At 53.3% G+C, this 55,786-nt stretch carries 59 protein-coding genes and 1 tRNA gene (2 of these 60 cut by a window edge); 29 read left to right on the forward strand and 31 right to left on the reverse strand.

From position 1 onward, the window contains the following. On the reverse strand, positions 1–236 hold the 5' portion of the coding sequence (locus ACTJI9_RS04920; protein WP_307284270.1) for a hypothetical protein. It extends 310 nt beyond the left edge of the window; only the first 236 of its 546 coding nucleotides appear in the window; its start codon is at positions 234–236; the stop codon falls past the left edge of the window. Positions 237–319: 83 nt separating this feature from the next. On the opposite strand from ACTJI9_RS04920, the gene ACTJI9_RS04925 reads away from it, so the two are divergent. Then, on the forward strand, positions 320–748 hold the full coding sequence (locus tag ACTJI9_RS04925) for a PaaI family thioesterase (RefSeq protein ID WP_115051691.1): 429 nt from the start codon (positions 320–322) through the stop codon (positions 746–748). 176 nt (positions 749–924) lie between these two features. Here the strand turns inward: ACTJI9_RS04925 and mbfA are convergent, their stop codons facing one another. After that, positions 925–1,908 (reverse strand): iron exporter MbfA, encoded by a 984-nt coding sequence (mbfA, locus tag ACTJI9_RS04930; RefSeq protein ID WP_440806407.1) that lies wholly within the window; start codon positions 1,906–1,908, stop codon positions 925–927. A gap of 211 nt (positions 1,909–2,119) precedes the next feature. Between mbfA and ACTJI9_RS04935 the strand changes: the two genes are divergently transcribed. After that, the gene (locus ACTJI9_RS04935; protein ID WP_115052179.1) at positions 2,120–2,740 is read left to right on the forward strand and encodes a LysE family translocator; all 621 of its coding nucleotides are present in this window, start codon (positions 2,120–2,122) and stop codon (positions 2,738–2,740) included. A gap of 140 nt (positions 2,741–2,880) precedes the next feature. After that, positions 2,881–3,858 carry a cysteine synthase A gene (gene cysK, locus ACTJI9_RS04940; protein ID WP_440806409.1) on the forward strand — a complete coding sequence of 326 codons (978 nt, stop codon included), beginning with the start codon at positions 2,881–2,883 and terminating at the stop codon, positions 3,856–3,858. 58 nt (positions 3,859–3,916) lie between these two features. On the opposite strand, the gene ACTJI9_RS04945 is transcribed toward cysK, so the two are convergent. Continuing rightward, a complete protein-coding gene (locus ACTJI9_RS04945) occupies positions 3,917–4,204 on the reverse strand; it encodes a HigA family addiction module antitoxin (RefSeq protein WP_115051694.1) in 288 nt (95 codons plus the stop codon). Between the two features lie 11 nt (positions 4,205–4,215). Continuing rightward, positions 4,216–4,362 (reverse strand): type II toxin-antitoxin system RelE/ParE family toxin, encoded by a 147-nt coding sequence (locus ACTJI9_RS04950; RefSeq protein WP_440806927.1) that lies wholly within the window; start codon positions 4,360–4,362, stop codon positions 4,216–4,218. Between the two features lie 426 nt (positions 4,363–4,788). On the opposite strand from ACTJI9_RS04950, the gene rplM reads away from it, so the two are divergent. The 5 genes from rplM to ACTJI9_RS04975 all read left to right on the forward strand — a co-directional run bounded on the left by rplM (position 4,789) and on the right by ACTJI9_RS04975 (position 8,913). Next, positions 4,789–5,253 carry a 50S ribosomal protein L13 gene (rplM, locus tag ACTJI9_RS04955; protein WP_115051695.1) on the forward strand — a complete coding sequence of 155 codons (465 nt, stop codon included), beginning with the start codon at positions 4,789–4,791 and terminating at the stop codon, positions 5,251–5,253. A gap of 2 nt (positions 5,254–5,255) precedes the next feature. Beyond that, the gene (gene rpsI, locus ACTJI9_RS04960) at positions 5,256–5,732 is read left to right on the forward strand and encodes a 30S ribosomal protein S9 (protein ID WP_122084539.1); all 477 of its coding nucleotides are present in this window, start codon (positions 5,256–5,258) and stop codon (positions 5,730–5,732) included. Between the two features lie 254 nt (positions 5,733–5,986). Next, positions 5,987–6,949, forward strand: coding sequence for an agmatinase (gene speB, locus ACTJI9_RS04965; protein ID WP_440806414.1), 963 nt, complete (start codon positions 5,987–5,989; stop codon positions 6,947–6,949). Between the two features lie 181 nt (positions 6,950–7,130). Continuing rightward, positions 7,131–8,066, forward strand: coding sequence for an N-acetyl-gamma-glutamyl-phosphate reductase (argC, locus tag ACTJI9_RS04970; protein ID WP_440806415.1), 936 nt, complete (start codon positions 7,131–7,133; stop codon positions 8,064–8,066). Further along, a complete protein-coding gene (locus ACTJI9_RS04975) occupies positions 8,059–8,913 on the forward strand; it encodes an aminoglycoside phosphotransferase family protein (RefSeq protein ID WP_440806417.1) in 855 nt (284 codons plus the stop codon). Before argC ends, ACTJI9_RS04975 begins: the two co-directional genes overlap by 8 nt. On the opposite strand, the gene arsK is transcribed toward ACTJI9_RS04975, so the two are convergent. Together arsK and ACTJI9_RS04985 are read right to left on the reverse strand one after the other, a co-directional pair. Further along, a complete protein-coding gene (arsK, locus tag ACTJI9_RS04980) occupies positions 8,902–10,125 on the reverse strand; it encodes an arsenite efflux MFS transporter ArsK (RefSeq protein ID WP_440806420.1) in 1,224 nt (407 codons plus the stop codon). The genes ACTJI9_RS04975 and arsK overlap by 12 nt on opposite strands. A gap of 79 nt (positions 10,126–10,204) precedes the next feature. Beyond that, positions 10,205–11,302: a COX15/CtaA family protein gene (locus tag ACTJI9_RS04985; protein WP_440806422.1), complete on the reverse strand. Its 1,098-nt coding sequence runs from the start codon at positions 11,300–11,302 to the stop codon at positions 10,205–10,207. 160 nt (positions 11,303–11,462) lie between these two features. Here ACTJI9_RS04985 and ACTJI9_RS04990 point away from each other — a divergent pair, with 160 nt between their 5' ends. Then, complete coding sequence (locus tag ACTJI9_RS04990) at positions 11,463–11,678, forward strand: DUF2842 domain-containing protein (protein ID WP_440806425.1); 216 nt, start codon at positions 11,463–11,465, stop codon at positions 11,676–11,678. Positions 11,679–11,682: 4 nt separating this feature from the next. Here ACTJI9_RS04990 and ACTJI9_RS04995 read toward each other — a convergent pair whose 3' ends face one another. Beyond that, positions 11,683–12,735, reverse strand: coding sequence for a polysaccharide deacetylase family protein (locus ACTJI9_RS04995; RefSeq protein WP_440806427.1), 1,053 nt, complete (start codon positions 12,733–12,735; stop codon positions 11,683–11,685). 122 nt (positions 12,736–12,857) lie between these two features. Between ACTJI9_RS04995 and ACTJI9_RS05000 the strand changes: the two genes are divergently transcribed. Beyond that, on the forward strand, positions 12,858–13,994 hold the full coding sequence (locus ACTJI9_RS05000; RefSeq protein WP_440806429.1) for a GNAT family N-acetyltransferase: 1,137 nt from the start codon (positions 12,858–12,860) through the stop codon (positions 13,992–13,994). Here the strand turns inward: ACTJI9_RS05000 and ACTJI9_RS05005 are convergent. Then, positions 13,991–16,156, reverse strand: coding sequence for a GumC family protein (locus ACTJI9_RS05005; RefSeq protein ID WP_440806432.1), 2,166 nt, complete (start codon positions 16,154–16,156; stop codon positions 13,991–13,993). The genes ACTJI9_RS05000 and ACTJI9_RS05005 overlap by 4 nt on opposite strands. Positions 16,157–16,376: 220 nt before the next feature. Between ACTJI9_RS05005 and ACTJI9_RS05010 the strand changes: the two genes are divergently transcribed. From ACTJI9_RS05010 to ACTJI9_RS05030, 5 genes are all read left to right on the forward strand, one after another. Further along, positions 16,377–16,898 (forward strand): polysaccharide biosynthesis/export family protein, encoded by a 522-nt coding sequence (locus tag ACTJI9_RS05010; protein ID WP_336441926.1) that lies wholly within the window; start codon positions 16,377–16,379, stop codon positions 16,896–16,898. Positions 16,899–16,907: 9 nt separating this feature from the next. Then, the gene (locus tag ACTJI9_RS05015; RefSeq protein ID WP_440806435.1) at positions 16,908–18,044 is read left to right on the forward strand and encodes a glycosyltransferase; all 1,137 of its coding nucleotides are present in this window, start codon (positions 16,908–16,910) and stop codon (positions 18,042–18,044) included. Positions 18,045–18,089: 45 nt separating this feature from the next. Further along, positions 18,090–19,628, forward strand: a complete 1,539-nt coding sequence (locus tag ACTJI9_RS05020; RefSeq protein ID WP_336441882.1) for an undecaprenyl-phosphate glucose phosphotransferase — start codon at positions 18,090–18,092, stop codon at positions 19,626–19,628. Further along, positions 19,625–20,866 (forward strand): O-antigen ligase family protein, encoded by a 1,242-nt coding sequence (locus ACTJI9_RS05025; RefSeq protein ID WP_440806440.1) that lies wholly within the window; start codon positions 19,625–19,627, stop codon positions 20,864–20,866. Before ACTJI9_RS05020 ends, ACTJI9_RS05025 begins: the two co-directional genes overlap by 4 nt. Positions 20,867–21,079: 213 nt before the next feature. Next, complete coding sequence (locus ACTJI9_RS05030; RefSeq protein WP_307284217.1) at positions 21,080–21,262, forward strand: hypothetical protein; 183 nt, start codon at positions 21,080–21,082, stop codon at positions 21,260–21,262. 11 nt (positions 21,263–21,273) lie between these two features. On the opposite strand, the gene ACTJI9_RS05035 is transcribed toward ACTJI9_RS05030, so the two are convergent. From ACTJI9_RS05035 to ACTJI9_RS05045, 3 genes are all read right to left on the reverse strand, one after another. Beyond that, positions 21,274–21,996 carry a pentapeptide repeat-containing protein gene (locus ACTJI9_RS05035; RefSeq protein WP_307284213.1) on the reverse strand — a complete coding sequence of 241 codons (723 nt, stop codon included), beginning with the start codon at positions 21,994–21,996 and terminating at the stop codon, positions 21,274–21,276. Between the two features lie 156 nt (positions 21,997–22,152). Continuing rightward, positions 22,153–22,229, reverse strand: a tRNA-Pro gene (locus ACTJI9_RS05040). Between the two features lie 180 nt (positions 22,230–22,409). Then, the gene (locus ACTJI9_RS05045) at positions 22,410–22,688 is read right to left on the reverse strand and encodes a DUF982 domain-containing protein (RefSeq protein ID WP_115051712.1); all 279 of its coding nucleotides are present in this window, start codon (positions 22,686–22,688) and stop codon (positions 22,410–22,412) included. A gap of 368 nt (positions 22,689–23,056) precedes the next feature. Here ACTJI9_RS05045 and ACTJI9_RS05050 point away from each other — a divergent pair, with 368 nt between their 5' ends. From ACTJI9_RS05050 to ACTJI9_RS05060, 3 genes are all read left to right on the forward strand, one after another. Further along, a complete protein-coding gene (locus ACTJI9_RS05050) occupies positions 23,057–23,761 on the forward strand; it encodes a DUF899 family protein (RefSeq protein WP_307284208.1) in 705 nt (234 codons plus the stop codon). A 151-nt stretch (positions 23,762–23,912) separates the two neighbouring features. After that, complete coding sequence (locus ACTJI9_RS05055) at positions 23,913–24,164, forward strand: hypothetical protein (RefSeq protein WP_336441887.1); 252 nt, start codon at positions 23,913–23,915, stop codon at positions 24,162–24,164. Positions 24,165–24,181: 17 nt separating this feature from the next. Beyond that, positions 24,182–24,511 carry a hypothetical protein gene (locus tag ACTJI9_RS05060; RefSeq protein ID WP_440806443.1) on the forward strand — a complete coding sequence of 110 codons (330 nt, stop codon included), beginning with the start codon at positions 24,182–24,184 and terminating at the stop codon, positions 24,509–24,511. A gap of 26 nt (positions 24,512–24,537) precedes the next feature. Here the strand turns inward: ACTJI9_RS05060 and ACTJI9_RS05065 are convergent, their stop codons facing one another. The 6 genes from ACTJI9_RS05065 to ACTJI9_RS05090 form a co-directional block, all read right to left on the reverse strand. Then, positions 24,538–25,095: a MerR family transcriptional regulator gene (locus ACTJI9_RS05065; RefSeq protein ID WP_115052180.1), complete on the reverse strand. Its 558-nt coding sequence runs from the start codon at positions 25,093–25,095 to the stop codon at positions 24,538–24,540. Positions 25,096–25,356: 261 nt separating this feature from the next. Next, positions 25,357–25,677: an integration host factor subunit alpha gene (locus ACTJI9_RS05070; protein WP_008128366.1), complete on the reverse strand. Its 321-nt coding sequence runs from the start codon at positions 25,675–25,677 to the stop codon at positions 25,357–25,359. A gap of 123 nt (positions 25,678–25,800) precedes the next feature. Further along, positions 25,801–26,772: a beta-ketoacyl-ACP synthase III gene (locus tag ACTJI9_RS05075; protein WP_115051716.1), complete on the reverse strand. Its 972-nt coding sequence runs from the start codon at positions 26,770–26,772 to the stop codon at positions 25,801–25,803. Then, positions 26,769–27,857: a phosphate acyltransferase PlsX gene (plsX, locus tag ACTJI9_RS05080; RefSeq protein WP_115051717.1), complete on the reverse strand. Its 1,089-nt coding sequence runs from the start codon at positions 27,855–27,857 to the stop codon at positions 26,769–26,771. The genes ACTJI9_RS05075 and plsX overlap by 4 nt, the downstream gene beginning before the upstream one ends. Positions 27,858–28,046: 189 nt before the next feature. After that, on the reverse strand, positions 28,047–28,613 hold the full coding sequence (locus ACTJI9_RS05085) for a YceD family protein (protein ID WP_337353836.1): 567 nt from the start codon (positions 28,611–28,613) through the stop codon (positions 28,047–28,049). A gap of 10 nt (positions 28,614–28,623) precedes the next feature. Next, a complete protein-coding gene (locus ACTJI9_RS05090) occupies positions 28,624–29,187 on the reverse strand; it encodes a ubiquinol-cytochrome C chaperone family protein (RefSeq protein WP_336441891.1) in 564 nt (187 codons plus the stop codon). Positions 29,188–29,311: 124 nt separating this feature from the next. Here ACTJI9_RS05090 and ACTJI9_RS05095 point away from each other — a divergent pair, with 124 nt between their 5' ends. Continuing rightward, a complete protein-coding gene (locus ACTJI9_RS05095) occupies positions 29,312–29,818 on the forward strand; it encodes an outer membrane protein assembly factor BamE (RefSeq protein WP_370878817.1) in 507 nt (168 codons plus the stop codon). Between the two features lie 82 nt (positions 29,819–29,900). Here the strand turns inward: ACTJI9_RS05095 and ACTJI9_RS05100 are convergent, their stop codons facing one another. Beyond that, on the reverse strand, positions 29,901–32,057 hold the full coding sequence (locus ACTJI9_RS05100) for a sodium-translocating pyrophosphatase (protein WP_115051721.1): 2,157 nt from the start codon (positions 32,055–32,057) through the stop codon (positions 29,901–29,903). A gap of 234 nt (positions 32,058–32,291) precedes the next feature. Between ACTJI9_RS05100 and ACTJI9_RS05105 the strand changes: the two genes are divergently transcribed. Next, positions 32,292–32,624 carry a hypothetical protein gene (locus ACTJI9_RS05105; RefSeq protein WP_115051722.1) on the forward strand — a complete coding sequence of 111 codons (333 nt, stop codon included), beginning with the start codon at positions 32,292–32,294 and terminating at the stop codon, positions 32,622–32,624. Here the strand turns inward: ACTJI9_RS05105 and nusB are convergent, their stop codons facing one another. From nusB to ACTJI9_RS05155, 10 genes are all read right to left on the reverse strand, one after another. Beyond that, positions 32,625–33,131 carry a transcription antitermination factor NusB gene (gene nusB, locus ACTJI9_RS05110; RefSeq protein ID WP_307284173.1) on the reverse strand — a complete coding sequence of 169 codons (507 nt, stop codon included), beginning with the start codon at positions 33,129–33,131 and terminating at the stop codon, positions 32,625–32,627. Between the two features lie 3 nt (positions 33,132–33,134). After that, positions 33,135–33,596: a 6,7-dimethyl-8-ribityllumazine synthase gene (gene ribH, locus ACTJI9_RS05115; RefSeq protein WP_115051724.1), complete on the reverse strand. Its 462-nt coding sequence runs from the start codon at positions 33,594–33,596 to the stop codon at positions 33,135–33,137. A 145-nt stretch (positions 33,597–33,741) separates the two neighbouring features. Beyond that, positions 33,742–34,356 (reverse strand): riboflavin synthase, encoded by a 615-nt coding sequence (locus tag ACTJI9_RS05120; protein ID WP_115051725.1) that lies wholly within the window; start codon positions 34,354–34,356, stop codon positions 33,742–33,744. A 10-nt stretch (positions 34,357–34,366) separates the two neighbouring features. After that, on the reverse strand, positions 34,367–35,461 hold the full coding sequence (gene ribD, locus ACTJI9_RS05125) for a bifunctional diaminohydroxyphosphoribosylaminopyrimidine deaminase/5-amino-6-(5-phosphoribosylamino)uracil reductase RibD (protein ID WP_440806450.1): 1,095 nt from the start codon (positions 35,459–35,461) through the stop codon (positions 34,367–34,369). Positions 35,462–35,466: 5 nt separating this feature from the next. Further along, a complete protein-coding gene (nrdR, locus tag ACTJI9_RS05130; RefSeq protein ID WP_115051727.1) occupies positions 35,467–35,949 on the reverse strand; it encodes a transcriptional regulator NrdR in 483 nt (160 codons plus the stop codon). Positions 35,950–36,070: 121 nt separating this feature from the next. After that, positions 36,071–37,390, reverse strand: coding sequence for a serine hydroxymethyltransferase (glyA, locus tag ACTJI9_RS05135; protein WP_307284166.1), 1,320 nt, complete (start codon positions 37,388–37,390; stop codon positions 36,071–36,073). A gap of 144 nt (positions 37,391–37,534) precedes the next feature. Continuing rightward, positions 37,535–38,827: a L,D-transpeptidase family protein gene (locus tag ACTJI9_RS05140; RefSeq protein WP_370878863.1), complete on the reverse strand. Its 1,293-nt coding sequence runs from the start codon at positions 38,825–38,827 to the stop codon at positions 37,535–37,537. Positions 38,828–39,199: 372 nt separating this feature from the next. Next, entirely contained in the window at positions 39,200–39,715 is a 516-nt protein-coding gene (gene ldtR, locus ACTJI9_RS05145; protein ID WP_115051729.1) for a transcriptional regulator LdtR, read from the reverse strand. Positions 39,716–39,876: 161 nt separating this feature from the next. After that, the gene (locus tag ACTJI9_RS05150; protein ID WP_115051730.1) at positions 39,877–40,305 is read right to left on the reverse strand and encodes a DUF6163 family protein; all 429 of its coding nucleotides are present in this window, start codon (positions 40,303–40,305) and stop codon (positions 39,877–39,879) included. Further along, on the reverse strand, positions 40,302–41,357 hold the full coding sequence (locus ACTJI9_RS05155) for an enoyl-CoA hydratase/isomerase family protein (RefSeq protein ID WP_115051731.1): 1,056 nt from the start codon (positions 41,355–41,357) through the stop codon (positions 40,302–40,304). The genes ACTJI9_RS05150 and ACTJI9_RS05155 overlap by 4 nt, the downstream gene beginning before the upstream one ends. A 183-nt stretch (positions 41,358–41,540) precedes the next feature. On the opposite strand from ACTJI9_RS05155, the gene hemB reads away from it, so the two are divergent. The 5 genes from hemB (at position 41,541) to ACTJI9_RS05180 (ending at position 45,411) form a co-directional block, all read left to right on the forward strand. After that, entirely contained in the window at positions 41,541–42,578 is a 1,038-nt protein-coding gene (gene hemB, locus ACTJI9_RS05160; protein ID WP_440806453.1) for a porphobilinogen synthase, read from the forward strand. A gap of 69 nt (positions 42,579–42,647) precedes the next feature. Continuing rightward, entirely contained in the window at positions 42,648–43,118 is a 471-nt protein-coding gene (locus ACTJI9_RS05165; protein ID WP_440806456.1) for an RDD family protein, read from the forward strand. Between the two features lie 45 nt (positions 43,119–43,163). Beyond that, positions 43,164–43,580, forward strand: coding sequence for a hypothetical protein (locus tag ACTJI9_RS05170; protein ID WP_162802406.1), 417 nt, complete (start codon positions 43,164–43,166; stop codon positions 43,578–43,580). 102 nt (positions 43,581–43,682) lie between these two features. Beyond that, positions 43,683–44,432, forward strand: coding sequence for an arginyltransferase (locus ACTJI9_RS05175; RefSeq protein ID WP_307284154.1), 750 nt, complete (start codon positions 43,683–43,685; stop codon positions 44,430–44,432). A gap of 79 nt (positions 44,433–44,511) precedes the next feature. Further along, entirely contained in the window at positions 44,512–45,411 is a 900-nt protein-coding gene (locus ACTJI9_RS05180; protein WP_337353833.1) for a DMT family transporter, read from the forward strand. An 8-nt stretch (positions 45,412–45,419) separates the two neighbouring features. Here the strand turns inward: ACTJI9_RS05180 and parC are convergent, their stop codons facing one another. Further along, positions 45,420–47,735 (reverse strand): DNA topoisomerase IV subunit A, encoded by a 2,316-nt coding sequence (gene parC / locus ACTJI9_RS05185; RefSeq protein ID WP_307284148.1) that lies wholly within the window; start codon positions 47,733–47,735, stop codon positions 45,420–45,422. Positions 47,736–47,961: 226 nt separating this feature from the next. Between parC and ACTJI9_RS05190 the strand changes: the two genes are divergently transcribed. Beyond that, positions 47,962–49,158 (forward strand): hypothetical protein, encoded by a 1,197-nt coding sequence (locus ACTJI9_RS05190; RefSeq protein ID WP_162802407.1) that lies wholly within the window; start codon positions 47,962–47,964, stop codon positions 49,156–49,158. Between the two features lie 76 nt (positions 49,159–49,234). On the opposite strand, the gene aspS is transcribed toward ACTJI9_RS05190, so the two are convergent. After that, the gene (gene aspS, locus ACTJI9_RS05195) at positions 49,235–51,025 is read right to left on the reverse strand and encodes an aspartate--tRNA ligase (protein ID WP_115051739.1); all 1,791 of its coding nucleotides are present in this window, start codon (positions 51,023–51,025) and stop codon (positions 49,235–49,237) included. Positions 51,026–51,166: 141 nt separating this feature from the next. Between aspS and rnd the strand changes: the two genes are divergently transcribed. Together rnd and ACTJI9_RS05205 are read left to right on the forward strand one after the other, a co-directional pair. Further along, positions 51,167–52,327 carry a ribonuclease D gene (gene rnd / locus ACTJI9_RS05200; protein WP_115051740.1) on the forward strand — a complete coding sequence of 387 codons (1,161 nt, stop codon included), beginning with the start codon at positions 51,167–51,169 and terminating at the stop codon, positions 52,325–52,327. Between the two features lie 217 nt (positions 52,328–52,544). Further along, positions 52,545–53,459, forward strand: coding sequence for a DMT family transporter (locus tag ACTJI9_RS05205; RefSeq protein WP_440806462.1), 915 nt, complete (start codon positions 52,545–52,547; stop codon positions 53,457–53,459). Here ACTJI9_RS05205 and ACTJI9_RS05210 read toward each other — a convergent pair whose 3' ends face one another. Then, a complete protein-coding gene (locus ACTJI9_RS05210; protein WP_440806465.1) occupies positions 53,460–54,521 on the reverse strand; it encodes a serine hydrolase domain-containing protein in 1,062 nt (353 codons plus the stop codon). A 227-nt stretch (positions 54,522–54,748) separates the two neighbouring features. Between ACTJI9_RS05210 and ACTJI9_RS05215 the strand changes: the two genes are divergently transcribed. Continuing rightward, on the forward strand, positions 54,749–55,786 hold the 5' portion of the coding sequence (locus tag ACTJI9_RS05215; protein WP_440806468.1) for an MFS transporter. Its footprint extends 177 nt past the window's final position; only the first 1,038 of its 1,215 coding nucleotides appear in the window; it begins with the start codon at positions 54,749–54,751; its stop codon lies off the right edge, out of view.

The following is a 55,786-nucleotide window of genomic DNA, read 5'->3' on the forward strand; positions in this document are numbered from 1 at the left end:
ATTGCGGTCCGGACGGATGCTTCATCGTCCTCATCAAGTTCGCGCTGTGCGGCGGCGACTGGCGCATAGCCATAAAGGAAACGCGTCACGATCTCTTCATTCAAAGCCACGGCCCGATCCGGCATTTGGTAGCGTTCTATAACAGGCGCCAAGGGCGGCGCGGGCCGCGTGGCGAAAAAACCCGCATACCCAACGGTGAGCAAAACAGAGGTGACAACTATTCCTGGCGGTTTCATAAAACGGCCCCATCCTTGTAAAGACCAAGCAGCGTCAATAGTAACAGTCTAAGTGTAAACAAAACAGCAAGGGAACAGCGATAATGGCTGCATTAATGAGCGCAAAAGCCCTGACAGCGTTTCTTGAAGAGGAGTTTCCGCAGGTTAACGCAGACGGCATTGCTTACACTGTTGTTGATGCCGGCGCTGGCTATGCTGTGATGCGTCTGGAGCCGACTGTGAAACATTTGCGCCCCGGAGGCACGGTGTCAGGGCCAACCCTGTTCGCATTGGCGGACATTACCGCCTATATGGCCATTCTTGCTCAAATCGGCCCTGTCGCGCTGGCTGTTACAACCAATCTGAACATCAATTTCCTGCGCAAGCCTGAAATTGGTCCCCTGGAGGCAAGAGCTACGCTTTTAAAACTTGGCAAGCGTCTTGCCGTGGTGGACATTGCCATTACCAGCGGGGCCAGCAGCGAACTGGTTGCCCATGCAACAGCAACCTATTCCATCCCGCCAAGAAGCTGATATTCGCCGCAAAGCAGATTGCATTTCTTCTCTGCGTGCTTCGACAAGCTCAGCATGAGTGGAGGTAATGATTGCATTACCTCCACTCAACGGAATAACATCTCCATGCGATCAATCCACGTCCCTCATGCTGAGCTTGTCGAAGCACGCAAAGCGTTCATGCCAACTTATAAGCGTCAGGCATTGCCGATCAAAATGCCTGTCGCCAGCACCAATCCGCCACCAAGCACAACCTGTATGGCAGCGCGGAAGAAGGGCGTTTCCATATATTTGTGCTGGATGAATGCAATCGCCCAAAGCTCGACGAAAACTACCAGCGCAGCAATTGTTGTTGCGGTCCAAAAATTGGTGATCAGATAAGGTAAGGCGTGGCCGAGCCCGCCGATTGTTGTCATCAGACCATTGGCAAGGCCGCGCTTGAGCGGTGACCCGCGTCCGGACAGCTTGCCATCATCATGCGCAGCCTCGGTAAAGCCCATGGAAATACCCGCACCAAGCGATGCGGACAGGCCGACGAGAAAAGTTTGCCAAGTGTCCTGCGTTGCAAAGGCGGCTGCGAAAATTGGCGCGAGCGTGGAAACGGAACCATCCATAAGACCCGCCAGACCAGGCTGGATATAGGTCAACAGAAACTGGCGGCGCTCCGTCTGCTTCTCTTCCTGCTGCACATCGTACGGCGTATGTTGCACACCAAGGCGATGCGCCAACGATTCATGGACTTTTTCGGCGACGGCCAGATCACCAAGCAGCTTGCGGGTTGAAGCATCGCTAACGAGTTTTACCGACTCCATATAGAAGCGATAGGCCTGCTCCTCCATTTTTTCCGCCATCTCACGGACCTTATCGATTCCGAGTGGGCGCAGGAGCCAGTCAGGTTTACGCTCGATATAGCCCCGCACATGTTCGCGGCGGATCAAAGGAATGCGGTTGCCGAACCGCTGAACATGAAGATCAATCAGCGCCTGGCGATGGCTGTTCTCCTCCTCCGCCATGTCTTCAAACACCTTGGCGCTTTGCGGAAAATCCTCCCGTAAACCATCCGCATAGGCGAGATAGATGCGCGCATCATCCTCTTCGGAGGAAATGGCGAGGGCTAAAATCTGCTGTTCCGACAAGGAAGCAAGGTCGTAACGGTGGTGACCAAAAAAACGGCTAAACATGGGATATTCCTAAATTAGAATAATTCTAAACTAGAGCGTTTGATCAAAAATTTCAAGGTAAGAGTTGGGTAGCCGTACAACCGCAGTGTGCCGATTAACTTGACCACAATCATCAATAAAATTGATAAACACTGTTGAAAAGGCCCGATAGACACGGTGCAGGCGCGGGAGTATGTTGCGCACCATTCAATTACCAGTGCCGGATTTCTTCATGACACTTACAGGTTTTATCGCCTATTCGGGCGCACTCGCTATTGCCGCAGCCATTCCTGGACCGGGCGTAACTGCCCTTGTCGCCCGCGCGCTGGGCTCTGGCTTCCGCTCTTCCCTGTTCATGTCCATCGGGCTTGTCCTTGGTGATCTTACCTATCTTACCGCGGTCGTACTGGGCCTTGCAGTTGTGGCGCAAACGTTCGGTACGTTGTTCCTGATCATAAAGTGGGCTGGCGTTGCCTACCTCACCTATCTGGCCTGGAAGCTGTGGACGACTGGCATTTCGACCGAGAGAATCGAAGCGAGTAAAAGCCGCAGCGGCAATATTTCAGCTATTCTAGCTGGACTGACGCTGACACTAGGCAATCCAAAAACCATGCTTTTCTACATCGCGCTGACACCGACGCTGGTTGATCTGAAATCCATTACTCTGGCTGACTATTCCATTCTCGCTGTCTTAACGGTGATTGTGCTGATGATTGTGCTCGTGCCCTATCTTGCGCTGGCCGCCAAGGCACGCGGTCTGCTCGCCTCTCCCCGCGCTCTCAAGCGTCTTAACCGTACAGCTGCCGCTTTTATGGCTGGCGCGGCATTGGCTATCGCTGGTCGCGCTGGCTGACTTGGATTCATATTCTAACAGGAATGGATTATTAGTTTAATTTTCCATTCCTCCCCGCCTTTGTGCACGTACCCGACTATGAATTTTCTGCCAAGAGCCATAAGATCGCGGCCAGAACAATTTCAATTCGGGAGAATATCATGAGCAGCGACACGCTACGCAAGCCGGGCCGTGGCCGTATCTACAACTCTATTGTCGATACTATTGGCGACACGCCGCTTGTGCGTCTCGACAAGTTCGCCAAGGAAAACGGCGTCGTTGCAAATCTTCTGGCTAAGCTTGAATTTTTCAATCCGATTTCCAGCGTCAAGGATCGTATCGGTGTTGCGCTGATCCAATCATTGGAAGATCAGGGCAAAGCTGTACCGGGAAAGACGGTTTTTGTGGAACCGACATCCGGCAATACAGGCATTGCACTCGCCTTTGCCGCCGCAGCAAAGGGCTATCGCCTTATCCTTACCATGCCGGAAACCATGTCCGTCGAGCGCCGCAAGATGCTCAAGTTGCTTGGTGCCGAATTGGTGCTAACGGAAGGCGCAAAGGGCATGATGGGCGCTATCGCCAAAGCCAATGAACTCGTTGAAACCACGCCGGGCGCAATCATTCCCGGCCAGTTCGACAATCCGGCCAATCCTGAAATTCATCGCAAGACGACAGCCGAGGAAATCTGGAACGATACGGACGGTGCGGTCGATATTCTCATTTCCGGCATCGGCACGGGCGGCACGATCACCGGCGTCGGTCAGGTGCTGAAGCAGCGTAAACCAAGTGTGCAGATCATTGCAGTCGAACCCAGAGATTCGCCCGTGCTTTCAGGCGGCAATCCCGGACCGCACAAGATTCAAGGAATCGGCGCCGGTTTTGCGCCGAGCGTGCTCGACACCCATATCTACGATGAGGTGGTCCAGGTTTCCAATGAGGATTCCTTTGCCAATGCAAGACTGGTCGCGCGTATTGAAGGCGTGCCCGTTGGCATTTCCTCAGGCGCGGCGCTGACAGCAGCGATCGAGGTTGGCAAGCGCCCGGAAAACAAGGGCAAGAATATCGTTGTGATCATCCCCTCCTTTGCCGAACGCTATCTTTCAACAGCACTATTTGACGGATTGGATGGCTCATGAAAACCGCCAATCACCCCCTAAAGGGAGAGGCTGGCGAACTTTAGGGGTGCCGCTTTAACTACGACAGATTGGCGAAACGTTCGATAGGCGGTTGCTCACGATGCTCCGCTTGCCATAAATCGTAATCAGCCTGCACGCCAAGCCAGACCTTTGCCCTGCCAATACCTGCACGCTCCAAGCGTACAGCAAGGTCTGGGCTTATGGGCGCATGACCATGCATAATGCGGGACAGGGTTTCACGCGCAAATCCTAGCCTGCGCGCAAGCTCGGTCACCGATATGGCAAGCGCTGGTAAAACATCCTCCAGGAGGGTTTGACCGGGATGCGGGGGATTAAACTGTCCCATGTCATTATTCCTCAATGATAATCCAGATAATCGACGAGTTCGACATCATTAAACCGGAAAATGATCCGCCAATTTCCACTGACGGAAATCGACCAAAAACCTTCCAGAGACCCCTTGAAGTCGGTGAAGTCTCCAGCCTGGAATAGAAAGATCCTCAGGTACGGAAGCGCGGTCGAGAAAGGCCAGTATTCGAGACAATCGCTTCACATGCGCAGCATTGATCTCCGGGTGGAACCCGTTTCAAAGAAAACCTCAAGTCCCTTATGGCGAAAACTTCTGATCATTCCTCGAATGTGATGTAATAGATCACATATCGCAACCAACGTCCGGTTGCAAGCTGCAAAAACAATGCGCCAAGATGTGGTAATATAATACCTTTCTTACAAGTTATTGATTTTGCTTACCTATTTATATTATATGTCGAAATTAACGACTTGACGCTCTCCATTTGAGCCTTTATTGAGACCCATGACTGCGGTGGGGCTTCCCGCCGTTTTTCATTGTTGTGCGGATTTCATGATCTTCACAACCCAAGCAACAAGAAAAGCCTTCTTTTATGAAGGATGATCTCAAGGACAACACAAATGGCTACCTTCACACAGAAGCCGGCAGATGTGACGAAAAAGTGGATCCTGATCGACGCGACGGATCTCGTCGTCGGCCGTCTCGCCACCATCGTCGCAAACATCCTGCGCGGCAAGCACAAAGCTACCTTTACCCCGCATGTTGACGATGGCGACAATGTCATCATCATCAATGCCGACAAGGTTGCCTTCACAGGCAAGAAGCTTTCGGACAAGATTTATTACTGGCACACCGGCCACCCAGGCGGCATCAAGGAACGTACAGCTGGTCAGCTGCTTTCCGGCCGTTTTCCTGAGCGTGTTGTCGAAAAGGCAGTTGAGCGCATGGTTCCACGTGGACCGCTCGGCCGTCGCCAGATGAAGAACCTGCGCGTTTATGCCGGTTCCAACCACCCACATGAAGCGCAGGCACCTGAAGTCCTCGACGTTGGCGCGCTGAATTCCAAGAACAAAAGGAGCGCATAAGAATGGCTGAGCTCAACTCGCTCGCAGAACTCGGTACAGCTGCTGCATCGACGCAGGCTGCTGCACCTGTTCATGTCCAGAAGCTCGATGCCAAGGGCCGTGCATATGCAACCGGCAAGCGTAAGGATGCGGTTGCCCGCGTCTGGATCAAGCCAGGTTCCGGCAAGATCGTTGTCAACGACAAGGAATATGGCGCATATTTCGCTCGTCCGGTTCTGCAGATGATCCTGCAGCAGCCAATCGTTGCTGCTAACCGCGCTGGCCAGTATGACATCATCGCTACCGTTGCCGGTGGTGGTCTTTCCGGTCAGGCTGGTGCTGTTCGTCACGGCATTTCCAAGGCCCTCACCTATTTCGAACCTGCACTGCGCGGCGTTCTGAAAAAGGGCGGCTTCCTTACACGCGACAGCCGCGTTGTAGAACGCAAAAAGTACGGCAAGGCGAAAGCCCGTCGTTCGTTCCAGTTCTCAAAGCGCTAATATCGCTTTATACGGACAGAACAGAAAGCGGGCCCTCGGGTCCGCTTTTTTGTTGCGCTGAGATATACTTGAGATAGCTTCGCCGCTGTGCGTGGTTCGACAAGCTCACCATGAGGAATCCGGGTTGCCTTCATCTGATGGGAACTCTTCGGGATATCCTACAAGATCGCCGGTTCAGGCGTCTCCCTTCCTCATGGTGAGCTTGTGGAACCACGTACAACAGAAATGCCAGAACTCCCGGAGTTGGAAAACCAATGCCCTCGAAATCCATCGATCATGCCTTTACAGCTCGCACGCTGACCAGCGCAGCGACTGATCCCACACATGCGGGCGCGCTCTCATTCATGCGCAGGCGCTATACCAAGAATCTCAATGGGGCAGAGGCTGTTATCTGGGGCATTCCATTTGATGCTGCAGTTTCCAATCGCCCTGGCGCAAGGTTTGGTCCGCAGGCAATCCGCCGGGCCTCGGCAATCTTTGACAATGACCCGCAATATCCCTTCCAGCGCGATCTGTTCGAAGATCTGGCCGTGATTGATTATGGCGATTGCCTGCTCGACTATGGCAATCATCAAAAGACACCGGCCACGATTGAGCGGGAAGCGGCCAAAATAATCAAATCCGGGGCGTTCCTGCTTTCGCTTGGCGGCGATCATTTCGTCACATGGCCGATCCTGAAGGCGCATGCGGCAAAACATGGACCGGTTGCTCTCGTGCAGTTCGACGCGCATCAGGACACTTGGTTCGATGATGGCAAGCGTATTGATCATGGTTCATTTGTTGGCCGTGCGGCACGCGATGGTGTTATCGATCCTGCCCATTCGATTCAGGTCGGTATCCGTACGCATGCGCCGGATGATTGCGGACTGAAGATCGTTTATGGCTACGAGGTTGAGGAGCTTTCGGCGGCGGAAATTGCCAGGCAGATCATCGCTCGCACCGCTGGCAAGCCGGTCTACCTGACCTTTGACATTGATTGTCTTGATCCGGCCTTTGCACCGGGAACCGGAACGCCCGTCGCAGGCGGCCCGTCATCGGCAAAGATTCTGTCGGTTCTGCGCCATCTGACCGATCTAAATATTATCGGTGCGGATGTAGTGGAGGTCGCCCCTGCCTATGATCATGCGGATGTGACGGCAATCGCAGGTGCCACAATAGCGATGTATTATTTAGGTATATTGGCCGAACAGAAGGCCAACCGATCAAATCCAACCTGATGGCTATCTGATGCGATTTTCTGTGCTTCCGGTGCTCATGGACAAGAACGTCCACTGCGCTCCGGTTCTCGAAAATCACCCCAGCTAACTCATCAGTTTAAATTTGATTTTCGGCAACCTCCCACATTGAATCCGCTTTTCTCGCTAACTATCTGAATTCAAAGCTTCCAAGGGTATTTTGATGAAACCGAAAATATTTATCGACGGCGAACACGGCACCACAGGTTTGCAAATTCGCACCCGGCTTGCGGGGCGCGATGATCTAGAAGTCATCTCCATTCCTGAAGCCGAACGGCGTAACAAGGATTTGCGCGAGGAGTTTCTGAAGGCTGCGGATGTGGCGATTCTTTGCCTGCCGGATGAAGCTTCAAAGGAAGCCGTTGCTATTCTCGAAGGAAACAATTCCACCAAGATTATCGACACGGCGACAGCGCACCGCGTTCACCCTGACTGGGTCTATGGCTTTGCGGAACTCGACAATGCGCAGCGCGAAAAGATCGCCAAAGCGCGGCTTGTCGCCAATCCCGGCTGCTATCCCACCGGCGCGATTTCGCTGATCCGCCCATTGCGTGATGCTGGCATATTGCCGGCCGATTATCCAATTTCGGTCAATGCGGTTTCGGGCTATACGGGCGGTGGCAAGCAGATGATCGCGCAGATGGAAAACCCTGACGCGCCAGACCATATCGCGTCCAATCATTTCCTCTATGCAATGCCACTCAAGCACAAGCATGTTCCGGAACTGCAGCTGCATGGTCGCCTTGACCGCAAGCCGATCTTCAGCCCGAGCGTTGGCCGCTTTGCCCAAGGCATGATTGTTCAGGTGCCGATCTATACGAGCGATCTTAACGGCAATGCTTCGATGGCGGATATCCACGCTGCGCTGACCGCTCATTATAACGGCCAGAATATTGTTCAGGTCGTATCGCTTGAAACAAGCGCCACCCTGCCCCGTCTAGACCCTGAAGAACTGCGCGATACGGACATCATGAAGCTCTACGTGTTCGGCACGGAAGGCTCCGGGCAGGTCAATCTCGTAGCCCTTTTGGACAATCTCGGAAAAGGCGCTTCGGGCGCGGCAGTGCAGAACCTTGATCTCATGTTGGGTCATGGCTGACAATCTTCTGCAAAGCCTGCCAGCCGAATGGTATCTTTCTGAACCCGAACTGTTCACAGAAACCCATACCAGCCGCATCATTATGGTGCGGTTGGAAAATGGTGAGCAGGCTGTGGTTAAGCAGTTGAATGCCACCGGCATGGAAAATGAGTTGCGTGGCGCGCACTATCTTGAATGGCATGATGGCCATGGGTGCGTGCGCGTGCTCAAGCAACAAGACAACAATCTCCTGCTGGAATATGGCGGCTCGCGCACCCTGCTCGATCATCTGAATGAACATGGCGATTCATCGGCAACATTGATCTTCACTGATCTATTCCAGCGATTGCAGGAAACCTATCGCAGTCAGAAACCGGTTTCACCGGATTTCGTGCCATTGCGGAAACAATTTTCCAGCCTTTTCAAGAAGGCAGAGAAGGACCGCAAGGCCGGTGAGCGAAGTATATTTGTAGACGTGGCCGCAATTGCAGACCGGTTGCTCGACAACCAACGTGATATTCAGCCGCTGCATGGTGACATACACCATGAGAACATTCTTTTTGGCAAACGTGGCTGGTTGGTTATCGACCCGCAAGCATTGCTGGGCGACCCGGCCTATGATGCCGCCAATATGTTTTACAATCCGGTGGAACGGACTGACCTGCGTACTGATCCGAAACGCGTGGCCACCATGGCGAAGATTTTCGAAGACGTGTTCAGGCGTGATCGCAAAGACTATCTGGAATTCGGCATGGCGCATGCATGCCTATCTGCTTCATGGCATGATGAAGACAAGAACCACGAAGAGCGAGATCGCAGCCTTGCCGTGGCGACGACTATCCGCGAGGTGCTCGCCTCAGCCGCCTGAACGTTTTACGAGTCTTGCTACCACGACGAATGTCATGACCCCCAGCATAGCGATAATGGCGACGACAAAGAGCGCTGCCGTCGGCCCGAAATGCTCAAGCAGAAATGCAAAAATGAAAGGCGCCACCGAAGAAACGATCAGGCGAGACGAGGTGATTTTGCCGAGAATTTCGCCATAGCCCTGATGACCGAACAACGCTAACGGCAATGTGCCCTGCACGATGCTGTTCAATCCCGATCCCATGCCAAACAGAATAGCGAACATGACCGCTCCGGCAATCAAAGGTATGGGTGCTGGCAGCAGCAACATCATGAATGCGAGTGGGATCATTACCGTGGAAACGATTGCGATGGTCATCGCAGAGAATCGGCCACCCATAAGCATATTGATGAGGCGGCTTGCAAATTGCGCCGGTCCAAACATCGTCCCGACGAAGACTGCGGAGGAAGCGCCTAGCCCAACCGCGCCGAGCACTGGTACAAAATGAATAAGCATTGATGAAAGCGAGAAGCTCGTCAGCGAAAAACCCATTGCCAAAAGAACAAGAGCAGTTTTGCGATCATCATATTGTAGCGAGCCGCCAGCCTCCATCGCATGGGGCGGTTGAGGCGAAGCATTGTGCGTCATCTTCGCCGAGCGCCGTGTCATTTGTGACAGCCAGAAGTGGATGGGGAAGCAGACTGCGACTTGCAAAACGGCGTAAAACAGGAAGATTTCGCGCCAAGTGAAGGTGTCCAAAAGTGCTGTGGCAAGCGGCCAGAACAGTGTCGACGAGAAACCGCCCATCAACGTCAAATAGGTTATCCGGCGCGGTGCGAGCTGTGGGTCTACTTGTACCAGCACGGCAAAGGCAGTGTTATAAAGGATGAAAGGCGTGGCTATGCCTGTTGTGACCAAAGCGGCCGCAAACATCCACCAATTGGTTGAGACAGCGCAAAAAACAAGGGAGAGCGCCGCAGCCAGTGAGCCGAGGGTCATGACGCGCCCTGCCCCAAACCTGTCTGCCCAGCGACCGGACCATGGCGATACAATGCCGCCAATCAACAGCGTTCCGGAAAACGCCGCAAACAGCCATTCTCGGGTCTGAGCAAACTCCTGCCCTACAACCGGAGCCAGAATACTGAAACTATAGAAAAGCGTACCATAACCGATGATCTGCGTGATACCGAGGCCAACTACCGTAGCCAGCGACCGCCTCGCACTGATGATCATAATTTTAGTTTCCGATATGCATGCTTAACAGGATTAGCGTCAGGACCTGCAAACTAACTGAGTCTCTCACTGTAAGCAGTCAGTTTCCTTGTACAATCTTCGTTTCAAGCGGATATGCGCCTTTTGTTGCGCGCCAATGCGCCACAGCAAAGCCAAGCAGAACAATTGCAAAAAGCTGATGAAGCAATCCGAGCCCGATCGGTACTTGCATAAGCAATGTGGTAATGCCGATTGCGGCCTGAGCAGCGACCAGCAGCGCGAAGAAAACTGCACGTCGGGCATGCGTTGTCTCAGGCGCCATGCGCGTGGTTGAGAAAGCATGCCAGATCGCCATGGCAAAGACGAAATAAGCAAAGAGGCGATGGACGAATTGCACAGTCTTCGGGTTTTCAAAGAAATTGTGCCAAATCGGCTGAATAGGAAACATGTCGCCCGGGATGATTGAGCCATCCATTAGCGGCCAGGTATTGTAGGACAGCCCCGCATCAAGGCCAGCAACGAGGGCGCCAAGATAAATCTGAATGAATACAAGCACGACCAGCCAGCCGGAAAAGCGCTGAATGGGGCGATCTGCCGGTTTTTCAGTATAGACCGCCAAACCTCTTGCCACGTACATGACGGCTGCGAAAATAATGCAAGCCAAAGTCAAATGTGTAGCGAGACGGTATTGGCTGACATCGACCCGAACAGCCAGCCCTGAGGCGACCATCCACCAGCCTACGGCACCTTGCAGACCGCCTAGCGCCAAAATACCAATCATGGGCCATCTGAGGCGTCGCTCGAGTCGGCCCGTAAGCCAAAAGAAAGCCAGCGGCAGGGCAACAAGAAAACCAACGCCCCGAGCAAGGAACCTATGAGACCACTCCCACCAGAAAATCTGCTTGAACTCAAACAGGCTCATGCCTTTGTTCAATTGTTGATACTGTGGAATCTGCCTGTATTTATCAAACTCTTCCATCCACTGGTCATATCCAATAGGCGGAATAATACCGTGGATCGGCTTCCATTCGGTGATGGAGAGGCCCGAACCCGTCATACGCGTGGCACCACCCACGAACACGATGGTCGCCAGCACCACCAGCACCGCATACAACCAGATACGGATATGCTGGCGATTTCTCGCTTCGCGATCCTGCACCAAGACAAGCGCGTCTTCGGACGTAATATGGGCGGCCATGCAAAAACTCCTTAGAGCCGGATAGGTGAAGCATCTTGCGGTGCATGACAAGCGGCGCTTACGCGACACGCCGTCGCGTTTGCAAGCCTCGCGTGGCTTTTTCGCTTTTCGAGTGAGGATTTAACAGATAGATCAACCTAACGCTCAATTGGATAGCAAAATGCCCGTAAGGCTGAAGAAACTCATCGGAACATTTTTCCTGGTCGCGCTAGTCTGCGTCTACGCCATTGTCGCGACAATTTTTGCCGTGGCTCTCCTTGGCGATGCCAGCCCGTGGATCCACCTGCTCTACTTCTTCGGCACAGGCATATTGTGGGTGGTCCCGGCGATGTTCATCATCAGCTGGATGGAGAAGGCGCCCAAGACCAAAATCTAGGCACTCAAGCCTGAATAATCCGCCTGCCCGCATTGGCGATAGGTGTGGTCGCACCACTCATCATGGTTTTCGCATAAACCAGCTTCTGGAAACGCCCATTGATCGAAATGCGCGGCAATATATGCATGTGAGCCCGATGTTCGGCGTGGATGGTGCCGTGACGGGTTGTCACTGCCGAAACAAAACCTTCCTGCGCCGCCAATGATGCCTCACGATCACCCGCCGCTCTCACCGAGCCATAAGGATAGGCGAAATGCTGCGGTCGTTTGCCCAATTTTTCTTCCAGCATATCTGCGGATTGCCGCATTTCGAAAGAAACCATCTCGGGTGTCAATCGCTTGAGATTGTAGTGATGAACGGAATGCGCGCCGATTGTGCATAGCGGATCGGTGGCGATCTGACGCAATTCCTTCCAGTTCATAACATCGCGATCGGCAGCGACACCGCAAATCATGTTCTGGGCGTCGCACATTTCCCGCAAGACAGGCATTTGCTGGAGTTCGGTCAGTGTTTCGGTGAAATAGCGCATCAAGGCGTGAAATGTCGCGCGCTTCTGGAACATTGTTGCGCAACGCCATTCCTGGCCGTTCGGTGCCTTGATGAAGCTAGCCTTGGCGACGAGAAGTTCCAGCACCTCCCACCACAAAACAGCCGCGCCTTCTATAAGACCGGGCGTTGCATAAACCGTGAAAGGCGCACGGTGTTTTTGAAAGACCGGATAGGCATGATGGAGATTATCACTATAGCCATCATCAACCGTGACCGCCGCAAAACGGCGCCCGCCCTTTGAGCCGGATGCAATGCGGGCGACAGCTTCATCCATGGAAACCAGCTCAATATCTTCCGACTTAAGGGATACCAGTATTGTGTCGAGAAAGGCTGGAGAGATTGAGAGCGAACGATTGACGCCGAGCGGACTTGTGCAGTCCGGCCGCACCCTGTGCAGCATGATGATTGAACCGAGACCGCCAAGACGCGCGCGCGACCGCGATGCAAAGCCGCTATGCCAAGCCAGCCTCATCACGGCCTTGCGTATTAAATCGGCCGCGTGGACCATTCCTTCACCAACTTTGATTTATGTAGAAGCAACAGGATAGTTATTGCTCCAATAGAGCATAGTGAATGCTGATGATATATCGAATACCTTCGTCGTAAATCGTCTTTTCGTGGAACGCAAGAATGAACCATCGGCAGCTTGAAGCAAAAATACTGATCGATGGCCGTGATGTTGAGGCTGCCTGGTTTGAACTTGGTGCCGATTTCATCTCGGGAGCCTCGCAAACGCCGCGTTGGCTTGCGCTTTGGCAATCTCTGGTCAATCGCGATTGCCTTGTCGCGGCGCTTTATTGCGAGGAGCAACCTGTTCTTATCCTGCCGCTGGAAATCCGGCAAACCGGGCCGCTACGTATCGCGATATATGCTGGCGGTCCTCATGCGAATTGCAATTTTCCCGCCATTTTGCCGGGTCAAAACATTACGGCGGACGCGCTTCGTTTGCTCTTCGATGCCCTGCACCATGCGCGTCCCGATATCGACCTTGTATCGCTGACCCGTCAGATGGGCGAACTCGGCGGCTTTGCAAATCCCCTGATAAAAATTCCAAGCAGGGTTAACGCAAATATAAGCCTTGCCATCACGTTGGATGGAAATTTCGAGACGGTTCTCGCCAAGGGCAATGCGAAGCGCAAAAAGAAAAAGCACAGGCACGATATGCGTCGGTTCGAGGATGCAGGCGGCTTCAGCACCATAACCGCAACAATGCCGGAAGAGACCAATGCGATGCTCGATAATTATTTCGAGCATAAAGCAACGCGTTTGGCGCAGGCGGGGATTAAAAACACTTATGAACCAGCGGGCGTGAAGGACTTCTTCAAGCAGCTTTTTGCGGAGGAAGCCGCCGCATCCTCGCCGCGTTTTCAGTTGAAAGCCTTGAAGGTTGCCGGGCAATATCGTGCAGTCCTTGGAAAATCTTATGCTGCAGATCAGACCTTCATCGATTTCGTTGGAATTGCTGAAGACGAGCTGGTCAGCACGAGCCCGGGCGAGTTTCTGTTCTTTGAAGATATTGCCGCAAGCTGCCAGACCGATTTGCATATTTATAGTTTTGGCATAGGGGATGAACCCTATAAGCGCAGCTGGTGCGATATTGAGCTGCCAACCTATGATACCGATATCAGCCTGACGGCCAAAGGTAGGATTTTCCAGGCATGGCTTCAGGTTCGCCGCAAGCTGGTGCGCATGATGAAGCAGAATGAATTTGTCTGGGCAAAGGTGAAAAAACTGCGCTCCATGTTGCGCGGGGCGCGCCGAAGTTAAACCCGGCGCACGAGCCTGCCAGCTTCCAGCCACAACTCGCCAGGATGGAAGGGCGTCAGCAGATTGGGCTCAAGAAAGCGCGCGTCATAAACGGCTTTTGCAGTGGCAGTCACGTCCGGATCATCCGGGTTGACCACGCCGAGAATAAGCTCTGTGCCCTCAGCTAGCAAATGCTTCAGCTCGGAAACAGTAGACGGGCCGCTATCGACGACCACCAGATCATAGGCAGACTGCAAGGCGGTCAGAATCATTGGCAGACGCCCGACCGATTGCATAGCCTTTACCGGATCATGATTGCCGAGCGGAATAATTTCGGCCTGTGAGTAGTGATCGAGATGAATAACATCGCTGAAGTGTTTTTCAGAGACGAGCAGATCGGTGATGCCGGGTAAGCTACCATTATCCAGCATGGAACGCCCGATCTCCGGCGAACCGGTCATATCAACGAGAATCACGCGTACGCCCCTGTCCGCCAGTTCGCGCACCAGCAGGATCGTCAAGGCGGACGCTTCATCGCCCTCTGGCGAGACGATGATCGCCCTCGCCGCGCCACTTGCCATGATTCGATCAGCGACAATGGCGACACTGGTATGATCGGTTTCTATAGGCTGAAGCGTCTCCGGCATGATCGGCAGCCGAGCAGACTTGTCTGATGCAGATTGAATCTCTTCTGTGGCCGGTACAGCAGCCACTGCCGCTACAGGTGGGGACATGGTTGCGGGCTGATCGATGGGCCGCGCCGGCACTTGATAAGCGCCTGATACAGGACGCAAGGCCCGGCCACTGAACAGCGCGTGGAGAAGGGTCCCAATGCTCAAGATCAACAATGAAGCCACGAAGGCAGCGAGCGTCATCGGAACCTTTTTGGGGAAGTAAGGTTCGATTGGGCGATCCGCGCGAGAGAAAATGCGAGCATCAGCAGGCATGTAGCCCCGATCTGTGCGCGACGATGCCTCGCGGTAACGCGTAAGATAGGATTCGAGCAGTTGGCGCTGGGCCGTCGCTTCGCGTTCCAGCGCCCGCAACTCCACTTCTTCCTCACCGGCCCGCGATGACTGCGCCTTGAGCTGGTTCAGGGAACGATTCAGCTCTGCCTCACGCAAGCGCGCAGTTTCTGCTTCGTTTTCAAGGCTTGCCAGCACCTTGCGCGCTTCGAGGCGTATCTGATTGTTCAAGTCGGCAAGCTGCGAGCGCAATGCCCTTATTCTGGGATGTCCGCTAAGCAGTGAAGCTGAAAGGTCAGCAATATCGTTGTTAAGCTGGACCTGGCGTTCACGCAGCCGCTGGATCAAAGGCGAAGCAATGACATCCGGCAGGGTTTCCGCCTGCGCGCCACTTTGCAATGCTGCCCGTACGCTTGCTGCGCGCGCTTCGCTTGCGGCCCTGTTGGCGCGAACGCGTGACAATTCACTGGAAAGTTCCGAAAGCTGCTGGGTCGCCAGCACCGCATTATTCTGCCCAATCAAGAGATCGGACGAACTGCGATAGGCCGCAACCTTGGCCTCCGCATCCTTGACCCGCTTGCTCAAGTCCGCGATCTCTGGCTGTAGCCAGCCCGTGGCATCCGTATTTATTTCGGACTTCGCCGCCTGCTGCATAGCCATGTATTCATCTGCGATGGCATTGGCGACCGAGGCAGACAAATCCGCATCTTTCGACGAAAATTGGACGACAATAACGCGGGACGCCTGAACACTGTAAACCAGCAGGCGGTCGCGCAGTGCCTGAAGAATATAGTCTGCACGCGTTTCATCGCTCAAATTACGGCCAAGCCCCACACTATCCAGAAGCCTGGACAACATTGAGGGTTCGGCGCTTGCGGTCAGCTCGGCATTTTTTGCCAGATCAAGCTTGGTGATGACGTTGCGCAAAACATCGGATGAACCGATCAATTCAACCTGGCTTTTGATCGCCTCCTGATCAACTACAGGACGATCATCAGTCTGCTGATTGGCCGGACGAGTGAATACGGATTCACGCGCTTCGATAAGGATACGTGTTTCAGCACGATATTTCGGCGAGACCATAGAGAGAGCGATGAAGGTCAGAACGGTGACAAGCAATGTACCAATGATGATGCGACGCTTGTTTTGCCATAGACTGGCAAACAGCGCACCCATATCGATGTCTACATCAGTGCCTGTGGATTTGGCCTGAGCCATGCGATCACCCCATACCATATGCCTTAAGGGTAAAGACTTATGGTAACCACCAAGTTAAGACTTTTGCGCCCAGAACAGCCTTCTCATATCGCGAGCTTTACCAGCCATTAACCCTAATGAATTGATAATGCACCCAGAGAATCGACAAGCGCGTTGCCAAGTTAGGGTCCGAATCGTGTTCAGCAAGCAGATATTTCTGGTATCAATCGGCATTGCCTGCATGACGCTTGGTGGTTGCGCCAGTTATCGCCCAGCGCCGCCTGCATTTAACGAGGCGATCAACAAGCCATATATGCTCGATGCGGGTGACCGAATCCGCCTGACGGTCTTTGAGCAGGACGGCATTACCAACACCTATAGTGTCGATCAGGCAGGCTATATTTCCATTCCGCTGATTGGCAGCGTGCCAGCGCGCGGCAAGACCATCCAGCAGATCGAGGCAGCAGTGGCAGCCAAGCTCAAGCAGGGCTATTTGCGCGAGCCCGATGTTGCCGTCGAGATTGATCGCTATCGGCCCATCTTCATCATGGGCGAAGTGGGCGCTGCAGGCCAATATTCTTATGTTCCGGGCATGACCGCCCAGAAAGCCATTGCTGCCGCGGGTGGATTTAGCGCTCGCGCCAATCAAGGCGACGTCGATATTACGCGGCAATTTAATGGTGAAAGCCTCACCGGGCGTGTGACTATCTCAGATCAGGTATTGCCCGGCGACACGATCTACGTGCGCGAACGCTTTTTCTGATCGGCGCACATGAAGACCAGCCGGTCACTCCGTATTGTTCATTGCTTCAGGGCTCCCGTAGGTGGCGTCTTTCGGCATGTCCGCGATCTGGTTGCTGCGCAGAATGCCGCGGGGCATCAAGTTGGCGTAATCTGCGACGCAACAATTGGAAGCGAACTTGAGGAACAACTCCTCGCCGAACTTGGCGTCGGGCTGGCTTTGGGACTAACGCGTATTCCAATGCAAAGGCAGATTGGGTTCCGCGATGCCGTAGCGGCATTCAGGACATACAAGATAATCAAGAAATTGAAGCCTGAGATTCTGCATGGGCACGGCGCCAAAGGCGGCACCTATGCAAGAATATTCGGCTCGCTGTTACGGGTATCTGGTGCAAGCGTTGCCCGTTTTTATTCGCCGCATGGCGGTAGTCTCCATTACGATCCGACGAAACTTTCCGGAAAACTGATTTTCCGGATCGAGCGGCTGATGGAGCGAATGACGGATCGCATTATATTTGTTTCAAAGTTCGAGCGAGAAACCTATGTGCGGAAAGTTGGAGAGCCCCACTGCCCCAATGCTTTGATCCATAATGGGCTGTCCGCACAAGAGTTTGATCCGGTCGTCGAGAACGACAATGCCGCAGATTTTCTCTTCATCGGAGAATTACGCGCGCTGAAAGGGCCCGATATTTTCATTGAGGCTCTTGCAAAGGCCAGCAAAGCAAGCGCGCGGAAGTTTACTGCCGTTATTGTTGGTGATGGGAGAGACCGCGCATCACTGGTGGAACAGGCCGTATTGATACGGGAGCAGACCGATATAAGGTTCCTGCCTCCCATGAAGGCCAGAGACGCTTTCCGCCTTGCAAAAATTGTGGTGGTGCCTTCGCGCGCTGAAGCCTTGCCCTATATTGTTCTGGAGGCATTGGCAGCTGGAAAGGCTTTGATCGCCAGCCGGGTGGGTGGAATTCCAGAAATTCTGGGCGATCAATCGCTAGCACTGGTCAGGCCCGACGCAACCGAACTTGCCCAGAAAATACTAACTGCCATTGGCGATGTTACAGCCTATCGCACCGTCCTGCCGGATATGGACGATCTGAAAAAGAACTTCAGCGCCAGCAGTATGGCAGCCCGGTTGGAAACCGAATATTTCGTTTCACTTGGTCGCTAATTATCAAACCTTTCTTAGTGCCTATATGCTACCTAAGGTAGTATTATGAGAGATAACAACGCAAAACCGAAGCTCACTCGCGAGTCCGTTCGTAATCTGCTGTCTGATGAAGAATCTTCAACGGGCAAAAGCAGCCTGAGCCCTGTCGCCTACACGATTGCGTCACAATATGCGCAATCAACTAACTCGCCGGTTATGATCAGCGGCATCATGCGGATCATCGAGTTCATGATCGTGGCGGTTACGGGCATCGCGATCTATATTTTCTATGTGGGCGCATCGCCGAGCTTGTTTCTGCACTATTTGCTGGCAGTCGTGGTCACCGCAACCGCGACTGTTTTCATGTTGGAGCTGAGCGACAGTTACCAGCTTGCCACGATGCGCGATCCTTTCAGCAAGTTCGGGCGGCTTGTCATCATATGGTCGGGCGTTTTCGCGATGATGTCGCTGGCAGCCTTCTTCCTCAAGATATCCGAAGACTATTCGCGTGTCTGGTTTGGCGCCTGGTTTCTTTGCGGACTGGTTTTGTTTGTTGCATTTCGGCTCATCATGTCCCGGTTGATCCGGCGCTGGGCACGTAATGGCAAGATGGAGCGGCGGGCCGTTCTCGTCGGTGGCGGCAAACCCGCCGAAGACCTCATCCGTTCCATCGAGCAGCAACCCTATAATGATATTCGCATTTGCGGGGTCTTTGACGATCGCGACGCAAAACGTTCACCGCCTATTGTTGCTGGTTACCCGAAGCTTGGTAATATTTCAGAGCTCATCGAGTTTGCGCGGATAGCGCATATCGATATGCTCATCGTTTGCCTGCCTATAACGGCTGAAGAGCGCGTACTCTCGCTTTTGAAGAAGCTCTGGGTGCTGCCGGTCGACATAAGACTATCGGCCCACAACAATCATTTGCAATTCCGCCCACGCGCTTATTCCTATATCGGCTCAGTGGCGATGATCGATCTGTTTGACAAGCCGATCAATGATTGGGACTCGGTCGCCAAACGCGCTTTTGACATCTTCTTCAGTCTCTTCGGCATTCTCGTTTTCAGCCCGATCATGCTGGCTACAGCGCTTGCGATCAGACTGGAAAGCAAGGGTTCTGTCATTTTCAAGCAACAGCGCCACGGCTTCAATAATGAGATCATCGAGGTCTGGAAATTCCGTTCCATGTATACGGAAATGTGCGACCCGACGGCGCGCAACGCAGTTGTCAAAAATGATCCGCGTGTCACTCGTGTGGGTCGTTTCATCCGCAAGACTTCCATCGATGAACTGCCCCAATTTTTCAACTCGCTGATGGGGACCCTGTCGCTTGTCGGGCCTCGTCCTCACGCCATAGCGGCCCACTCCCACAATCTTCTCTACAATGATGTGGTGGATGGCTACTTTGCCCGGCACCGGGTTAAACCAGGCGTGACAGGGTGGGCCCAAATTAACGGCTGGCGCGGAGAGATCGACTCGGACGACAAGATCAAGATGCGCACGGAGTTCGATCTTTATTATATCGAAAACTGGTCGCTTTGGTTTGATTTGAAAATTCTGCTGCTTACCCCTATCCGCCTGCTGAATACGGACAACGCCTATTGAGCACTGTTGCGCATCGCGACTTACCAGGCGGGATAGATCGCGCCACCAAGAACCGCGCGCTCATCCGGCTCATTTCGAATTTTGCGGTAGGTTTCGGTGTATTCCTGAGTGGTTTCGTCATCGACGAACCTGCTCCATACGAACTTTACATGGCGGGCCTGATCGCGATTTGGGCCTTGTTCGGCCTCAGGCTCTCGCAGGTTAGCGGCGCGCTTCTTGCCATATTGGTGATCTTCAATATTGGCGGCGTTATCTCGATGGGACAGATGTCCGATCTGAAAACCGCACCCATGTATCTCGCCGTATCGCTGTTCTTGTCGCTGACGTCCGTCTTCTTCGCTGCCATAGTTAAAAACGACTACCGCGTGCTCAACATCATCTTTGGCGGTTATGTGCTGGCAGCGATATGTACCTCACTGCTCGGCATTCTCGGCTATTTCAATGCCTTTCCCGGTTCAGAGCTCTTTACGCGCTACGGACGGGCGATGGGTGCTTTTCAGGATCCGAATGTTTTCGGGCCATTTCTCATGTTGCCCTTTGCCTGGTTATTGCACGGCATACTGGCGGGAAGTTTGCGCGCCCTGCCCTTGCGCCTCGTACCAATTCTAATTTTGACACTGGCAATCTTTCTCTCATTTTCACGGGCGGCGTGGGGCATGGCGCTGCTCATCATTGCCGGGATGGCGCTGCTGCTGTTCATTCACAACCCCAGCCCGTTGTTTCGCCTGCGGATCATGATCATGGCGATCGTGGCCGTTGCGCTGGCATTGATTGCAATTGTCATCGCATTGCAGATCCCCAGCGTGGCCGAGCTTTTCAATGCGCGCGCACAACTGGTTCAGGATTATGATGATGCGCAGTTCGGTCGCTTCGCCCGCCACTGGTATGGTTTATTAATGTCTATCGACCACCCCCTCGGCATTGGGCCGTTGGAGTTTGGCCCCATCTATGGCGAAGACACACATAATATCTGGCTTAAAGCACTGCTGGATTATGGTTGGATCGGTTTTGCCAGTTATTTGCTGCTCACCATGCTCACTCTCGGACTTGGGTTACGCATCCTTTTCCGTGACCGGCCCTGGCAGCCATATCTCCTATGCGCCTATCTTGCCTACCTCACACATGTGGTGGTGGGAAACGTTATCGATACAGACCATTGGCGCCATTTTTATCTGCTGGTCGGGGTTATATGGGGATGCGTTGCACTTGAGGTGGCAAATAAACGCCAAGAAAAATGACAGTAATACTGCCATTTCCCGCAACTGAAAATAGTACAATGCGCGCGTTTTTAATGAATTGCTGTCGTTTTCTGCAATTGAATGAATCGACTTCAGCTGGTTTTTTAGTTCAATAAGGCATTTCTATAAGCAAAGCCCAGAAACAGGATGAAGGCCATAGTCGATTTTTTAAAAAAGAATAACCCAAACTATTCCACTTCTGATGGTGAACTTATGCAGCAGGCGCTCGATATTGCCGCTGCAAAATTGGGAATTTGCGAAGAGAACAAACATGAGCGCAGTTCACTCATTCGGTTTGTTCGCGCTGCCTTTATCATCGGCAACCGCGATGTGGATGCCATCGCAAGTTTCACTGTGAACGCAATTCTTATCAGGCGCAAAAACTCACATCGCTGACGCCTGCTTGCCTAATCGGGTTGCTCGGGCGGACAAGGCCAATTGGCTGGTGCGGTCAGACCTTGTGGTAGCTTCGTCGCGCTGTCGCCACATGCCAGATCAAGCTGTGCCTGCTGCAGACCCTTGGATGATGAAAGATCAAGTCCTTCTATTCGCGTGCGAAACATGAATGCCTTGTCAAAGTTCAGCGTTCCTTCGGTCGTCGCACCCGTCAGATCAGCGCGCGAGAGATTGGCCAGACTGAAATTGACACCTGAAAGATTGGCCTTCTGGAAAATGGCACGCCCAAGCTCGGCTTTGGCCAAATTGGCCGATGACAAATCCGCCTGCGTGAAATTTGCGCGCTGCAACTCCGAACTGGCGAATGTGGCACTGGCGGCAGACAGTTTGGTGAAATTTGAGCGATAGGCTTCAATACGATTGAAGTTGGCTTTCGTGGCGGACGCCTCGGCGAGCGAAGCTCTTATCAGCGTGGCCTTTTCAAAATTGGCGCTGTTCACATTGGCGGTGCTCAAATCCGTGCCGGTGAAATCGGTTCCCGAAAGATTTGCACCTTCAAGGTTACTTCCAGGGATAATGATGCTGCGCTTGTTGCATTCGCTCCAGTCAAGCCCCGGCTCCGCCATGCTTCCGCATTGTGCAGCAGATGCGCTGCCCGCCACTGCCAAGCCAGCAATAACTGCAAGCAATGCCAATAGACGACGCGCAATTTGAGGATTGGTGACAATACGCATTCATTCGCTCCCATGACCCATTTGACCAGTCATATTATTTAAGTAGCGCTGAGTGTCACAGAATAACAGTGCAAATGGCAAAAAAGGCAGGGCAAGCAATGCCGAACCTTATTCCGCTTTGAAACTATACTAGGCTTTTGTGATTCCTACAGAAAATGGTCGGAGTGGCCGGATTCGAACCGACGACCCCTTGACCCCCAGTCAAGTGCGCTACCGGGCTGCGCTACACTCCGACATTTTCTATAAGTGCGTGGTGCAACCAAGCTTTGCTCAGATGCAAGATACGCAATCACGGCGAAATCCCTAGATTACTGAGCTTTTTATAGCAATACCTAAAGCCAAAGAAATAAGACAAACTCCACACAATGCATGCCATCCAAGGAGCTTGGCGCCGGATGCCAGGCAATTTCGCGTCAGTTCCGGCGCTGGTCGAGGATGGCAGGAGGTTCTTGGCCGACATAGATATTGGCTTCAATTGCGGCTTCAACGAATATCGTCCGCGCGGCACTCACCGAGACAATGCCGGATTGCGCTTCATAGCACGCCACACGCGCTTCCAGATGCAAAGAAGATCTCTTTTTCGGCCAACCATTGAGCAAAAACGCAGCTGCCTCACTTATTGACGAAATAGTTTCGTTCCGACCGGTCTGATTATTTTCCAGGATGACAGGAAGAAATTCAAGGTTAACCATTGGGACCCCATTTAATCCCCTTCTTTTCAGTAAAGGGCTTCCATCCTTGGCAGATGGCCAAGACTGAACTGATTTTCTCATTGGTGAGTCGATATATCCGCCAATACGCGGGCCAGCGTGACGCGAGAGTGACGCGTAATTGTAATCAAATTACCGGCCCATTTTCGTCCAATGCCACAACCCGAAACGCTTATTTTGCAAGGATTTTTTCGCAGTAACTGGGTGGCTGCCTGACATTGTTCCTATCGAAACTTGCCAATAAGTTGATATCAACCTATTGTGGGCTGATGAATCGCATGACGGCCCAACCGGGTTTGAACTCACCTTTCCAGCAGACAGCAGTTTTGACGCATGTGAGGAGATGCCTAATGAACAGCAATGAAACGCTCGTACCCGCACAGGAATTGGCCCTGAAAAATGGTGCACGCTATCCCAATGAAAGCGAAGAATATCGAAAAGCCCGCAATGCCCTGCTTGCGGAGGAGATCGAACTTCGCAGGCATATTGAACGCGTAGCCCAACAACGCCGCGCCTTGCCACTGGGAGGAACAGTGACGGGGCCCTACAAATTTGAGGGAGAAAACGGACCTGCGGACTTTGCCGACCTGTTTGGCGACAAACAAACATTGATCATTTACAGCTATATGTTCGGTCCACAACGCCAAAGACCCTGCCCCATGTGCACATCACTTCTGTCATCCTGGGATGGCGAGGCAAAGGATGTCGGCCAACGCGCCGCACTTGCTGTCGTCGCGCGATCACCCATCGACCGGCTGATCGCTTTCAAGAAAGAGCGCGGCTGGCAGGGCCTCAATCTTTATACTGATCTGACAGGAGACTACAGCCGGGACTATGTCAGCGCGGATGACGAGGACGATACAGCCATCAACGTTTTTACCCGGCGGGACGGCACCATCCGGCATTTTTGGAGTGCCGAAATGGGCGGAGCAACAGCTGATCCGGGGCAAGATCCGCGAGGTGCACCCGATCCCATGCCGCTTTGGACCATTCTGGATATGACACCCGAAGGAAGGGGTAGCGACTGGTATCCCAAACTTGACTACAGAACCTAAGGCTCACAAGCCTTATCAACCGGTACAAACGGACCAGTAGCGCTATGGCAAACATGGCTGCTAAAGCTATGCATTGATCCAGGTGATTAAAATCGGAACATTCGCCGAACCACACCGTTATAGCTCGTGTGTTAAACAGGAGCATTCAACTATGGCGATATTTTCCAAGAACGCAGACGATGTGCAGGGTGACGTAGAGGCGCAGATTGCTGCATTACGCAAGGAAATCTCCAAGATTTCTTCAAGTCTGTCGGATTTGGGCTCCGAGCGGTTTGACGAGGTTCGCCGCGTTGCGGCTAAACAAGCACGTTACGCGGCCGATACCGCAAAGCAAAACCCGGTTGCCACCCTCGCCATCGTAGCAGGGGCAGCATTGTTGATCGGTCTCTTCTCTCGCCGTTAATTTGAAGGATCAGCATCATGGACGATATAGCCGATGCAATTCAAAGTGAGGCAGACAAGGCTCGCCTGAAAAGCGAGATCGCCCAGTTGAAACGCGATCTTGCTGCAATAACGAAAACGCTGGCGGATAAGGGAGCCAGGGTTTTCGATGACCTTACCGACGATGATGACGATGAAGACTATTCCTCGACCGCGCACACAATCCGGCGGCGAGGTATTCAAGCTGCCGGAGCAATCGGTCATCAGGCCAAACGGATCGGTGACATTCCGACCCAAAATTCAATTTCGACATTGGTAATGATCGCCGGTCTCGGCGTTATCATCGGAATGCTGGCAACCCGGCCCTAGTGCCGGGTTCATATGACAGGCAAACTTTAACGAACCTGATCGAGCAGGCGCTTGCATTCAAGAAGATCAAACAATGTTTCCTGCAACAGAGCGCGATTATCTTTCGACAAGCGCTTGCCATCGGCAGCTACAGGCCCTTCATCATCGCCCTTGATCAATCCGAACAGGCGGCGCCCATGTGGCGCCGCTTTTGGCGCGCCCATAACAGCGGCTTCTTCATCAGCATCTGCCCTGCTCTGTTCCGCCGCTAAGGCTTCTTCCTGGCGTGCATGAGCCTGTTTCTGCTGACTGATCGTCTCTGCCGCTGCAATATCACCGCTGCCGAGAGCTATGATGAATTGCGTGCCATTCTCGCGCAGAAGACGCTGAACGCCCTTGATCGTATAACCCTGATCATAAAGAAGATGACGGATGCCCTTGAGCAGATCGACGTCGAGCGGACGGTAATAACGTCGTCCACCGCCCCGCTTCATTGGCTTGATATGCGTGAATCTGGTTTCCCAAAAGCGCAGGACGTGCTGTGGCAAATCCAGATCTTCGGCAACTTCGCTGATGGTTCTAAATGCGTCGGGACTCTTGTCCATGATTCCACCTTTGAGCCAAAGCGTTACTGCACCCTTTGCGCCAGATAGTCCAAGCCTTGCTTTTGCAAGGTCCCAATCCATCCTTATTTTCGCATCGGCTTACCCGAAAACCGGATTCCACTTTTGGCCGATGCTACAGCGCATGGTGCGTTAAGGAGAATTCTGATTCGACGTGTATTTCAGCGGATTATCAGCAATTTTTCAAGCTCAGTCCGAGATCGGCCCACAGCAATCTCGTCCAAGCATGCATGATAATACCGATCAGGCCGACTTTTTCTTCCGGGTTTGATGCGAACGCAAAATGCGCTGCTTCAACACATTGGACGCCTTGAATGTCATGACGCGACGCGGCAGGATCGGAACCTCCTCACCTGTTTTCGGGTTGCGCCCGATCCGTTCATTCTTGTCCCGGACCTGAAATGTCGCAAAAGACGACAGTTTTACGGTCTCGCCGCGGACGATTGCATCACAAACCTCGTCAAGAATGGTTTCGACAAGTGACGCTGACTCGGTGCGTGAAAGCCCTACCTTGCGATAGACTGCTTCAGCCAGATCAGCGCGCGTAATGGTTTTACCCCCCATACGATCTCAAAGCTCTCGTTTTATTGCAAAACTATCGGTGACAGCGGAAGTTATAGGATGAAAACTGATCGGGCAAGCAGGATGGGGAACTTCGTTACCTAATCTGCCAACCCAACCGGATTACTACCAACGTAGCAGAACTGCACCCCACGTAAAGCCCCCACCCATGGCTTCAAGCAGCACAACATCACCCTCTTTGATTCGACCGTCCGAAACAGCCGTCTCAAGCGCTAAGGGTACTGAAGCAGCAGAAGTATTTCCGTGTTGGTCAACGGTTATGACGACCTTTTCTGAAGGCAAATCCAGCTTCTTTGCGGTGGCATCGATAATGCGCTTATTGGCCTGGTGTGGAACAAACCAATCGATATCCGCTGCTGTAATTCCTGCATCGGAAAGCGATGCTTCAATAACATCCGTGACCATGCCCACGGCATGTTTGAAAACCTCGCGGCCCTCCATGCGAAGGTGACCAACAGTCTGCGTCGAGGACGGTCCGCCATCGACATACAACTTTTGCTTGTGGGAACCGTCCGACCGGAGATTGGCTGTCAGTATGCCACGGTCAGAGGTCAAACCGCGTCCTTCATTGGCCTCAAGAATCAGAGCACCAGCGCCATCCCCAAAGAGCACGCAGGTGGTGCGGTCATTCCAATCCAGGATGCGCGAAAATGTTTCAGCGCCTATCACCAGAACACGCTTGGCCATGCCACCGCGAATATAGAGATCGGCTGTTGTAACAGCATAGACAAAGCCGGAGCATACAGCCTGCATATCGAAGGCAAACCCATGGGTCATGCCAAGACGGGCCTGAATGTCGACAGCGGAGGCTGGAAACGTATTGTCCGGCGTGGATGTTGCCAGAATGATGAGATCAATATCGTCGGGCGTCATTCCCGCATTGTCGAGCGCAGCACGAGCCGCTGCTTCGCCCAGCGTTACAGTTGTCTCGCCCTCGCCTGCAATATATCGCTGACGGATGCCTGTACGCTGTACGATCCATTCATCAGTGGTTTCGACAACGCCTTCAAGATCGGCATTTTTTACCAGACGAGCCGGCTTTGCCGACCCTATCCCTTTGACAACGGAGCGGATCATTTAATTTCCTGTTGGTCTATTTCAACGTCCGCCTCGGCATCACCCTCACCTTTGAAGGCAACACCGACCGGGCTCTTGTGAAAGTGGCTCAGATCGGCAGCAATCTTATCCAGCAACCCATTCTTGGCCATGTCGTAACCTACGTCTATGGCAGCAGCAAAGCCGAGAGCATCCGTGCCGCCATGGCTCTTGATAACAATTCCGTTCAACCCGAGAAACACGCCGCCATTGGTCTTGCGCGGGTCGAGCTTCTCCCGCAGGCGGTCAAACGCGCCCTTGGCGAAAATATAACCGATCTTTGCCATCAGCGTGCGGCTCATGGCTTCGCGAAGATATTGGGCGAACTGTTTTGCCGTGCCTTCCGCTGCTTTCAACGCGATATTACCGGTGAAACCTTCAGTCACAACGACATCAACGGTGCCCTTGCCAATATCATCGCCTTCAACGAAGCCGTAATATTCCAGGCTTGGCAAGGGTATCTCACGCAGGATGCGTGCTGCATCCTTCACATCGTCCTGGCCTTTGATCTCCTCAACGCCAACATTCAAAAGACCAATCGTCGGGCGCTTGATCTCGAACAGCGCGCGCGCCATGGCAGATCCCATGACGGCATAATCAACAAGCTGCTGGGCATCGGCACCAATGGTTGCACCAATGTCCAGAACAATGCTTTCGCCGCGAAGTGTTGGCCAAATGCCTGCAATCGCCGGCCTTTCAACACTTGCCATGGTACGCAGGCAAAATTTTGACATGGCCATCAGAGCACCGGTGTTGCCTGCTGAAACGCAAACATCCGACTCGCCCGTCTTGACCGCTTCAATCGAACGCCACATGGATGACTTCCAGCGGCCATTGCGTAAGGCCTGACTGGGTTTTTCATCCATCCGTACCGAGACATCGCAATGATGAAACGTGGACGCTTTGGACAAGGCTTGATGCTTTGCCAAGAGCGGCTGAACTTCTTCTTCGCGCCCGAAAATCACAAAGTGGATATCGGGGTGGCGCTCCAGCGCCGTCGCCATGCCGGGAACTACGATCTCAGGACCGAAATCGCCGCCCATGGCGTCAATAGAAATTCTAATCACTCTTGATTGTCCTGTCCTGTTCAGTTCTTAATGTTTTTTGAAAAGACTCGGCGAAAATAGCCATTTTGCTCGCAGACACAACCGGATTCTAATCGCAACCGGCTTGCTGGCGACAATAATCGTCAAGTTTCCCCTCACACCTTCATTGAATTTGCACGCGGGCGAACAAAATCGTCACGGATATGCCAATCAAGTTTTTTGTTTCCAGTCTTTCAAGCCAGCAAATGGATTGATGGGTTTTTCCTCGGTTCCTTCCGTGCCAAACGTTACCTCCACTGGCGGGGCGGCTTCCGCCTCGGGCTTGCGCGGGTAAGGGTCGATTGCCAACTCGAAAAACTCCTCGGCGATAGCTCCAGCATCCAGACTATCGCCAGAAAATGTCTCCGGTATGTCCGGACCATCGGCGCTGATTATCAACTCACCATTCTCATCGAGCGGCAAGCGGGCCAGGCGCGAGTCCTGCGGAACGAAAAGGCTATCAATCTCCGCATCGATTTTTGCGTCGATAGGCTCAAGGGTAACCACGCAGGATTGAACAATATCGGCCTTAACCCTGCCGCGAATACGGATACCGTCCTTCTTCCAAGGAACGATCTGCAAATCTGCCTTGAAGGATTTTACATCCTCGAGTTCGTGAAAATCGCGCAACGCATCGCGCTCTTTGCTGTCCGCTTCGATTTTAATTGTCAGGCCCTTTTGCGGCAGTCGCTTGACCTGAACCGGAAAACTCAAAGCCCCATCCATTTTTCTAGCCATTGAGGTCTCCTTAATCTCTCTGTCCGGGCAGCGTGGTCGCGGCATCGGGAAATATTACTTTTCCACTCGCCAAAACGTCGTCTGGCTGCGTTTCCAGCAGTAATACCACCTGTTCCACGTAATTTGCCAGCGCCACGCCGCCGCCAATCCAATCAGCACTATCTGGACGTATATTGCGCGCCAGGGCAGTTGCCAGCTCGGTCTGATCGTTGTTTTCGAGCGCCCTATCATAAGACTCGACACGGCCATAAAACATTCGCGCAAGTTTCTTCATGCGTTTTGGCACACCGGAATCGCCAATTCCGAGTTCTCTCAACGAATGATCAACATCGCGGAAGAACTCATCGGTGACTTCCTGCCCGATTGATTTCAACGCGTCATTCCTGCCCTTGATGCGCCGGATAAACAGGAAAATGTGCAGAGACAGCATTTCATAGCGGCCTAAGGGTGAATCGGGCACGCCAATATCCGAATAAAAATAGGGCTGCCGCGCCGCCGCCACGATTGTTTCGTAGATGGCAATCGTTATCGCCTCATTTGCCTTGGCCTTGCGGCTGAATAAACTGAGAATCATTAATTGGGCTTTCGCTTGAACCGGGGACACAACACGAGTCGCGTGTTGCATCGGACTTCAAGGTGGTTTACCGAAGTTCTGCGGGCAGCGAAAGACTTGCGCCCACTTTGAAATGGAGATGTCGTTGCTGCAGCGGATTTTCAAGACCCATAGTTCACGCGGATATTTTCTCGCGGGAACTTTCGTTTTGGCTACAGGACTTGCCGGTTGCAATACCGCAAGCCTCAATCCTTCGGAAACATTGAGCCAAGGCTATGTCCTCGACGAGAAGACGCTTGAGTTCGTTCCTGTCGGATCAAGCCGCGAACAAGTCATTCTCTCGCTCGGCAGCCCGTCGACAACCGCGACCTTCGACAATGAAGTATTCTACTATATTTCACAGAAGCGGCACCGCAGCGTGGCTTTCATGCAGCCCAAGGTTACGGACCGGCGCATCCTTGCTGTCTACTTTGACAAGGATAGCAAGGTTTCCAGCATCGCCAATTACGGTCTGCAGGATGGCAAGGTTTTTGACTTCATCAGCAGAACCACACCTACAGGCGGTAAAGACCTGACCTTCCTCGGTCAGCTACTGCAAGGCGTAGGCAAGGCTCCGCCATCCCTTGGCGGTGGCGGACCAACCGGTCAATAGAATTTCAAGCAAACAGAAACCCGCGAAGCAGCATGTTTCGCGGGTTTTTTATTATCAAGATTTGAAGCGGTTTAAATCAAAGCTAGCCGTGTGCGAGCACCGCAAGCAAAAGCAAAGCCACGATATTGGTGATCTTGATTGCCGGGTTGACGGCTGGACCGGCAGTATCCTTGTAAGGATCACCGACAGTATCACCCGTGACAGATGCCTTGTGGGCATCGGAGCCCTTGAGGTGCCGGACACCGTCCTTATCGACAAAACCGTCCTCGAAGGACTTTTTCGCATTATCCCAAGCGCCACCACCGGAAGTCATCGAGATGGCCACGAAGATGCCATTGATGATCACACCCAGAAGAGAAGCGCCGAGCGCAGCAAAAGCTGAAGCCTTCGAACCGGAAATGAGCAGCACGCCGAAATAAACGACGAGCGGCGCAAGAACCGGCAGAAGTGACGGGATCACCATTTCCTTGATGGCAGCACGCGTGAGGATATCCACCGCGCGGGCATAATCCGGCCGCTCAGTGCCTGCCATGATACCTGGCTTTTCGCGGAACTGGCGACGAACCTCTTCGACAACAGAACCCGCTGCACGCCCCACGGCCGTCATCGCAATACCACCGAAGAGGTAAGGGATAAGACCACCGAAGATCAGGCCGGCCACCACATAGGGATTGGACAGCTCGAACGATACTGCGCCGATTCCCTTGAAGTAAGAGAAAGCAGTTGATCCAGCCTTATCGGCCTCAGCAATGAAGAACTTCAAATCATTGGAGTAGGCAGCGAAGAGGACAAGCGCACCCAGACCTGCCGAGCCAATGGCATAGCCCTTGGTGACGGCCTTCGTTGTATTGCCGACCGCATCCAGCGCATCAGTGGATTTGCGAACCTCCGGGTCAAGTCCGGCCATTTCGGCGATACCACCGGCATTGTCGGTGACAGGACCAAATGCATCCAGCGCAACGATCATGCCAGCGATGCCGAGCATGGCAGTTACCGCAATACCCGTCCCAAACAAACCGGCCAGCTGGTAGGTCCAGATGATACCGCCAACAATAACCAATGCCGGCAGAGCAGTCGATTCAAGCGATACGGCAAGACCCTGGATCACGTTCGTTCCGTGACCCGTGACCGAAGCCTGAGCGATTGAATTGACGGGGCGTTTGTTGGTCCCGGTGTAATATTCGGTAATCACGACGATCAGCGCCGTGACGACCAGACCAAGAATGCCGCAATAGAACAGATTGAGCCCTGTAATGCTCTGGCCGTCTACCGTACCAACCTCACCCCAACCGATAGTTGCCCACGTCGCCAATGCAAGACCGACAATCGACAGAAGACCTGTCACGATCAGCCCCTTATACAAGGCGCCCATGATGGAATTATTGGCTCCAAGCTTGACGAAGAAAGTACCCGCAATTGAAGTGAGGATACAGGCTCCACAGATCGCCAGCGGGTAGAGCATGACACTGCTCAATACTGGCGTTGCTGCAAAGAAGATCGCACCGAGAACCATTGTCGCAACAATCGTTACCGCATAGGTTTCAAACAGGTCAGCGGCCATACCAGCGCAATCGCCGACATTATCGCCAACATTATCGGCGATGGTTGCCGGGTTGCGTGGATCGTCTTCCGGAATACCGGCTTCAACCTTGCCAACAAGATCGCCGCCGACATCCGCACCCTTGGTGAAAATACCGCCGCCGAGACGCGCAAAGATAGAGATGAGCGAAGCCCCGAAGCCCAGCGATACCAGTGCATCGATGACTGTGCGGTCTGCCGGGGAATAGCCGAGAAGGCCTGTCAGCACCCAGTAATAGACTGCAACGCCAAGCAGAGCGAGGCCCGCAACCAGCATGCCGGTGATAGCACCGGATTTGAACGCGATCTCAAGCCCTGCTGCCAGGCTGCGCGAAGCGGCCTGTGCCGTTCGCACATTCGCGCGAACCGAGACGTGCATGCCTATGAAACCTGCCAGACCCGAGAGCACCGCTCCAATGAGGAAGCCGATAGCGGCTGTACCTGTAAGCAGGAACCAGACCGCTATGAATACGACCACGCCGACAATGGCGATCGTGGTATATTGACGTGTGAGATATGCCTGTGCGCCTTCTCGAATTGCACCGGCGATTTCTTGCATGCGCGCATTGCCCTGGTCCGCAGCAAGCACCGATTTGGTAGCTAGAACCGCATAGACGATGGACAGCAGACCGCAGGCAATGACCAAAAACAGTATTGTCATGCCACTCCCTCAGATTTGACCGGAAAACCCCTCCCCGGGTCAGGTTCAGTACGGCACACGCAGCTGCCAGGCCGGCAGAAACGCGACCGCATGTGTAAGGAGTAACGAAGCAAATGCGAAAACGTCAAGGTCTTTCGTATCCGGATCAAAACGATAGACCAAAGTAGGGATTGCTGGCAGGGAAATGGCGCGGCAATCTATGTGGGGAAATGGCTAGGAAGGGTATCCATTAGCGTGATCTACAATGAACGGATCAAACTATTTGCTACATTCCTGAATAGTGTGGGTGTGGCGATATTGGCTGTAGGAGGATTGGCACCCCTGATAACCAGCCTCAACGGGCAAACCGGCCCGACATTATTTATTTCTTTTATGAGCGCCGTTAGTTTTCTGACTGCTATTGCCTTACATAGCAAGCCGCTTCCTGAAGAGGATGAAACAGTGACAACCTTACAAATGATCTCATTTATGATTATGCCTGCGGCTGGCCTGTTGCTCGCAGGTGCTGTCTTTTTATATGACTGGAGATATCCGGCAAAGCATCAGCATCGCCGCGATATGAAGTAGTCAGCGTTTCGGGCTTTTGACGCCCTTGCTCTCGCCTCGAAGCTCAAAAGCAAGACGATCCAGAACGGCATTGACCAGCTTCGGCTCATCTTCCGAATAGAATGCCTTGGCGATGTCAACATATTCCGAAACGATAACGGCAGTTGGCACATCGGCCTTGCCGCGAAGTTCCCAAATTCCGGCACGCAAAATAGCGCGCAATGTGGAATCAAGCCGCGATAGCGGCCAGTCTTCGGTCAATGCCTGCCTGATCATGGGATCTAGTATCGTTTGATCGGCCACAACGCCGGATACAATACCTCTGAACCATTGCGGGTCAGCATCCAGATATTGCTTTCCGTCTACTTCCTTGCCAAGCCGATGCGCCTCATATTCAGCAACAACTTCCAGCACGCCGGTTCCAGCTACATCCATCTGATAAAGCGCCTGTACAGCTGCAAGCCGCGCAACGCCACGCTTGTTTGCGGTCTTTACCGCCGGGGTCTGTCCATCGTTAGAGTTGACCATGGTTCAGGCTCCGAGCTTATCCTTGAGGGCAATCATTGTCAGCGCTGCGCGGGCGGCAAAGCCACCCTTATCCTTGTCTTCGCGGCGCGCGCGAACCCAAGCCTGTTCCTCGTTTTCAACAGTCAGGATTCCATTGCCAATGGCGATGCTTTCAGCCACAGCCAGATCCATCAGGGCCCGGCATGATTCATTGGCGACGATATCAAAATGGTAAGTCTCGCCGCGGATAACGGTGCCGAGTGCCACGAAGCCATCATATTTCTTGCCGCCATCTTCGGCACCATCAAGGGCAAAAGAAATGACGGCGGGCACTTCAAGCGCGCCTGGAACAGTCACAACATCATAGGTCGCATTGGCTTCATCCAGCGCAAGCTTGGCGCCGTTCAGTAATGCATCGGACAGTTCTTCATAGAAACGTGCTTCCACAATCAGTAGATGTGGCGCACGCGCCTTGTTTTTGGACATGCTCGCTCCAGGAATTTTGATCGGCTAAGGCCGATTGTGTCGTCCCAGATCGCTATACGCCCTTACGGGCGCAAAGTGGCGATCTGGCTTTTGTTTGTCGCATCGGATGATCCGAAAACCGGATTCCACTTTTCGGTTCGATGCTTTAGGCTGATTTAGGATATTCTGCAAGTCGGGCAGCATATCGAGCCATCTGATCAATCTCGATATTAATTCTGTCTCCGACCTTACGGTCGCCCCAGGTGGTAACTTCCAGTGAGTGACGGATGAGGAGAACGTCAAACTCATTGCCATTCACCGCGTTGACCGTCAGCGACGTGCCGTCGAGCGCCACGGAGCCTTTTGGCGCAATGAAGCGTGCAAGGTGTTCCGGGACACGCAAGGTAAAGCGAACAGCATCGCCCTCCTCTTCACGTTTGATCAGGTCAGCCATGGCGTCTACATGGCCTGAAACGAGATGACCGCCCATTTCATCGCCAAGTTTCAGCGAGCGCTCCAGATTGATACGCGTGCCAGTCTTCCAATCGGCAATGCTGGTCAGGCGTAGCGCTTCTTCCCACGCTTCAACCTCAAACCAGCGGGCATTGGAGCCTTTTTCCGGCAATGTTGTTACGGTCAGGCAAACACCCGAACAGGAAATGGATGCGCCGATCTCGATCGTCTCCGGATCGTAATTGGTTTCAATACGCAGTAATACACCTTCATTAAGTGGCTTGATCTGTCCGACCTTGCCAATATCGGTAACAATTCCCGTGAACATTCGCGGCTCCTTAAAGCGGTCTTACATACTCGCTGTAGCGGTCGTCGCCGAAGCGGGATTCGTACAACAGCTTGAATTCATGAGCCATATGGGAGCGCAGGTCGGGGGCTGCAACCCCACCCTCACCAAGCTCCACGGGACCTTCAAACAGCACGATGCGGTCAACCAGTTTTTCTTCGAGGAACGAGGCAGCCACCACTGCCCCGCCCTCGACGATCAATGTCGAAATGCCTTGCGCGGCAAGATCATCCATCAATTCCGGGAGAGCTGTTGTTCCGCAATCGGTTTCAGTTGCTAGAATTTTGCATCCTGCTGCAATGAGCGCTTGCCGTTTGGCAGGGTCCGCATCTGCTCTGGCGGCAATCCACACCGGTACAGTTGCAGCTGTTTTAACCAACTCGCTGTCCATCGGAATCCGCAGATGGCTGTCGAGGACAATCCTGATCGGCGAACGATGTTCCAGCCCAGCCAAGCGGCAGGTCAATTGCGGGTTATCCGCGAGCACAGTTCCGATGCCAACCAGGATGGCGTCAGTCTCGGCACGCATGATATGCGCCTGTGCTCTGGAAATGGGACCACTTATCGCTATTTGACCCTCACCTTTCCTCCCGATGAATCCATCGGTGGAAAGCCCAAGTTTTAGAGTCGCTTCCGGGCGTTTCCTGGAAGATCGAATCAAGTATCCGGCCAGTTCATCAGCTGCTTCTTCGGCAAGCACACCCGTTACTACCTCAATGCCCGCACCCCGCAAAATAGCGTAGCCTTTGCCGGCCACCCGATCGTCAGGATCATTCGCGGCCGATACAACGCGGGTTATGCCCGCAGTGACCAGCGCATTGGCACAGGGCGGCGTTTTGCCGTGATGAGCGCAAGGTTCAAGCGTAACGTAAGCTGTTGCGCCGCGTGAATGTTCGCCTGCTTCAAGCAAGGCCTGCGTTTCCGCATGGGGACGTCCGCCAATTGCCGTGACACCGCGCCCGACAATGACATTGTCCTTGACGATAAGCGTGGCGACAGAAGGATTGGTGCCGGTCAGTCCATGATGGCGGCGCGAAAAACGAATAGCCGCAGCCATATAGCGGCGATCAAGTGCAGTTGCTGCCATGGGGATCAATCGTCCTCAATCGGGCCAGTTGCGATATCGCTCGCGGTAATTTCATCGATGACGTCATGGAAATCCTTGGCTTCGCTGAAATTGCGATAAACCGAGGCAAAGCGGATATAGGCAATGTCATCAATGCCTTTGAGCGCGTCCATGACAAGACGGCCAATCTCGTCGGAGCTTACTTCCGGTTCACCCGAGCTTTCCAACTGGCGTACAATGCCCGAGACAGCCCGCTCAACCCGTTCCTGATCCACCTCACGCTTGCGCAAGGCGACTTCGACGGAACGCATAAGCTTATCCCGGTCGAATGGAACGCGGCGGCCGCTTTTCTTGATGACAGAAAGATCGCGCAACTGCACGCGTTCGAAGGTCGTGAACCTTCCACCACACACCGTGCAAATACGTCGCCTGCGAATGACAGCCCCATCCTCAGCAGGACGGGAATCTTTCACTTGAGTATCTTCAGACTGGCAATATGGACAACGCATCGAGGAACTTTCCGAAGATGATTCTGAGATCACCGCGAAGATAGTGTTTTTCGAAGCGAGATTAAAGCGCCTCGGCGAAACGCACTGTCAATGAAGTGCGTATCGCCAAGGCAAAACAGGCTTATTGGCCCAGATAGGAGTACATAGGGAAGCGGTCAGTCAGGGTAATAACCTTCTGCTGAACTGCCTTTTCCACAGCTGCATTGCCCTCATCGGAATTGGCGACCTTCAAACCATCAAGTACTTCCGAGATGAGATTACCGATTTCGGTGAACTCTGCTGCGCCAAATCCGCGCGTAGTGCCTGCTGGCGTTCCAAGACGGACACCGGACGTGACGAATGGCTTTTCCGGATCGAAGGGAATGCCGTTCTTGTTGCAGGTGATGTTTGCGCGGCCAAGTGCCTGTTCCGCCCGCTTGCCGGTTGCATTCTTTGGACGCAGATCGACGAGCATAAGATGGTTGTCTGTACCGCCGGAAACGATGTCGAGGCCGTTCTTTTTCAATGTCGCGGCCAAGGTCTTGGCATTGTCAGCAACGTTTTGGGCATAGACCTTGAATTCAGGCTTGAGCGCCTCGCCGAAGGCAACTGCCTTTGCAGCGATGACGTGCATCAAGGGGCCACCCTGCAAACCGGGGAATACGGCTGAATTCATCTTCTTCGCAATATCCTCGTCATTGGTGAGGATCATGCCGCCGCGAGGGCCGCGCAGTGATTTATGCGTGGTGGTGGTAACAACATGGGCATGCGGTATCGGCGAAGGGTGAACACCGGCAGCGACCAGACCGGCAATATGAGCCATATCAACCATCAGATAGGCGCCGACGCTATCGGCAATCTTGCGGAACCGCTCCCAATCCCAAATGCGGGAATAGGCAGTACCACCAGCAAGGATCAGCTTCGGCTTGGTTTCCTGTGCCTGCTTTTCAATGGCATCCATATCCAGCAAATGATCGTCCTGACGAACGCCATAGGAAACGACCTTGAACCATTTTCCGGACATGTTGACCGGAGAACCGTGGGTTAAGTGACCGCCGGAATTCAGATCCAGGCCCATAAATGTGTCGCCGGGCTGCAACAGGGCCAGAAACACGGCCTGGTTCATCTGGCTGCCGGAATTAGGCTGCACATTGGCAAAATTGCATCCAAACAGTTTCTTGGCGCGTTCGATAGCAAGTTCTTCAGCAATATCAACGAACTGGCAGCCGCCATAATAGCGCTTGCCCGGGTAGCCTTCGGCATATTTGTTGGTCATGATCGAACCCTGCGCTTCAAGAACAGCGCGCGACACGATATTTTCCGATGCAATCAATTCGATTTCATGGCGCTGACGGCCCAGCTCTTTGCGGATCGAGCTGAAAATTTCCGGATCGATATCTTCGAGCGATGCGTTGAAAAATGTATCTGCATTCGACATGGTGCCTGAACCCTCATTTGCCATTTGGATATTCGTGGGTAGTTGCCGCGCATTATCATACTTAAATGGCAGAGGCCAATGGCCGATGGACGAAAACCAATGGTTTGAAACCGCCATCATAAAAAAGACCGCTACTAGCGGTCTTTTTTAATTCACAGTCAGACAGAATTAGGTGTTGGTGCCGATCGACAGGGCCTTCTGACCATCCATCTCGTAAATATCGTCACGCAGGTGAACAACGCCGTCACCCGTGGACCATGCCGACACATAGACGAAATGCACGGGAACAGGGTTAGTCACGGCAATCGGTGTGTTGACGCGGGAGGCAATTGTCGCCTCCATTGTCTGGCGATCCCAGCCCGGGGTGTCACGCAGCAGCCAGACATTGAGATCGCGTACGTTCTGAATGCGGACACAACCTGACGAGTCGAAACGCATCAGCTTGTTAAACAGGCCCTGCGAGGGCGTGTCATGCATATAGACCGCATAGGGATTTGCGAAGTTGATTTTGGTCGAGGACATGGCGTTAATCTTGCCTGGATCCTGACGGAACATCAGCTTGACAGCATCGTCGGTTGACCAGTCAACGCTCTCCGGCGAAACTTCCTCGCGGGTGCGTTCGTCAAACAGGCGAATTTTGTTCTTCTCCAGATAGGTTGGGTCCTTACGCATCAGCGGAATGATATCTTTCTGGATAATCGACTTCGGCGCTGTCCAATATGGATTAAGGATGACCTCGTGAATCCTGGAGTCGAGGATGGGTGTCTGGCGATCAATCTTGCCGACAATGGCCGTGTGACGCTGGGCAACCCTGCCCGCTTCAACTGCTTCAATCTGCGCGGCAGGAATATTGACCATGACATAACGGGCGCCTTGATCCTCAGAAGCAAGCTTGCGGACGCGCTCCAGATTTGTCTGCAACTGGCCGAGACGAACGTCAGCCGTAACGTTCATTGCTGCCAATGAATATTGGCCCATGACGCCGTCGGCGGGCAGACCATGGCGCGACTGGAAGCGCTTGACCGCCGCATCGACATACGTATCAAAAGAATTGGAAACGCCGGCGCTCTGCGAAAGATCACCCGCGATGATCAGGCGCTTGCGCATGACCGAAACGGCGGGATCGACCACGCCGAGCTGCATTTTCACATTGCCGGGGACGGTCGGCCAACCACCATTGCCGACAATCTGGCTATAGGTGTTGATGGCATTCTCGATGAAGGACACTGTTTCAGGACTGGCGATAGGCTGGAAGCTTGCGACCTTGCCACGGCTTGTCGAGCGCGCATCAAACTGATCATCCCAGTTGCCGCGTTTTGGAGCGGAGAGAATGTCACCAATATCGGATTGTTGCGCAAAGGCAGACGAAGCAACGGCCGCCATGCCTGCTGTTGCGACACCGGTCAAAAATGCGCGGCGGTCCAGCGCTGACGATCCAAATTTTTTCATGTTCTTGTCCAACCTGTTGGAAGCTTCGCAGTCAAGCTGCTCACAGCAATGCGCGCGAGCAGATATGGTTTCCAAAAATATCAGGAACATCGTTAACAAACATCAACTTTCCGCGAAGTATAGCGCGATTGTGATGATTACGCGATATGCGCCCATTGAGGCGATAATGATGCTGCACTGACTTGAGTATAGGATCGTGCAGTTGCATTCCATTATGGCGGATTAATGACTTGGGCTAGAGCAGTCACCGAGATGCAGAACCTGTCTTAACTCGGCCCAAAGTCGAATTGCCCCGGTGTGGACTTCAAGTATTGTGAACCAATAGACAAAGCCCGCCTTTGCTGCGCGCAAAGCCGGGCTTTTGTTATTGCAGCTACCCCAAAATTACATGCGGTAGGCGATGCTGTCGTTCCAGAAGCGGTCAAGACGCTGAAGTGCCTTGTTCATGGACTGGAATTCTTCAGCCTTTATGCCTCCAACATGCTCGATCGATGCAACGTGGCGCTCATAGAGGCCGGCAACCAGTTCGGCCACTTCAGAACCCTTCTCCGTGAGGCTGACGCGAACCGAACGACGGTCTGTGCGTGAGCGTTCGTGGGAGATAAAGCCGAGTTCGACGAGTTTCTTGAGGTTGTAGGAAACGTTCGATCCCAGATAATAGCCGCGACTGCGAAGTTCTCCGGCTGTCAGTTCCGCATTGCCGATGTTGAAAAGCAGCAATGCCTGAATGGCGTTGATGTCACTGCGGCCATTACGATCGAATTCATCCTTGACTACATCAAGCAACCGGCGATGTAACCGCTCGACCAACTGAAGTGCTTCAAGATATAATGTACGCAATGCTGTGTCATTTACTGTAGAATGCGAGCTTGCGCCAGACTTTCTCTGTATGCTGTTCATAATACCTGCCTCACTGTTGTTTCGGTGTATTTTTCTCACCGTTGAGCAGACACTATCGAATACGCATAAAATTCGACTTAAAACATAGACTTAACAGTATCTTACCATCACAGAATCAATTTCTACCTTAATGAAGACTTACCGCCAGCATATTTTGAGAATTAGCGGATTGGCATGGCCTGCTGACGTTTCTGCAAAAACAGCACTATCCGGAAGACGATGTAAAGCAGTGCAACGCAGCCATGAATAATAGCAATTTGGGGCCTGTAAAAGAAGAACTCCGAGAATACTGTAAACATCAGCGTTTCGCCGAGTGCGGCGACAAACCAGATAACCGGCCCCCAGGACACCATCATCCAAAGGCCGGTTGAAGCAACGGGATAAAGCATTGCCAGCGAAACGGAGGCGACCTTCCATTGCCATGGCATGAGGTCGAAGCGCCAGAGCAGCCCTTCATAATAGCCACTGATCTGCGCCCAGTAGCCTACCCCGGCGACAAGTGAGTAGATGGCTACAAGCCGCAGCAACCAGACAAAGCCTGTTTGGGCCATAGTCGGGTCGAAAGGCAAATGGGTGGGCTTGTCATTCATGTCAGTTGTAATTCCCGCTCGCCCAATGATGCAAAATAGGCATCGACCATTTCAGGCGTTATATCTTCGATTTTTGCGGGACTCCACACGGGCGAATTATCCTTGTCCACAAGAAGTGCCCTTACACCTTCATAAAAGTCGTGATTTTCAAGCATACGGCAAAGAATGCGGTATTCCATCTGCATGCACTGGTCCATATCAAGTTCGCGGCCCTCTTCTATCTGACGGAAACTGACATGCAGACTTGTGGGCGAGCGAGTCTTGATCAGATCAAGAAGTTTTTGCGCTTCTTCGCTGCCGTTCACCCCTGCGGCAGCAAGACGGATGAGACAACCACTTAATGTTGGCGAGTCAAAGAGAACGCTTATCATGTCGCGCATTGCTTCGGGTGTTTCAAAGTCAGGATTGATCGTCTTGCCCTTTAACGCCTTTTCGGGATCACCCGACCGGATCAGGCTGCGTTTGAGTTTTTCCTTGTCTTCCGCCTTGATCGCATGGGTAGCAATGCCGCTTTGCAGGCAATCGCCCTGCTTGATTCTATTGCCGGTCAAAGCGAGATAAGTGCCGAAATGCTCCGGCAGATGCGGCAGGAAAGCACTGCCGCCGACATCCGGGAAAAAGCCGATGCCAACTTCGGGCATGGCAAAAGTGACGTTTTCCGTGACGACCCTATGCGACCCATGCACCGAAATGCCAACACCGCCGCCCATGACAATGCCATCAATCAGCGAGATATAAGGCTTGGGATAGTGTCTTATATAGGCGTTGAGTCGATACTCGTCGGCAAAGAAATCATAGAGCGGGGCACCGGAACGGCCAGCATGATAAACGGCGAGAATATCGCCGCCAGCGCAAAAGGCCCGTCCCTCGCCTTCAACGATAATGCAATGGACCGCCTCGTCGGTAGACCAGGCAATCAGCGCACGATGCAATGCACTGACCATAATCCGCGTCAGCGCGTTAAGCGCTTTTGGCCGCGTCAGGCGAACCAGACCAGCTTTGCCGCGCCGCTCGAATGCGATTTCACCCATCCCGCCAAAATCGATTTCCATGCATTTCTCCGTTATTTGCAAGCGAAGGTAGGAAACTCCGGCGGGGCGCGTCAATGGATGACGTAGTTCAGGACAAAGGTAGAGCTGGCAGCTTGGGCATTTGGTCCAAGAACGAGCCGCAATTTTGGGGTTATGCTATTGTGGCGATCCTGTTAAAACTATTCCAAACAGCAGGCAGAAAACATGAACAAACATCCCGCATTTCAAAGGCACGCGCCAAGAACCGTTGATGAAATTACCCAGAGCCGCCGTTTGCGCCGCATGCGCAAGGCCGACTGGTCGCGTCGTCTGGTCCAGGAAAACCAGCTGACAGTCAATGATCTGATCTGGCCGATATTCCTTTGCGAAGGTGAGAACCGACGAGAAGACATTGCCGCCATGCCGGGCGTACAGCGTTTTTCAGTGGATATGGCTGTGCGTGAAGCAGAACGGGCTGCCAAGCTTGGCATTCCTGCCATAGCTACATTTGCCAATATTGCCGCTGATCTGCGCGACGATACGGGTTCAGGGATTCTTGACCCTGACAATTTGATCAACCGGGCTACGCGCGCGATCAAAGATGCCGCGCCTGAAATCGGCATGATTACCGATGTTGCGCTCGACCCGTTCACCAGCCATGGCCATGATGGTATTTTGCGCGACGGTATCATCATCAATGACGAGACTGTTGCTCAAATTACGCAAGGTGCAGTGCTGCAAGCTGCTGCAGGCGCCGATATTATTGCGCCATCGGATATGATGGATGGCCGCATTGGTGCCATTCGTGATGCCTTGGATCAAAATGGCTTTCAAGATGTCGCGATCATGGCCTATGCCACCAAATTCGCTTCGGCGTTTTATGGCCCCTACCGCGAAGCAATCGGCACGTCCGGTCGGCTGAAGGGCGACAAGAAAACCTATTATATCGACCCTGCCAACACCGATGAAGCGGTGCGCGAGGCAGAGCAGGATCTCGCCGAGGGCGCAGATTCGCTCATGGTAAAACCCGGCCTGCCCTATCTTGATATTATCCGCCGGTTGAAGGACACATTTTCTGTGCCGACCTTCGCTTATCAGGTTTCGGGCGAGTACACGATGATCAAAGCCGCCGGCGCCAATGGCTGGATCGACGAAGAACGGGTGATGATGGAAACGCTGCTGGCTTTCAAACGCGCTGGCTGCGACGGCATTCTCACCTACTTCGCACCCATTGTTGCAGAACGATTGAAGGCTGGCGCTTGAATTTATCTGCCTGAATTCCCAATTTCAGGGTAATGGCCATTTGGCTATCACTTGAAAACAGGAAACAAAATGAACGCGAAAACCCTTGATGGCGAAATAATTACTGATCGTTTCGACGATTGGCGCTTGTATCAGGGCGTGCGCACCAGCCGCATATTTGCCTTCCTGATCGACTATGCGATCGTGTTTCTGCTTTGCATTCCGGTAGCTATCCTCGTTTTCATTCTGGGGATCGCGACGCTGGGCCTTGGTTGGATGCTTTACGGCATAATGTTTCCAGCTGTTGCCCTGATTTATATTTACGGCACCCTTGGCGGACCGCGTCAGGCTACCAAAGGTATGCAGATAATGGGGCTGAAGCTTGAACGCCTGGATGGCGGGAAAGTGGACGGACTGCTCGCAATCGTTCATACTGTGCTCTTCTGGGGCCTCAATGTTGTGTTGACCCCATTTATTCTGCTCGCAACCTTCTTCCTTGACCGCAAACGTACATTGCATGACCTTCTGCTCGGAACGGTTGTCGTCAGGGCATATAATTAAACATTGAAGGCTCCCGTCCGGGAGCCTTTCTTCTTCGGCATTGAAATGATGAACAGACACAAATCCGTTGCTGTAGCAGCTGCCCTGCTCGTTTTGTCAGGCGGCGTGAGCTATGCGGCTTCGCCTGCGGGAAAATTCTGCGGCGAAGTTATTTCCTATGGCGATTACCAGGATATCCAAACCAATCTGAGCGTGGACCGTGACGGGCGAATTACCGGGACGTATAAAATAGATGGGTTGGCCGGACGCACCGATGGCAATGTCATCGAAAAAGACCAAACCAGCCCGACAGACCGCACGCTGATTTGGACGGACAAGGATGGCACGGGCCTCGTCTCTTTACATTTCAGCAGCGATTATCAAAGTTTCAAAGCGGCGTGGGGTGGTTCAACCAATGGCCGTTTCGATCCGCCCATCCATTCATGGAGTGGGTCACGCTGCCCCGAAAGACCCGTGCACTGATACGACACACGCGACATTCACTCTGCAATGCAATATAATTGAATTGACGTTTTAGGCGGTCATACGATTCTATAGTTGTTACAGAGCGTGCCAGGAACTTGGATGACCCATCAACCGCAGCAATCACCGCAGTTTTTTCTGACAGCCCCCTCGCCATGTCCTTATCTTGAGGGACAGCTTGAACGCAAGGTATTTACCCACCTTGTGGGCGGGCGAGCGAGCGAGCTGAATGATCTGCTGACTCAAGGTGGCTTTCGGCGCTCGCAAAACATCGCTTACCGGCCAGCCTGCGAGAATTGCCGGGCATGTGTTTCCGTGCGCATTCTCGCCGGTGAGTTCACGCAGGATAAATCCATGCGACGTGTATGGAATCGCAATCGTGACCTGATCGGCAATATTCATCACGCCGAACCATCGACCGAACAATATTCACTGTTCAGGCATTATCTCAATGCGCGCCACAATAAGGGCGGCATGTCGGAAATGACCGTCCTCGATTATGCCATGATGGTGGAAGACACCCACGTGCCCACCCAGATCATCGAATATCGCCGGCGCGGCCCCGATAGCTTCATTACGCAAAAGGGCGAAGGTGAACTGATTGCCGTGGCATTGACCGATATTATGGGTGACGGGCTTTCCATGGTTTATTCATTCTTCAATCCGGACCATGCAAGCCGCTCTCTTGGCACCTTTATGATCCTCGACCATATTCAGCGCGCAGCTGCCGCAGGCCTGCCGCATGTGTATCTTGGATATTGGGTCGAGGGCTCGCGCAAGATGCAATATAAAATCCGCTACCAGCCGCAGGAACATCTGGGCATGAAAGGCTGGGAGCGCCGCGCGCCCTGATGGGTACGCTGGACGGCAGCCTGTTCTACCGCTAGACAACGCGGCATAATTCAAATGAATCCCCCCGGAAATCTGCCGCATGTCCCAGCTTCACCTCGACCATCGCAAAGGTTTGCTCATCACCGGCATCGGAGGTCTGGTGCTTTCGGCAGACATTCCTTTGTTGCGCCTTGGCCAAGGGGAAACATGGTCAACGCTGCTGCTGCGCAGCTCGACAACCTTCATCTGCGCGCTCATCATTTGGGCCGTTTGGAATCTCGTCACCGGAAAGCGCCGAAAAGTCCTTCCGGGCAAGATCGGGTATCTGGTTGCAGCGCTGTATGGCTTGGCTTCAATCGCCTTCATGACTGCTGTTTATAATACGAAAACAGCCAATCTTGTTTTCATTTTGGCGTTCAACACCGTATTCGCTGCCCTTTTGTCCTGGGTATTTCTGAAAGAACGGCCGAAGGCGATCACTTTCATTGCCATGTTCCTGATGCTGATCGGCGTCGGAATCATCGTGTATGAAGGCTTATCGGCAGGTCATGTCTTCGGCGATTTGATGGGGCTGTTGTCGACTTTCATTCTCGCATCGGCCATCACAGTCACCCGTGCATCTGGCAAGGATATGAGCTTTGCCGCGATGATGGGCACCGCAGTGCCTATAGCTGTTGCTGCATTCATGGTATCGCAAAATGGATTCAACGTCGCCGTTCCTGGCTGGATCATCTTCAACGGCGCGGTGGTCACCACAATCGCCTTCATCTGCCTTGCAACAGGTCCGCGCTTTCTTTCAGGACCGGAAGTCGCGATGTTTTATCTGCTTGAAACAGTGCTGACGCCCATCTGGGTGTGGCTGGTATTTTCCGAACGCCCAACCGACGCAACCCTTTTGGGAGGCATTATCATCATTTCTGCCTTAATCGGCCATTCGCTCTGGCAGATGGTCCACTCACGCAGGCGAGCCCGGACGACGGCAATCCGCCATCCGATCTAGGGCCCGACTTACGAGAACTTGCCCGAGCGTGGGAAACCCTTTGGAACCATGCGGCCGGCCGTGGCGCGCGGGCCGACCCATTCCAAAAGCTCCAGTTTTCCACGCGTGAAGCTGCGGCCGGAAGCGTCCTGCCACGTCAATCCCTGCTCCATTGTGAAGATGCGGATATCGGAAACGCCACCATCCTTGTAGCGTTGCAGACGCACGCCCTTGCCGCGACCGAGCTCTGGTACATCGGCCAGCGGGAAGACAAGCAGCTTGCGGTTTTCACCAACAATGGCAACGCTATCGCCGATGACCGGCACGCAATGGCGCGCTTCGTCCGGAGACTTGACGTTCATCACCTGCTTGCCCTTGCGCGTATTGGCAATGACATCTGCTTCAGGAACGATAAAGCCATTGCCGACATGCGATGACAGGAACAGCTTACGCTCGGGATTGTGCACGAAAGCGGTGACAATATCCTGGTCGTTCTCCATATCGACGATGATGCGGATCGGCTCGCCATGACCACGCCCACCGGGAAGGCTGTTTGCACCGATGGTGTAGAACTTGCCGCCGGTAGTCAGAACGAGGATGCGGTCTGTTGTTTCAGCGTGGAATGCCAGCTTCAGCTTGTCGCCTTCCTTGAAGGTCAAAGTAGCAAAGTCTGCCAGATGCCCCTTCATGGCGCGCAGCCAGCCCTTTTCCGACACGACGACCGTCACCGGCTCGCGCTCGATCATGGCGTGATGAATGTCGGTCAGGTCATGTGTCGGCGCATTGGCGAAGGTTGTGCGACGCTTGCCAACCAAGGTCTCCGGTCCATACTTCTTTTGCATTTCAGCGATCTGCCACGAAATCGTCTGCCATTGTTTTGGCTCTGATCCCAGCAATTCCTCGATCTGCTTCTTTTCGGCGCTCAATCCGTCAAATTCTTTGCGGATTTCAAACTCTTCAAGCTTGCGCAAGGAGCGCAGGCGCATATTCAAGATAGCTTCCGCCTGATTATCGGTGAGTTCGAAGCGGCGGATCATCTCCTGCTTCGGTTCGTCCTCCTCGCGGATGATGCGGATAACTTCATCAATATTCAGATAGGCGATGAGCATGCCGCCCAGAATTTCAAGACGCCGCTCTATTTCACCAAGACGATGGCGCGAGCGGCGAATAAGCACTTCCTTGCGGTGTTCGAGCCACTGTTTGAGAACTTCACGCAAGGAGAGAACGTTCGGCACCTTGCCTTGCGACAGAACATTCATATTGAGCGGAAAGCGCGTTTCAAGTTCGCTCAGCTTAAACAGCGACTCCATGAGAATGTCCGGATTGACGCTTCGGCTCTTGGGTTCAAGCACAAGGCGGACATCTTCAGTCGACTCATCGCGTACGTCATCCAGCAATGGCAGCTTCTTGGCGATCAGGAGTTCCGCGATCTTTTCAATTAGCCGTGACTTTTGAACCTGATAAGGGATTTGGCCAATGACGATGTTCCACGTGCCTCGGCCTTGATCTTCCGTTTCCCAGCGGGCACGCAGACGAAAACCGCCACGGCCGGTTTTATAGGCTTCAACAATTGCTTCCCAACTTTCGACAAGAATGCCGCCCGTCGGGAAATCGGGACCACGCACCTTGCAGGTAAGCAGGGCTTTAGGGTCGTCCTTCGCCAAAGCTTCGATGGCCGCCCATTCCTCCGGGGAAGTCATGAGCTCTTCCACCGTCGCGTCAGGATGCTTGATCAGATGCAGTGCCGCAGCGCAGAGTTCCGATACGTTGTGCGGTGGAATCGAGGTGGCCATGCCGACCGCAATGCCGGACGAACCATTGGCAAGCAGGTTTGGAAAGGCTCCGGGAAGAACGATTGGTTCTTCGTCTTCCTCATTATAGGTCGGGCGGAAATCGACGGCATCTTCGGTAATGCCCTCTAGGAGCAGCATGGCAACGTCGGTCATGCGCGCTTCGGTATAACGCATCGCTGCCGGGTTATCGCCGTCAATATTGCCGAAATTCCCCTGCCCGTCGACCACGGGATAGCGTACGGCAAAATCCTGGCTCAAGCGAACGAGCGCGTCATAGATCGACTGGTCGCCATGGGGATGAAATTTACCCATGACCTCGCCGACGATTCGGGCGCATTTGGCATAGGATTGATCAGGCGACAGGCGCAGCAAACGCATGGCATGCATGATGCGGCGATGAACGGGTTTTAGCCCGTCCCGCACATCCGGCAAGGCACGATGCATGATCGTTGACAGAGCATAGGCAAGATAGCGCTCTTCCAGCGCTGCCTTCAGATCAACCGGTTCGACATTATCATCGCCATTGTCTGGCGGAATCAGGCTTTTTCCCATGTGAATGGACTATCAAGACAAGGATTCGCGGGCAAGCAATGATTCGCCCAGATCACAGGCTGATAGCCCCATAATCACCGTTCTGCTGAACAAAGCTTGCCTTCGAACGGCAAATCTGACTTTCTAGCGCCCGAATCGTAAATATTGCCGCTTGGTTGATGGCTGTCACAGTTTTGCCGCGCCTCATGCAATAGGTATGATCATTGATCTCAACAAGGAACAAATTATGCGTCCAAACCCTGTGAAGTCCGGCTTGCGTCTGCTGGCTGCAACCTCTGCTCTCGTTGTCGTATTTGCCGGTTCAGCCTATGCCATCGACGGAAACGCTGTCGCTGCGCGCCTGAAGGCTGTTTATACCGAACAGGGCGGTGTCCTTGAATACAGCAATGTTGAAACAAACGGCACGACAGTCGTGTTGAAGGATGCCAAGGTTTCAACAACAGGCATTAAAGAAACATTCAATGCCGGTGACGTCACGCTTTCCGATGTGAGCGACGTTTCCGGTGGTGGCTTCAAGGTCGGATCGTTGACGGTCCCCGATGTCAGCTTTTCTCCTGAAGGCGAAGACAAGGGAACAATTAAGCTGGAAGGCATAGCGTTTGAAGGGATCACCCTTCCGGCGGAAGGCGCAACTGAGCCATTGGCAAAGTTTTTGCAGTATGAAAAAGCGGAAATAAAGCACGTCGCCTTTAATGCTAAAGGCAAGGATGTTTTCGTTGCCGACGCGCTTACCGCAACGATTTCCCCGCTGACTGAAACGTCACCTGTAGCTTTCACGACAAATGTTGAAAGCTTCAAAGCCGATCTGTCAGAAGTCGAAGATCCAAAGACCAAGGAAGCATTGACCGCTCTTGGTTATGAGACACTGACCGGGAAAATCGATATGAACGGCACGTGGAATGTTGCAGATGGCCGGTTGAACATCGAAAAGATGGATTTCATCACCGATGATGCTGGTACACTCGGCGTTAAGCTCGACATTTCCGGTTACACGCTGGACTTCATCAAGGGTCTGCAGGAAGCCACCAAGAATATGGAAGGCAAGCCTGACGACGCACAAGGCATGGCGATGCTCGGCCTTATGCAGCAGTTGAGCTTTACCGGCGCTTCGATCCGTTTTGAGGACGACTCAGTCACCTACAAGGCGCTCGACTATGTTGCCAAGCAGCAGAATGCCAAGCGCGAAGACCTGATCAATCAGGCAAAGGCAATCGTGCCAATGGCTGCGGCACAATTGGGCGATGCAGAATTCGCCCAGACACTCGGCACGGCAGTCGGCGAATATCTCGACGATCCAAAGACCCTCGAGATCAAGGCAGCTCCGCCAAAGTCAGTTCCATTCGCAATCATTGCAGCGGGCGGCATGGCCGATCCAAAGTCTCTGCTCAAGACACTCGGTGTTACGGTTATTGCGAACCAGTAATCCAGGCGATAAAACGAAAAAATCCCGGCAGCGATGCCGGGATTTTTGTTTGTCCAGAGTCGGTTAGAGAAGGTCTCTAAACTTCCTTCTTCACCGGGTTAAGACGGATATTCAGGTCGCGCAATTGCGCTTGCGAAACATCCGATGGAGCGTTCATCAGCAAATCATACGCCTGCTGGTTCATCGGGAACATGGTGATTTCACGCAAGTTCTTCGCACCGACCAGCAGCATGACGATGCGGTCAACACCAGCTGCCATGCCGCCATGGGGCGGTGCGCCATACTGGAATGCACGATAAAGACCACCGAAGCGTTCTTCCACGGTTTCGCGTGAATGACCGACAGCTTCAAATGCTTTGACCATTGTATCCGGCAGATGGTTACGAATACCGCCCGAGGCAATTTCGAAACCGTTGCAAACCATATCATACTGGAATGCCTTGATCGTCAGAGGATCCTGATTTTCGAGCGCATCCATGCCGCCCTGCGGCATTGAGAATGGGTTATGGGCAAAGTCGATCTTCTTTTCATCTTCAAGCCATTCGAAGAAGGGGAAATCGACAATCCAGCAAAGCGCAAACTGGTCGCGGTCAACAAGGTTCAGCTCTTCACCAGCGCGCGTACGCGCAGCGCCTGCAAAGGACACGAACTTCTTAGGATCGCCGGCAACGAAGAAGGCTGCATCGCCATCATCAAGACCAAGCTGCACACGCAAGGCTTCCGTGCGTTCCGGTCCAATATTCTTGGCGAGCGGGCCAGCGCCTTCAAGGCTTTCGCCTTCCTTACGCCAGAAAATATAGCCAAGACCTGGCTGGCCTTCGCTCTGCGCCCAGGAGTTCATGCGGTCACAAAATGCGCGTGAGCCGCCGGTCTTGGCAGGAATCGCCCATACCTCGACCTTTGGGTCATTGGCGATCATGTTTGCAAAGACTTTGAAGCCTGAACCGGCGAAATGCTCGGTCACTGCCTGCATTTCGATAGGGTTACGCAAGTCCGGCTTATCGGAACCATATTTACGCATGGCATCGTCATAGGCGATGCGTGGAAATTCCTTGGTAACGCGCTTGCCTTCAGCAAATTCTTCGAAAACGCCGCGCAGAACAGGTTCCATGGTAGTCAGAACGTCGTTCTGTTCAACGAAGCTCATTTCAACGTCGAGCTGATAAAACTCGCCCGGCAAACGATCCGCACGTGGATCTTCATCGCGGAAGCAGGGTGCGATCTGGAAGTATCGGTCGAAACCGGACATCATGATCAACTGCTTATATTGCTGCGGCGCTTGCGGCAGAGCATAAAACTTGCCGGGATGAATACGGCTTGGCACGAGAAAGTCTCGCGCGCCTTCCGGCGAAGAAGCTGTCAGAATTGGCGTCGAGAATTCCGTGAAGTTGATCTCACTCATACGGCGGCGCATCGCAGCGATGATCTTCGTGCGCTGCATGATGTTCTTGTGCAGTGTATCGCGGCGCAGATCGAGGAAGCGGTACTTCAGGCGGATATCTTCCGGATAATCCAATTCGCCAAACACCGGCAAAGGTAGTTCCTTCGCAGCCGAGAGAACTTCGATCTCACGCGCGAAAACTTCGATCTCGCCGGTCGGCATGTTGGCGTTTACCGTATCTTCGGTACGTGCCTTCACCTCACCGTCAACGCGGATAACCCATTCGCCCCGTACGGTTTCGGCAAGCTTGAAAGCTGGCGAATCGGGATTGGCGACGATTTGCGTCAGGCCATAATGGTCGCGGATATCAATAAAGAGAATTCCGCCATGGTCGCGGACGCGGTGGACCCAACCTGAAAGACGAACTGTCGAACCAACGTCCGATTTACGCAAGGCGGCGCAGGTATGGCTGCGGTAACGGTGCATGATATGTGCCTCTGATTAAATATGGCGAAAAGACCGAGGATAAGCCCTCGACACGCCAAAGAATTTGGGCGGACAAGCGCATTTTGGAGCTGATTTGTCAAGAACCGAGACAAACCCATTCTCATTCGCTATAGAAAAATCATGACCATGATTACAACCACAGATCAGCTTGAACAGGCTGTTGCCGCCCTTTCCCAATCAGACTTCGTGACTGTCGACACGGAATTCATCCGCGAGACCACGTTCTGGCCGGAGCTTTGCGTTATCCAATTGGCATCGCCTGATCATACGGCGATTGTTGACGCGCTGGCCCCTGGCCTTGATCTTGCAGCGTTTTTTAAGCTGATGGCTGACGAGAAAATCGTGAAAGTGTTTCATGCGGCCCGCCAGGACATTGAAATCATCTTCCATCTTGGCAATCTGATCCCGCACCCGGTGTTCGATACACAGGTTGCGGCGATGGTTTGCGGCTTTGGCGATGCCATTGCTTATGACCAATTGGTGCAAAAGGTGGTTGGGGCACAAATCGACAAATCTTCACGATTTACCGATTGGCGCAGGCGTCCACTTTCCGAAAAGCAACTCGACTATGCTTTGGCGGACGTGACACATCTGCGCGATATTTACCTCCATTTGAAGGAAAGCCTTGAAGCCGAGGGCCGCACCGAATGGGTTCTGGACGAGATGAAAATTCTCACCGCGCGCGAAACCTATGACATGCATCCGGACGATGCCTGGAAGCGGCTGAAGATGCGCCTGCGCAAGCCGGTGGAACTTGCCGTCCTACGCAGTGTGGCAGCATGGCGCGAACGCGAAGCGCGCGAACGCAATGTGCCGCGCGGGCGTGTCATCAAGGATGACGCGATTTACGAGATCGCACAACAGCAGCCGCGCGATGCGGAAGCAATGTCACGCTTGCGAACGATTCCAAAGGGTTGGGAACGCTCCAGCATGGCAACAGGCTTGCTCAACGCTGTCAATCTGGCACTCGACCTGCCGAAGGATGAGATGCCCCGCTTGCCGAAACAAAGCGCTTCCCCGGAAGGCGCTGGAGCAGCTTCGGAGCTTTTGAAGGTGCTTCTTCGGCTTGTTACCGAAGAGCATGGCGTTGCCGCAAAGGTGGTGGCTACCTCCGATGAAATCGACAGGATCGCTTCGGAAGGTGATGTTGATGACATTCCGGCATTGCAGGGATGGCGTCGCGAAGTCTTTGGAGAAAAGGCGCTTCAACTGATCAATGGCGAGCTTTGCCTGAAATTCGAAAACAAAAAAATTCGGGCGCTGGTTCTTCCCAGTGAATGAGGGTTGCAACTGACTGCACTCATTTTGCAGCCCATAGTTACAAAAATTCAGTCAAAACAGCCGGTTTTTCTGTGAAGATCCGGCTGTTTTCCTGCAAATTACTCAATTCGGCCAATCAACCCTATTGAGTTTCGATAATTCGGCCATCATCGAAGCATCGGGCTGAGAATTCAGGACATTGATCATTGCTATGATCCATGCCGCGAAGGTTTAAACCATGACTGCTTCCTCCACCACAGCGCCCGCTCTCGCCAAAGAGGTTGCGCTCCTTGCTGTACTCGCAACTTTATGGGGTGCCTCCTACACCTTCATCAGAATTGGTGTTGAAACCATCCCGCCGATCACCTTTATTGCTGCACGCACATTGATAGCCGGAGGGCTGTTGGTGGCGATCATTAAAATGCGTGGACTTTCGCTGCCTAAGGACCCGGCGATCTGGAAGCGCTTTTTCATTCAAGCCTGTATCAACAGTGTTATCCCCTTTACCCTGATTGCCTGGGCCGAGCAGACGGTAAATGCCGGACTGGCGACTATCCTCAATTCGACCACGCCAATTTTCGCCTTTCTGCTGACGGTGCTGATTACGCGGCATGAAGCGGTGACGATGCGCAAGCTTTTGGGAACAATTGCCGGTGTCATCGGGATCAGCCTGATTATCGGAATGGAAGCCTTTCAGGGGGTCGGCAAGGAACTGGTAGCGCAACTGGCAATTGTGGCTGCAACAATCTCCTATGCCGCCGCTGCCATATTCGGACGGGGCTTCAAGGGGCTTGACCCGATGATGCCAGCCGCTGGTTCAATGGTTTGCGGCGCGGTGATACTTATCCCCGTCAGCTTGATTGTGGATCAGCCATGGACCATTGCGCCATCGGCTGACTCGCTGCTGGCACTGCTCGGTCTCTCGGTGTTTTCGACCGCCCTCGCCTTTGTTATCTATTTCCGGCTTATCCACACACTTGGCTCGGTGAGTACGACATCGCAGGCCTATCTGCGCGTTCCGATTGGTGTGGGAATCGGCGTCATCTTTCTTGGTGAAACTTTGGCCTCGACCGCATTGATCGGACTTGTATTCGTTGTCATCGGCGTTGCCGCCATGACATTTCCATCGCGCAAGAAGACTGTGCCCGCCTGATCAACCTATGGCAGCTTCTGCTGCCGGGACAATTCGGGTTGCCAAAAGATCGTGCAATTGGCGCACATAGCCGGAGCGACCGGAAGGCGCTGCGGTGTTTGAGGTCATCACCGCCACCACGGATGCATGAGGCACGACATAGATCATCTGGCCGCCATAGCCCCAGGCATAATAGAACGGCTTGCTATCCGGCATATAAGAGATGAACCAGCCCAGACCATAGCTATCGCCAGTAAATGGCGAGCTGGTTCGAGGCTTCCACGATTCTTCGATCCAGGCAGCTGGCACGATTTGCTTGCCGCCGCCCTTTCCGCCCTCAAGAAACATTTTGCCAAAGGCGAGCATGGCCCGCGGCGACAATTCCATGTCATTGCCGCCGAAATAAATGCCCTGCGGATCACGTGGCCAAGGTGGAATAGTGATGTCCAGCGGTTCGCCCAGCCAATCGCGTGCAATTTGCAATGTCGTTCGACCCGTCTTGCGGGTGAGCATTGCGGATATGAGATGCGAATTGCCGGTTGAGTAGAGCATGCGCCCGCCCGGCTCATCGACGAAATCTCGAGCGAGCGCATAACGAACCCAATCGGAGCTCTCGACCCAGCGGCCATAATTGGGGCCGGATGTACGATCAAGCCCCGCCTGCATGGAAAGCAGATTGCCGAGCGTTATTTGCGCCAGCCGAGGATCACGATCCTGCGGCAGCTTATTCGACAGGATTGGCGCAACAAGCTCGTCCAGCCCGGAAAAAACTTTGCGCTCAATGGCTATGCCAGCCAAGGTCGCAATGATTGTCTTGGAAACGGATTTTACATTGACGGGACGATCTATGGCGGGACCATGGAAACGGTGCTCAATCTGGGTCTGCCCGCCGGCATATACGATCATCGTCTGGAGTGCCGGAAAAGACGAAGCCTGTTCAATGATCTGGCTCGTTGCAACACTATCCAAAGCCACAGCTTTGCCTGGAACCTGTGCAAAAGAGATCGAAGGGGCCAAAGCGCCCGCTCCACCGGCAAGGGTGGCCAAGATGAAGCTGCGGCGATTAACCGGATAGGTTTTCATGCGACGACTTTGACGAGCATGAAGCGGTACGGCAACTCAACTCCGCTCACATGCGTGTGATCATACCGGCATATCGCAGAATTGAGTGATCAACTATAGGCATGCCCGCCAAGGCCATGACCAGAGCAAATTCCCAAAGCAAAAATTACCGATCGCAACAAATTTGAGGGAGTTCTGCAAGAAAACTGATAGAGGTCGAGGTCTCTTCCTCTCGGTGCAAACAATCCATGACTTCTTCGATCAGTTTCCGCGAGCGCATCGCTCTTTATGCTTTTCTGACCTCGCTGACATCCATTAGCATTGACGCGCTGTTGCCAGGGTTGCGCCAAATCGGAGAAGACGTTGTTGGCGGGCCGCCGCTATCCACACAGCACATCATATCGCTCTTCATTTTCGGCATGGCCGTCGGCGAGCTGCTACTAGGGCCCCTATCCGATGCCATGGGACGCAAGAAAGCGCTTGTGCTTGGCCTTGGCATTTATGCAGTTGGAACCATTATTGCGATGCTGGCCGGATCGCTGGAAGTAGTGATTCTTGGTCGGATTCTTCAGGGCGTCGGCGTATCCGGCCCCAAGATAGCTACACGCGCCATGATCCGTGACCAGTTTGAGGGCGACGCAATGGCTCGCGTAATGTCCTTGATGTTCACCCTCTTCATTATGGTGCCGATGCTGGCTCCAGCTATGGCGCAGGGAGTGATTTTTATGGCTGGATGGCGTGCCATTTTCGGCATTTACCTCGCTATGGCGATGATCCTGGGTCTTTGGCTGGTGATTCGGCAACCGGAAACACTGCCGGTCGACAAACGCATATCCTTCCGGCCGAAACTCTTGATACGGAATGGCAGGCGCATTTTGGCAAAACGCCGTGTGGCGCTGCTGATCGTCGCGACCGGGATGGTGTTCGGATCACAGCTGCTTTACCTCAGCACGGCAGCCGATTTGTTTTTCGACGCTTATGAGATCAAGGAAACATTTCCCTTTTATTTTGCGGTGCTGGCCGCAGGAATTGGACTTGCATCATTTCTCAATGCCAAGCTCGTACAGCGGTTTGGAACGGATGCCATGACGCGTGCAGCCTTTATGGGATTGGCAATAATCGGTCTTCTGATGTTGATTGCATCCGTGCTCTGGCGTGGGCACTTGCCTCTGGTGGTCCTGATGGTCTTCACCTTTTCAGCCTTCTTTACCATCGGCATATTGTTCGGAAACCTCAATGCCATGGCTATGCGCTCTCTGGGACAGGTTGCTGGCTTGGGCGCATCT

The organism is Phyllobacterium sp. 22552, from assembly GCF_052044585.1.
Classification (GTDB): Bacteria; Pseudomonadota; Alphaproteobacteria; order Rhizobiales; family Rhizobiaceae; genus Phyllobacterium; species Phyllobacterium ifriqiyense.

Coding starts and splice junctions, on each gene's coding strand:
- ACTJI9_RS04925 (WP_115051691.1), top strand. CDS start 320: ATGGCTGCATTAATGAGCGCAAAAGCCCTGACAGCGTTTCTTGAAGAG.
- mbfA (WP_440806407.1), bottom strand. CDS start 1,908: ATGTTTAGCCGTTTTTTTGGTCACCACCGTTACGACCTTGCTTCCTTG.
- ACTJI9_RS04935 (WP_115052179.1), top strand. CDS start 2,120: ATGACACTTACAGGTTTTATCGCCTATTCGGGCGCACTCGCTATTGCC.
- cysK (WP_440806409.1), top strand. CDS start 2,881: ATGAGCAGCGACACGCTACGCAAGCCGGGCCGTGGCCGTATCTACAAC.
- ACTJI9_RS04945 (WP_115051694.1), bottom strand. CDS start 4,204: ATGGGACAGTTTAATCCCCCGCATCCCGGTCAAACCCTCCTGGAGGAT.
- rplM (WP_115051695.1), top strand. CDS start 4,789: ATGGCTACCTTCACACAGAAGCCGGCAGATGTGACGAAAAAGTGGATC.
- rpsI (WP_122084539.1), top strand. CDS start 5,256: ATGGCTGAGCTCAACTCGCTCGCAGAACTCGGTACAGCTGCTGCATCG.
- speB (WP_440806414.1), top strand. CDS start 5,987: ATGCCCTCGAAATCCATCGATCATGCCTTTACAGCTCGCACGCTGACC.
- argC (WP_440806415.1), top strand. CDS start 7,131: ATGAAACCGAAAATATTTATCGACGGCGAACACGGCACCACAGGTTTG.
- ACTJI9_RS04975 (WP_440806417.1), top strand. CDS start 8,059: ATGGCTGACAATCTTCTGCAAAGCCTGCCAGCCGAATGGTATCTTTCT.
- arsK (WP_440806420.1), bottom strand. CDS start 10,125: ATGATCATCAGTGCGAGGCGGTCGCTGGCTACGGTAGTTGGCCTCGGT.
- ACTJI9_RS04985 (WP_440806422.1), bottom strand. CDS start 11,302: ATGGCCGCCCATATTACGTCCGAAGACGCGCTTGTCTTGGTGCAGGAT.
- ACTJI9_RS04990 (WP_440806425.1), top strand. CDS start 11,463: ATGCCCGTAAGGCTGAAGAAACTCATCGGAACATTTTTCCTGGTCGCG.
- ACTJI9_RS04995 (WP_440806427.1), bottom strand. CDS start 12,735: ATGGTCCACGCGGCCGATTTAATACGCAAGGCCGTGATGAGGCTGGCT.
- ACTJI9_RS05000 (WP_440806429.1), top strand. CDS start 12,858: ATGAACCATCGGCAGCTTGAAGCAAAAATACTGATCGATGGCCGTGAT.
- ACTJI9_RS05005 (WP_440806432.1), bottom strand. CDS start 16,156: ATGGCTCAGGCCAAATCCACAGGCACTGATGTAGACATCGATATGGGT.
- ACTJI9_RS05010 (WP_336441926.1), top strand. CDS start 16,377: ATGACGCTTGGTGGTTGCGCCAGTTATCGCCCAGCGCCGCCTGCATTT.
- ACTJI9_RS05015 (WP_440806435.1), top strand. CDS start 16,908: ATGAAGACCAGCCGGTCACTCCGTATTGTTCATTGCTTCAGGGCTCCC.
- ACTJI9_RS05020 (WP_336441882.1), top strand. CDS start 18,090: ATGAGAGATAACAACGCAAAACCGAAGCTCACTCGCGAGTCCGTTCGT.
- ACTJI9_RS05030 (WP_307284217.1), top strand. CDS start 21,080: ATGCAGCAGGCGCTCGATATTGCCGCTGCAAAATTGGGAATTTGCGAA.
- ACTJI9_RS05035 (WP_307284213.1), bottom strand. CDS start 21,996: ATGCGTATTGTCACCAATCCTCAAATTGCGCGTCGTCTATTGGCATTG.
- ACTJI9_RS05045 (WP_115051712.1), bottom strand. CDS start 22,688: ATGGTTAACCTTGAATTTCTTCCTGTCATCCTGGAAAATAATCAGACC.
- ACTJI9_RS05050 (WP_307284208.1), top strand. CDS start 23,057: ATGAACAGCAATGAAACGCTCGTACCCGCACAGGAATTGGCCCTGAAA.
- ACTJI9_RS05055 (WP_336441887.1), top strand. CDS start 23,913: ATGGCGATATTTTCCAAGAACGCAGACGATGTGCAGGGTGACGTAGAG.
- ACTJI9_RS05060 (WP_440806443.1), top strand. CDS start 24,182: ATGGACGATATAGCCGATGCAATTCAAAGTGAGGCAGACAAGGCTCGC.
- ACTJI9_RS05065 (WP_115052180.1), bottom strand. CDS start 25,095: ATGGACAAGAGTCCCGACGCATTTAGAACCATCAGCGAAGTTGCCGAA.
- ACTJI9_RS05070 (WP_008128366.1), bottom strand. CDS start 25,677: ATGGGGGGTAAAACCATTACGCGCGCTGATCTGGCTGAAGCAGTCTAT.
- ACTJI9_RS05075 (WP_115051716.1), bottom strand. CDS start 26,772: ATGATCCGCTCCGTTGTCAAAGGGATAGGGTCGGCAAAGCCGGCTCGT.
- ACTJI9_RS05085 (WP_337353836.1), bottom strand. CDS start 28,613: ATGGCTAGAAAAATGGATGGGGCTTTGAGTTTTCCGGTTCAGGTCAAG.
- ACTJI9_RS05090 (WP_336441891.1), bottom strand. CDS start 29,187: ATGATTCTCAGTTTATTCAGCCGCAAGGCCAAGGCAAATGAGGCGATA.
- ACTJI9_RS05100 (WP_115051721.1), bottom strand. CDS start 32,057: ATGACAATACTGTTTTTGGTCATTGCCTGCGGTCTGCTGTCCATCGTC.
- nusB (WP_307284173.1), bottom strand. CDS start 33,131: ATGGTCAACTCTAACGATGGACAGACCCCGGCGGTAAAGACCGCAAAC.
- ribH (WP_115051724.1), bottom strand. CDS start 33,596: ATGTCCAAAAACAAGGCGCGTGCGCCACATCTACTGATTGTGGAAGCA.
- ACTJI9_RS05120 (WP_115051725.1), bottom strand. CDS start 34,356: ATGTTCACGGGAATTGTTACCGATATTGGCAAGGTCGGACAGATCAAG.
- ribD (WP_440806450.1), bottom strand. CDS start 35,461: ATGGCAGCAACTGCACTTGATCGCCGCTATATGGCTGCGGCTATTCGT.
- nrdR (WP_115051727.1), bottom strand. CDS start 35,949: ATGCGTTGTCCATATTGCCAGTCTGAAGATACTCAAGTGAAAGATTCC.
- glyA (WP_307284166.1), bottom strand. CDS start 37,390: ATGGCAAATGAGGGTTCAGGCACCATGTCGAATGCAGATACATTTTTC.
- ldtR (WP_115051729.1), bottom strand. CDS start 39,715: ATGAACAGCATACAGAGAAAGTCTGGCGCAAGCTCGCATTCTACAGTA.
- ACTJI9_RS05150 (WP_115051730.1), bottom strand. CDS start 40,305: ATGAATGACAAGCCCACCCATTTGCCTTTCGACCCGACTATGGCCCAA.
- ACTJI9_RS05155 (WP_115051731.1), bottom strand. CDS start 41,357: ATGGAAATCGATTTTGGCGGGATGGGTGAAATCGCATTCGAGCGGCGC.
- hemB (WP_440806453.1), top strand. CDS start 41,541: ATGAACAAACATCCCGCATTTCAAAGGCACGCGCCAAGAACCGTTGAT.
- ACTJI9_RS05165 (WP_440806456.1), top strand. CDS start 42,648: ATGAACGCGAAAACCCTTGATGGCGAAATAATTACTGATCGTTTCGAC.
- ACTJI9_RS05170 (WP_162802406.1), top strand. CDS start 43,164: ATGATGAACAGACACAAATCCGTTGCTGTAGCAGCTGCCCTGCTCGTT.
- ACTJI9_RS05175 (WP_307284154.1), top strand. CDS start 43,683: ATGACCCATCAACCGCAGCAATCACCGCAGTTTTTTCTGACAGCCCCC.
- ACTJI9_RS05180 (WP_337353833.1), top strand. CDS start 44,512: ATGTCCCAGCTTCACCTCGACCATCGCAAAGGTTTGCTCATCACCGGC.
- parC (WP_307284148.1), bottom strand. CDS start 47,735: ATGGGAAAAAGCCTGATTCCGCCAGACAATGGCGATGATAATGTCGAA.
- ACTJI9_RS05190 (WP_162802407.1), top strand. CDS start 47,962: ATGCGTCCAAACCCTGTGAAGTCCGGCTTGCGTCTGCTGGCTGCAACC.
- aspS (WP_115051739.1), bottom strand. CDS start 51,025: ATGCACCGTTACCGCAGCCATACCTGCGCCGCCTTGCGTAAATCGGAC.
- rnd (WP_115051740.1), top strand. CDS start 51,167: ATGACCATGATTACAACCACAGATCAGCTTGAACAGGCTGTTGCCGCC.
- ACTJI9_RS05205 (WP_440806462.1), top strand. CDS start 52,545: ATGACTGCTTCCTCCACCACAGCGCCCGCTCTCGCCAAAGAGGTTGCG.
- ACTJI9_RS05210 (WP_440806465.1), bottom strand. CDS start 54,521: ATGAAAACCTATCCGGTTAATCGCCGCAGCTTCATCTTGGCCACCCTT.